General features: G+C 71.1%; 54 protein-coding genes (1 of these 54 cut by a window edge). 29 read left to right on the forward strand and 25 right to left on the reverse strand.

Features of this window, described 5'->3' with window-relative positions; all coding sequences use genetic code 11:
* Together ABD331_RS21920 and ABD331_RS21925 are read left to right on the forward strand one after the other, a co-directional pair.
* Positions 1–1,725, forward strand: the 3' portion of a protein-coding gene (locus tag ABD331_RS21920; protein ID WP_344477607.1) for a helix-turn-helix transcriptional regulator. It extends 1,029 nt beyond the left edge of the window; the window shows 1,725 of its 2,754 coding nt (coding positions 1,030–2,754); the start codon falls outside the window, past its left edge; its stop codon occupies positions 1,723–1,725.
* A 151-nt stretch (positions 1,726–1,876) separates the two neighbouring features.
* The gene (locus tag ABD331_RS21925) at positions 1,877–2,449 is read left to right on the forward strand and encodes a hypothetical protein (RefSeq protein WP_344477610.1); all 573 of its coding nucleotides are present in this window, start codon (positions 1,877–1,879) and stop codon (positions 2,447–2,449) included.
* Positions 2,450–2,552: 103 nt separating this feature from the next.
* On the opposite strand, the gene ABD331_RS21930 is transcribed toward ABD331_RS21925, so the two are convergent.
* The 3 genes from ABD331_RS21930 to ABD331_RS21940 form a co-directional block, all read right to left on the reverse strand.
* Complete coding sequence (locus tag ABD331_RS21930) at positions 2,553–5,420, reverse strand: DUF7507 domain-containing protein (protein ID WP_344477612.1); 2,868 nt, start codon at positions 5,418–5,420, stop codon at positions 2,553–2,555.
* A gap of 77 nt (positions 5,421–5,497) precedes the next feature.
* A complete protein-coding gene (locus tag ABD331_RS21935) occupies positions 5,498–7,039 on the reverse strand; it encodes an MFS transporter (protein WP_344477614.1) in 1,542 nt (513 codons plus the stop codon).
* 9 nt (positions 7,040–7,048) lie between these two features.
* Positions 7,049–7,870 carry an oxidoreductase gene (locus tag ABD331_RS21940; RefSeq protein ID WP_344477616.1) on the reverse strand — a complete coding sequence of 274 codons (822 nt, stop codon included), beginning with the start codon at positions 7,868–7,870 and terminating at the stop codon, positions 7,049–7,051.
* 384 nt (positions 7,871–8,254) lie between these two features.
* Here ABD331_RS21940 and ABD331_RS21945 point away from each other — a divergent pair, with 384 nt between their 5' ends.
* On the forward strand, positions 8,255–9,481 hold the full coding sequence (locus tag ABD331_RS21945; RefSeq protein WP_344477618.1) for an MATE family efflux transporter: 1,227 nt from the start codon (positions 8,255–8,257) through the stop codon (positions 9,479–9,481).
* Between the two features lie 146 nt (positions 9,482–9,627).
* Here ABD331_RS21945 and ABD331_RS21950 read toward each other — a convergent pair whose 3' ends face one another.
* Positions 9,628–10,911 carry a hypothetical protein gene (locus tag ABD331_RS21950; protein WP_344477620.1) on the reverse strand — a complete coding sequence of 428 codons (1,284 nt, stop codon included), beginning with the start codon at positions 10,909–10,911 and terminating at the stop codon, positions 9,628–9,630.
* A 123-nt stretch (positions 10,912–11,034) separates the two neighbouring features.
* On the reverse strand, positions 11,035–11,304 hold the full coding sequence (locus ABD331_RS21955; protein ID WP_344477622.1) for a GlsB/YeaQ/YmgE family stress response membrane protein: 270 nt from the start codon (positions 11,302–11,304) through the stop codon (positions 11,035–11,037).
* Between the two features lie 144 nt (positions 11,305–11,448).
* Between ABD331_RS21955 and ABD331_RS21960 the strand changes: the two genes are divergently transcribed.
* A complete protein-coding gene (locus ABD331_RS21960) occupies positions 11,449–12,045 on the forward strand; it encodes a DUF1707 SHOCT-like domain-containing protein (RefSeq protein WP_344477624.1) in 597 nt (198 codons plus the stop codon).
* Positions 12,046–12,095: 50 nt separating this feature from the next.
* Here the strand turns inward: ABD331_RS21960 and ABD331_RS21965 are convergent, their stop codons facing one another.
* On the reverse strand, positions 12,096–12,248 hold the full coding sequence (locus tag ABD331_RS21965) for a hypothetical protein (protein ID WP_344477626.1): 153 nt from the start codon (positions 12,246–12,248) through the stop codon (positions 12,096–12,098).
* Positions 12,249–12,419: 171 nt separating this feature from the next.
* Here ABD331_RS21965 and ABD331_RS21970 point away from each other — a divergent pair, with 171 nt between their 5' ends.
* Positions 12,420–12,848, forward strand: a complete 429-nt coding sequence (locus ABD331_RS21970; protein WP_344477628.1) for a MarR family winged helix-turn-helix transcriptional regulator — start codon at positions 12,420–12,422, stop codon at positions 12,846–12,848.
* Positions 12,849–12,858: 10 nt separating this feature from the next.
* Positions 12,859–13,353, forward strand: a complete 495-nt coding sequence (locus ABD331_RS21975; RefSeq protein WP_344477630.1) for a hypothetical protein — start codon at positions 12,859–12,861, stop codon at positions 13,351–13,353.
* 108 nt (positions 13,354–13,461) lie between these two features.
* Here the strand turns inward: ABD331_RS21975 and ABD331_RS21980 are convergent, their stop codons facing one another.
* The 4 genes from ABD331_RS21980 to ABD331_RS21995 all read right to left on the reverse strand — a co-directional run bounded on the left by ABD331_RS21980 (position 13,462) and on the right by ABD331_RS21995 (position 16,403).
* The gene (locus ABD331_RS21980; protein WP_344477632.1) at positions 13,462–14,136 is read right to left on the reverse strand and encodes a CBS domain-containing protein; all 675 of its coding nucleotides are present in this window, start codon (positions 14,134–14,136) and stop codon (positions 13,462–13,464) included.
* A gap of 187 nt (positions 14,137–14,323) precedes the next feature.
* Positions 14,324–14,731 carry a DUF5360 family protein gene (locus ABD331_RS21985; protein ID WP_344477634.1) on the reverse strand — a complete coding sequence of 136 codons (408 nt, stop codon included), beginning with the start codon at positions 14,729–14,731 and terminating at the stop codon, positions 14,324–14,326.
* Between the two features lie 67 nt (positions 14,732–14,798).
* The gene (locus ABD331_RS21990; protein ID WP_344477636.1) at positions 14,799–15,329 is read right to left on the reverse strand and encodes a TetR/AcrR family transcriptional regulator; all 531 of its coding nucleotides are present in this window, start codon (positions 15,327–15,329) and stop codon (positions 14,799–14,801) included.
* A gap of 120 nt (positions 15,330–15,449) precedes the next feature.
* Positions 15,450–16,403, reverse strand: a complete 954-nt coding sequence (locus ABD331_RS21995; RefSeq protein ID WP_344477638.1) for a hypothetical protein — start codon at positions 16,401–16,403, stop codon at positions 15,450–15,452.
* A 423-nt stretch (positions 16,404–16,826) separates the two neighbouring features.
* On the opposite strand from ABD331_RS21995, the gene ABD331_RS22000 reads away from it, so the two are divergent.
* The gene (locus tag ABD331_RS22000) at positions 16,827–19,790 is read left to right on the forward strand and encodes an RING finger family 4 domain-containing protein (RefSeq protein WP_344477640.1); all 2,964 of its coding nucleotides are present in this window, start codon (positions 16,827–16,829) and stop codon (positions 19,788–19,790) included.
* Between the two features lie 159 nt (positions 19,791–19,949).
* On the opposite strand, the gene ABD331_RS22005 is transcribed toward ABD331_RS22000, so the two are convergent.
* Entirely contained in the window at positions 19,950–21,185 is a 1,236-nt protein-coding gene (locus ABD331_RS22005) for a M20 metallopeptidase family protein (RefSeq protein WP_344477642.1), read from the reverse strand.
* Between the two features lie 279 nt (positions 21,186–21,464).
* Here ABD331_RS22005 and ABD331_RS22010 point away from each other — a divergent pair, with 279 nt between their 5' ends.
* The 4 genes from ABD331_RS22010 (at position 21,465) to ABD331_RS22025 (ending at position 24,528) form a co-directional block, all read left to right on the forward strand.
* A complete protein-coding gene (locus ABD331_RS22010) occupies positions 21,465–22,088 on the forward strand; it encodes a cytochrome P450 (protein WP_344477644.1) in 624 nt (207 codons plus the stop codon).
* Entirely contained in the window at positions 22,085–22,213 is a 129-nt protein-coding gene (locus ABD331_RS22015; RefSeq protein ID WP_344477646.1) for a hypothetical protein, read from the forward strand. Before ABD331_RS22010 ends, ABD331_RS22015 begins: the two co-directional genes overlap by 4 nt.
* Before the next feature lie 109 nt (positions 22,214–22,322).
* On the forward strand, positions 22,323–23,246 hold the full coding sequence (locus tag ABD331_RS22020) for a PaaX family transcriptional regulator (RefSeq protein ID WP_344477648.1): 924 nt from the start codon (positions 22,323–22,325) through the stop codon (positions 23,244–23,246).
* A gap of 364 nt (positions 23,247–23,610) precedes the next feature.
* A complete protein-coding gene (locus tag ABD331_RS22025) occupies positions 23,611–24,528 on the forward strand; it encodes a PaaX family transcriptional regulator (RefSeq protein WP_344477650.1) in 918 nt (305 codons plus the stop codon).
* A 113-nt stretch (positions 24,529–24,641) separates the two neighbouring features.
* On the opposite strand, the gene ABD331_RS22030 is transcribed toward ABD331_RS22025, so the two are convergent.
* From ABD331_RS22030 to ABD331_RS22045, 4 genes are all read right to left on the reverse strand, one after another.
* Positions 24,642–25,205, reverse strand: a complete 564-nt coding sequence (locus ABD331_RS22030) for a hypothetical protein (RefSeq protein WP_344477652.1) — start codon at positions 25,203–25,205, stop codon at positions 24,642–24,644.
* Positions 25,206–25,255: 50 nt separating this feature from the next.
* Entirely contained in the window at positions 25,256–26,731 is a 1,476-nt protein-coding gene (locus ABD331_RS22035) for a PrsW family intramembrane metalloprotease (protein WP_344477654.1), read from the reverse strand.
* A gap of 3 nt (positions 26,732–26,734) precedes the next feature.
* Positions 26,735–27,781, reverse strand: a complete 1,047-nt coding sequence (locus tag ABD331_RS22040; RefSeq protein ID WP_344477656.1) for a hypothetical protein — start codon at positions 27,779–27,781, stop codon at positions 26,735–26,737.
* Positions 27,782–27,990: 209 nt separating this feature from the next.
* Positions 27,991–28,707: a hypothetical protein gene (locus tag ABD331_RS22045; RefSeq protein WP_344477658.1), complete on the reverse strand. Its 717-nt coding sequence runs from the start codon at positions 28,705–28,707 to the stop codon at positions 27,991–27,993.
* Between the two features lie 369 nt (positions 28,708–29,076).
* On the opposite strand from ABD331_RS22045, the gene ABD331_RS22050 reads away from it, so the two are divergent.
* The 3 genes from ABD331_RS22050 to msrA all read left to right on the forward strand — a co-directional run bounded on the left by ABD331_RS22050 (position 29,077) and on the right by msrA (position 30,846).
* Entirely contained in the window at positions 29,077–29,556 is a 480-nt protein-coding gene (locus ABD331_RS22050) for a PPOX class F420-dependent oxidoreductase (protein WP_344477660.1), read from the forward strand.
* Between the two features lie 294 nt (positions 29,557–29,850).
* Entirely contained in the window at positions 29,851–30,330 is a 480-nt protein-coding gene (gene msrB / locus ABD331_RS22055) for a peptide-methionine (R)-S-oxide reductase MsrB (RefSeq protein WP_344477662.1), read from the forward strand.
* Positions 30,331–30,339: 9 nt separating this feature from the next.
* On the forward strand, positions 30,340–30,846 hold the full coding sequence (gene msrA, locus ABD331_RS22060; protein ID WP_344477664.1) for a peptide-methionine (S)-S-oxide reductase MsrA: 507 nt from the start codon (positions 30,340–30,342) through the stop codon (positions 30,844–30,846).
* A gap of 217 nt (positions 30,847–31,063) precedes the next feature.
* Here the strand turns inward: msrA and ABD331_RS60995 are convergent, their stop codons facing one another.
* Together ABD331_RS60995 and ABD331_RS22075 are read right to left on the reverse strand one after the other, a co-directional pair.
* Positions 31,064–31,552, reverse strand: coding sequence for a transposase family protein (locus ABD331_RS60995; protein ID WP_425566019.1), 489 nt, complete (start codon positions 31,550–31,552; stop codon positions 31,064–31,066).
* Positions 31,534–31,857: a helix-turn-helix domain-containing protein gene (locus tag ABD331_RS22075; RefSeq protein ID WP_344477666.1), complete on the reverse strand. Its 324-nt coding sequence runs from the start codon at positions 31,855–31,857 to the stop codon at positions 31,534–31,536. The genes ABD331_RS60995 and ABD331_RS22075 overlap by 19 nt, the downstream gene beginning before the upstream one ends.
* 24 nt (positions 31,858–31,881) lie before the next feature.
* Here ABD331_RS22075 and ABD331_RS22080 point away from each other — a divergent pair, with 24 nt between their 5' ends.
* The gene (locus ABD331_RS22080) at positions 31,882–32,091 is read left to right on the forward strand and encodes a hypothetical protein (protein WP_344477668.1); all 210 of its coding nucleotides are present in this window, start codon (positions 31,882–31,884) and stop codon (positions 32,089–32,091) included.
* Between the two features lie 588 nt (positions 32,092–32,679).
* Here ABD331_RS22080 and ABD331_RS22085 read toward each other — a convergent pair.
* Positions 32,680–33,006, reverse strand: a complete 327-nt coding sequence (locus ABD331_RS22085; protein ID WP_344477670.1) for a hypothetical protein — start codon at positions 33,004–33,006, stop codon at positions 32,680–32,682.
* A 79-nt stretch (positions 33,007–33,085) separates the two neighbouring features.
* Here ABD331_RS22085 and ABD331_RS22090 point away from each other — a divergent pair, with 79 nt between their 5' ends.
* From ABD331_RS22090 to ABD331_RS22100, 3 genes are read left to right on the forward strand one after another with little or no spacing between them, the layout of a single operon-like run.
* Positions 33,086–33,907, forward strand: coding sequence for a GMC family oxidoreductase (locus ABD331_RS22090; RefSeq protein WP_344477672.1), 822 nt, complete (start codon positions 33,086–33,088; stop codon positions 33,905–33,907).
* Positions 33,904–34,860 carry a myo-inosose-2 dehydratase gene (iolE, locus tag ABD331_RS22095; RefSeq protein ID WP_344477674.1) on the forward strand — a complete coding sequence of 319 codons (957 nt, stop codon included), beginning with the start codon at positions 33,904–33,906 and terminating at the stop codon, positions 34,858–34,860. Before ABD331_RS22090 ends, iolE begins: the two co-directional genes overlap by 4 nt.
* Positions 34,854–35,882, forward strand: coding sequence for a hypothetical protein (locus ABD331_RS22100; protein WP_344477676.1), 1,029 nt, complete (start codon positions 34,854–34,856; stop codon positions 35,880–35,882). Before iolE ends, ABD331_RS22100 begins: the two co-directional genes overlap by 7 nt.
* A 75-nt stretch (positions 35,883–35,957) precedes the next feature.
* Here the strand turns inward: ABD331_RS22100 and ABD331_RS22105 are convergent, their stop codons facing one another.
* Entirely contained in the window at positions 35,958–38,027 is a 2,070-nt protein-coding gene (locus tag ABD331_RS22105) for a WD40 repeat domain-containing serine/threonine protein kinase (protein WP_344477678.1), read from the reverse strand.
* 223 nt (positions 38,028–38,250) lie between these two features.
* Positions 38,251–39,066 carry an MBL fold metallo-hydrolase gene (locus ABD331_RS22110; protein ID WP_344477680.1) on the reverse strand — a complete coding sequence of 272 codons (816 nt, stop codon included), beginning with the start codon at positions 39,064–39,066 and terminating at the stop codon, positions 38,251–38,253.
* A gap of 141 nt (positions 39,067–39,207) precedes the next feature.
* Between ABD331_RS22110 and ABD331_RS22115 the strand changes: the two genes are divergently transcribed.
* A complete protein-coding gene (locus ABD331_RS22115) occupies positions 39,208–39,729 on the forward strand; it encodes an orotate phosphoribosyltransferase (protein ID WP_344477682.1) in 522 nt (173 codons plus the stop codon).
* Positions 39,730–39,809: 80 nt separating this feature from the next.
* Here ABD331_RS22115 and ABD331_RS22120 read toward each other — a convergent pair whose 3' ends face one another.
* From ABD331_RS22120 to speB, 3 genes are all read right to left on the reverse strand, one after another.
* Complete coding sequence (locus ABD331_RS22120) at positions 39,810–41,348, reverse strand: glycoside hydrolase family 43 protein (RefSeq protein WP_344477684.1); 1,539 nt, start codon at positions 41,346–41,348, stop codon at positions 39,810–39,812.
* Between the two features lie 164 nt (positions 41,349–41,512).
* A complete protein-coding gene (locus ABD331_RS22125; RefSeq protein WP_344477686.1) occupies positions 41,513–42,844 on the reverse strand; it encodes an NAD-dependent succinate-semialdehyde dehydrogenase in 1,332 nt (443 codons plus the stop codon).
* 1 nt (position 42,845) lies between these two features.
* On the reverse strand, positions 42,846–43,799 hold the full coding sequence (gene speB / locus ABD331_RS22130) for an agmatinase (RefSeq protein WP_344477688.1): 954 nt from the start codon (positions 43,797–43,799) through the stop codon (positions 42,846–42,848).
* Positions 43,800–43,953: 154 nt separating this feature from the next.
* On the opposite strand from speB, the gene ABD331_RS22135 reads away from it, so the two are divergent.
* The 5 genes from ABD331_RS22135 (at position 43,954) to ABD331_RS22155 (ending at position 51,505) form a co-directional block, all read left to right on the forward strand.
* Entirely contained in the window at positions 43,954–45,573 is a 1,620-nt protein-coding gene (locus ABD331_RS22135; RefSeq protein ID WP_344477690.1) for a N,N-dimethylformamidase beta subunit family domain-containing protein, read from the forward strand.
* Complete coding sequence (locus ABD331_RS22140) at positions 45,573–45,932, forward strand: cupin domain-containing protein (protein WP_344477692.1); 360 nt, start codon at positions 45,573–45,575, stop codon at positions 45,930–45,932. Before ABD331_RS22135 ends, ABD331_RS22140 begins: the two co-directional genes overlap by 1 nt.
* 46 nt (positions 45,933–45,978) lie before the next feature.
* Positions 45,979–47,433 carry a PucR family transcriptional regulator gene (locus tag ABD331_RS22145; RefSeq protein WP_344477693.1) on the forward strand — a complete coding sequence of 485 codons (1,455 nt, stop codon included), beginning with the start codon at positions 45,979–45,981 and terminating at the stop codon, positions 47,431–47,433.
* A 138-nt stretch (positions 47,434–47,571) separates the two neighbouring features.
* On the forward strand, positions 47,572–49,020 hold the full coding sequence (locus tag ABD331_RS22150; RefSeq protein WP_344477695.1) for an APC family permease: 1,449 nt from the start codon (positions 47,572–47,574) through the stop codon (positions 49,018–49,020).
* Positions 49,013–51,505 carry a CehA/McbA family metallohydrolase gene (locus ABD331_RS22155; protein ID WP_344477697.1) on the forward strand — a complete coding sequence of 831 codons (2,493 nt, stop codon included), beginning with the start codon at positions 49,013–49,015 and terminating at the stop codon, positions 51,503–51,505. The genes ABD331_RS22150 and ABD331_RS22155 overlap by 8 nt, the downstream gene beginning before the upstream one ends.
* Positions 51,506–51,528: 23 nt before the next feature.
* Here the strand turns inward: ABD331_RS22155 and ABD331_RS22160 are convergent, their stop codons facing one another.
* A complete protein-coding gene (locus ABD331_RS22160) occupies positions 51,529–51,870 on the reverse strand; it encodes a cupin domain-containing protein (RefSeq protein ID WP_344477699.1) in 342 nt (113 codons plus the stop codon).
* Between the two features lie 54 nt (positions 51,871–51,924).
* Between ABD331_RS22160 and ABD331_RS22165 the strand changes: the two genes are divergently transcribed.
* A complete protein-coding gene (locus tag ABD331_RS22165) occupies positions 51,925–52,539 on the forward strand; it encodes a TetR/AcrR family transcriptional regulator (RefSeq protein ID WP_344477701.1) in 615 nt (204 codons plus the stop codon).
* Positions 52,540–52,790: 251 nt separating this feature from the next.
* Here the strand turns inward: ABD331_RS22165 and ABD331_RS22170 are convergent, their stop codons facing one another.
* The gene (locus ABD331_RS22170; protein ID WP_344477703.1) at positions 52,791–53,705 is read right to left on the reverse strand and encodes a LysR family transcriptional regulator; all 915 of its coding nucleotides are present in this window, start codon (positions 53,703–53,705) and stop codon (positions 52,791–52,793) included.
* Between the two features lie 389 nt (positions 53,706–54,094).
* Between ABD331_RS22170 and ABD331_RS22175 the strand changes: the two genes are divergently transcribed.
* From ABD331_RS22175 to ABD331_RS22190, 4 genes are all read left to right on the forward strand, one after another.
* The gene (locus tag ABD331_RS22175; RefSeq protein ID WP_344477705.1) at positions 54,095–54,439 is read left to right on the forward strand and encodes a DoxX family protein; all 345 of its coding nucleotides are present in this window, start codon (positions 54,095–54,097) and stop codon (positions 54,437–54,439) included.
* A gap of 122 nt (positions 54,440–54,561) precedes the next feature.
* Positions 54,562–54,810: a hypothetical protein gene (locus ABD331_RS22180; RefSeq protein ID WP_344477708.1), complete on the forward strand. Its 249-nt coding sequence runs from the start codon at positions 54,562–54,564 to the stop codon at positions 54,808–54,810.
* Positions 54,803–55,156, forward strand: coding sequence for an antibiotic biosynthesis monooxygenase family protein (locus ABD331_RS22185; protein ID WP_344477710.1), 354 nt, complete (start codon positions 54,803–54,805; stop codon positions 55,154–55,156). Before ABD331_RS22180 ends, ABD331_RS22185 begins: the two co-directional genes overlap by 8 nt.
* A 359-nt stretch (positions 55,157–55,515) precedes the next feature.
* Positions 55,516–56,184, forward strand: a complete 669-nt coding sequence (locus tag ABD331_RS22190) for an alpha/beta hydrolase (protein WP_344477712.1) — start codon at positions 55,516–55,518, stop codon at positions 56,182–56,184.
* The last annotated feature ends 140 nt before the right edge of the window (positions 56,185–56,324 follow it).

A 56,324-nucleotide genomic window follows, 5' to 3' on the forward strand; every position in this document is an offset into this window, starting at 1 on the left:
CGCCGCGCCTGGCACCTCGCCGCCGCCACCACCCGTCCCGACTCGTCCGTGTCGGACGCCCTGCGGCAGACGGCCGACCGGGCGCGGCGCCGGGGCGGGTACGCCGCTGCCGCCGCCGCCCTGGAGCGTGCCGCTGAGCTGAGCCCGCGCCGTGCCGATCGGGCGCGGCTGCTGGCGGAGGCCGCCGGCCTGGCCGTCCTCACCGGTCAGCTCGGCTGGGTGGAACGGCTGGCCGCCGAGGTGCGCGAGCACAGCGACGACCCGGCCCTCATCAGCAGGGCCTCGCTGGCCGCGGGGCAGCTCATGGCCCTGCGCAGGAACCACGCGGCGGCCTTCGCCTCACTGACCCGCATCGCGAAGGAGGCGGCCACCCACTCGTCCCGTGTCATGGACGCGCTCGCCGCGGCGGCGGTGGTTCGCTACTACTCGGGCGAGGAGTCCCAGCGGCAGCAGCTAGAGACCCTGCTCCCCGCCCTGCCGGACCCCACCGTCAGGGACGCCCTGCGCGCCTGGGTGCAGGCCGTCTCCGACCCCCACGGCGCGGGCGCCCGCCTCACCCCGGAGCTGCCCGCACTCATCGCCGGAGCCAAGGGCGACGCCGCCCTGCTGACCGCGCTCGCCGTCGTGGCCTGGATCCTGGACCAGACCGCCCTGGCCGCCAAGACCTTCGACGAGGCGTACGACCGCTGGCAGGCGAGCGGCGCGCTGCCGGACGGCCTGGGCAGCGCCGTCGGCTGGACGTACCTGGAGCAGGGCAGGTGGGCGGAGGCCCGCGCGGTGGCCGCCGAGATCGCGGCGGTGGCCTCGGCGGCCGGGCTGGATCACGCCGAGGCGTGCGCGCAGGTGCTCGACGCGACGGTGCTCGCGCTGCTCGGCCGGGCGGCCGAGGCGCGACGCGGCGCCGAGCGGGCGCTGGCCCTTGTCGATCCGCTGGAGAGCCGCTCCATCGCGGCCTCCGCCCGCCGCGCCCTCGGCCTGGCGGCTGTGGCCGAGGGCGACTACGACACCGCCTACGCGCAGTTCCGCGCCGCCTTCACCGACGACGGCGAGCCGGTCCACTACCACGTCTCCTACACCGTCCTGGCCGAACTCGCCGCGGCGGCCGTCCGCAAGGGTCGGCAGGAGGACGCCGCCGCACTGCTGGAACGAGCGGCGCGCCGCCTCGGCACGGGCATGTCGGCGCGGATCGCCGCACTGCTCGACCGGGGCCGCGCCCTGCTCGCCGACCCCGGCCAGGCGGAACCGTACTTCCAGGCGGCGCTCGCGGACGACGCGGGGGAGCAGTGGCCGTTCGAACGGGCACAGACCCTGCTCGACCATGGCGAGTGGCTCAGGAGGCAGCGGCGCATCGCCGAGGCCCGCCCGCTGCTGACCACGGCACTCGAGACCTTCCAGCGGCTCGGCGCGCGGCCCTGGATCGAGCGGGCGCAATCAGAGCTGCGCGCCGCCGGCATCGAGGCCGCCGCCGGCGTGGTGCCCGGCGCCCTCACCGAACTCAGCCCGCAGCAACAGCAGATCGTCCGGCTCGCGGCGCGCGGCCTGACGAACCGGGAGATCGGGGACCGGCTCTACCTCTCACCGCGTACCGTCGGCTCCCACCTCTACCGGGTGTTCCCCAAGCTGGGGATCACGGCCCGGTCGCAGCTCCGCGACGTCATCGAAGGCGCCCTGCCCGGTGACCACGCGCCGGCCGAGGTGCGCGCGGTCCTTACGCCTCGTGCGTGAGCCGTGAACTTCACCTGGGGGAATCGCGACATCCGCCGGTGAGAAACCTGGCCTGCCCGTCCGGCGTTGATGTTGTTGTGGCGTACGTGGTCCAGCCCGGCACCCACGGGCCGCGTAAAAAAGACAACTTGCCTGACCACAGGAGAAACCGATGCCCTTCGTCGACCAGCTACCCGCTCTCCTAGGCGTCGTCGTCGGCGCGGTCGGCTCCTACGCCGCCTCCAGCCTCACCGAACGCGGCCGCTGGCGCCGCGCGAGAACCGAGCGATGGGACAACGAGCGCTTCCACAGCTACGCCCGCTACGCCCACCTCCTGAAGATCCAGATCCACCTCGCCCAGCGCATCGGAGCCGCCCGCGGCTTACCCCGCACCGGCAACCCGATGGACATCGAGGAGGGGCTGGCCCAGCTCGACGAGGCCGAGACCAACCGGGCCGCCGAGTGGGAGTCGGTGCTGCTGGTGGGCGACGCGGCAACGGTGGCCGCGGCCCGCACCTGGCACGAAGCGGTCTGGAACGTCGAGCTCTACGCCAAGGGCATGCGCAGTGACCCGGACGGCTGGGTGAGCGCCGTGAGCGCGGTGAGCCGCGCCCGCGACGCCTTCTACGCCAGCGCCCGCCGCGATCTCGGCATCGCCGGTCCGCCGCCGCCCTCCGGCCAGTGGCCCCGGCCGTGGGAGATCGACGAGCCCGCCGAGCTCATGGCGGAGCGGGAGAGCAGGTGAACGCGGTGGCGCTGCTCGGTCACGGTCGCCGCCTGTGCGGCGCCTGCACCCGCGACGACCCCGGCGAGCCGGCCCGGCGGCCTGGTTCCCCTTCACGCCGGCATCAGTAGCGCGGGCTGAGGTTGAGGTTGATCGAGGCCAGCAGCGTCTCGGCCGTGGCGTAGGCGGGCAGGTTGGCGGGCGTGCCCGGCAGGGCCAGCGTCGCCTGGCCGTGCCTGGCGGCCGCGGCGACCGTCGCCGTGCCCAGCTTGGCCGCGATCAGCGACTCGATGCGGGTGGCGGCGTTGACCCGCCGTTCCCCCAGGTTGAGGTAGACGGTCAGCAGCTCGGACCGCAGCGGCGCCACCGGGTTCAGCAGCACCCGGCGTACCTCTGCCGCCTTCAGCACCCCGTCGGGGGCCGAGCCGTCGGCGCCGTCGAAGCGGGCGTCGGTGGCCTGGACGCGGGCCAGCAGCTCGGCCGGCAGGCTGCCGGCGCGCAGCAGCCACAGCGCGGGGATCTGCGGGTCGCGGCCGGGCGGCTGCTCGGTGACGGTGCTGGTGGCGGTGGCGCTCGCGGCCGGGTAGGCGCAACCGCCCGCCCCGCCGTACGCGGCCGAGGCCGTCACGGCGACGGAGGTCCCGCCCGCGGTCAGCAGGCTCGTGCGGACGGAGAACCGCGCGGTGCCCGAGCCGCCGGCCGCCACCGTCCCCACCTCCTGGCGCAGCGTGCGCGGCGAGACGCCGTCGGGCGCGTCCAGCGTGAGGACCACGCCGGTCGCCGGGGCGGAGCCGGTGTTGCGGTAGGTGACGGTGTAGGTGAGCGTCTCGCCCGCGCCGGCGGACGGGGTGCCCTCCACGGCGAGCGCCACGCGGGGGGTGTGGGCGGTGGTGTCCGCGGTGGCGGTGTTGTCGGCCAGCATCCAGTCGGGCTCCGGCTGTCCAGCGGCGTCCTTTCCGGTGACCTTCACCCGGTTGGTCAGCACCTGGCCGTCGGTGACCGCGCACGGCACGGTGTAGGTCACCTGCTGCTCGGCGCGCCCGTCCGCGGGCAGGTCGGGCAGGGTACGGGTGACGTCCTGGCCGGTGGGCGGCGTGTCGGTGACGGAGACGGCGGTCGCGGTGGCGGGCCCGGCGTTGCCCGCGGTGATCGTGTAGGTGAGCTCGTCGCCGGGCAGGGCGTCGCGCTTGTCGACGGTCTTGGTCACGTTCAGGTCGGCCGTGGCGAGCCGCCGCAGGTCCACGGCGTCGATCTCCTCGGGGAACGTGCCGTGCACGCCGTCGGAGAACAGCGGGCTGCCGCTGAAGTCGTACACGAGACGGTCCCAGTCGGAGCGGCTGACCAGCTCCTGGTTCGGGGACGCCTCGTCGCACTCCTTGAACATGGTGAGGTGGTTGAGATCGACGGCGACCGACGGCTCCAGCTTGGGGCCGCCGCCGGGCAGAGAGTCGATCTTCCAGTTGAGCCGCTCGTTGGCCGGGCCGTGGAACCAGCGGCCCGCCCCGTTTCCGCCCCAGATGACGCGCCGCGAGCCCGCGCCCGCCACGCCCGGCTGGACCGTCTCGTCCAGCGCCGCCTCGTTCAGCGTCTGCACGTTGACGAGACGCTGGTAGTCCAGCGGCCGGTTCGGGTCGAGCTGCCGCTCCGCCGGCAGCGACGCCGCGGTGGCGAACTGCAGCGGATAGTTCATCACGCTCAGATAATTGGGCTTGCAGTTGACCCGGTCCACGCGGCCGTTGTCGGTACGGCCGCCGTGCCCCAGGCCGAAGGTGTGGCCGAGCTCGTGCAGCAGCGTCGCCTGCTCCACCGCGGCCCGGCCGCCGAAGTCGTTCAGATCGACGTTCCTGGCGAGCCTGCCGAGCGTGACCATGAAGTCGTTGCCGCCGCGGTCGTCCAGCTCGGCCCGGCCGGACGCGGTGTTGGGCAGCGTGGTGTTGTTCGGCCCCGGCACGGTCGGCGGGTACAGGCCGTCGGCGAAGATGCCGTAGCGGTAGTGCAGCCGCTTGTACAGCAGGATCTGCTCGCACACGGGGCTGGAACGGTCGGCGGGCGTGCCGAAGTGGCCGTCCTCGCCGCCGTGCGCGCAGGTCAGGTCGGCTCTGCCCGACTTCAGGTCGTCGAAGTCGGTCACGTTGGCGTCGCGGTCGTTCTCCAGGCGCAGCGTCTCGCTGTGGGGGACTTCCTCGTCGGCGATCAGGTGCAGCGCCAGTCCCTGTACGCGGGTGGCCTCGTTGGTGACGGGGGCGTCCGCGAAGACCCGCTCGACGGCGGCCAGCACCCCGCTCTGCGGCTGGAACCCGGTCATCCAGTCGATCTCCGCGAACAGGTCGCGCCGCTGCGGGTCGGCCCACTGCTCCAGGTGCAGGTCGATGGTGCCGTCGCCGTCGAAGTCGAGGCCCCGGTGCTCGGCGTAGTCGGTGAAGCCGTCGCCGTCGCCGTCCTCGAAGGTGTAGGGCCGGATGTCGTAGCAGACCTGGACGGGGTGGCCGTCGCCGCCGCCCCTGGTGCAGCCGGTCGGGTCGGTGAGGTCACCGGACAGCTTCCCGCTCACCAGGTTCAGCTTCACGCGGGCGGACGTGTCGCCGCTCCTGGCCGAGATGTCGGCCACGTCGTCGCCGTTGGGATCCAGGTCCGGGTCCTCGTCCTTGATCTGCACGACGAGCTCGACCTCCGGTAAGGAGGTCGGCACCTCGGCGGTCAGCGTCCAGCCCTGCGGGATGAACACCTGCGCCTTGTCGGGGACGACGGGCGTCGTCATCGACCGCGAGCCGATGGACAGGACCCCGTAGAAGTCCGGCGGGCCCATGCCCGACGACTCGATGCCGGTGCCGTCGCACGCCGACGCGCACTCGACCGACATGATGCGTATCGTCACGGGTTGCGTGGCCGGCGGCGCCGCCGCCGCTGCCTGCCCGGCCGGTAACGCCGTCAGACCCGCCACCACCAGCCACGCGGCGGCCAGCGCCTTGCCCCATCGCGCCCAGGTTCCCATCTTCCGCTCCCTGCGTCGGGTGCTGCCGATCTTCAGGCTGAGGGGGCGGGCGGGAGGGCGCATGAGTACACCCATGCTCAACCGCGTGGGGTCGATCCCGGTGATCTTCGCCGATCCGGGACGTGGCCCTGCCGCGCGTGCCGGGACGGGGCCGGCCGGGGGCGGTCCGGTGTGCCGGGCAGCCAGGCCAGGGCGACGAGGACGCCGAGGAGCCCGAGGCCGGCGCTGGTGACCAGGACGATGTCCAGGCCGTGGACGAAGGCGGAGCGGACCGTGCCCGCCAGGGCCGCGGAGCCCGTGGTGCGTGCGGCGGCCAGACCTGCGAAGACGCTCTCGCGCGCTTCCGGCGGTACGGCGGCGCGGTAGGCGGAGGTCAGGATCGAGCCGAGGACGGCCGCGCCGAAGCTGCCGCCGAGGGTGCGGATGGACTGGTTCACCGCCGCGCCGACGCCGGCGTTGGCGGGGGACAGGGTGCCCAGGGCGGCGTCCATGACGGTGGGCAGGACGCAGCCGAGGCCGAGCCCGTACAGGGCGGTCCACCCGGCGGCGAACGCGGTGCCGCTGCCCGTACTGGTGGCAGCGCCCCAGAACAGGCTCGCGGTGAGCAGGACGAACCCCAGGCAGGCCGCCCGTTTGGGGCCGATCGTCCTGCTCAGCCTGGCCGCCGCCGACATGCCGGCGAGCATTCCGGCGATGAGCGGCAACAGCCGCAGGCTGCTGCCCATCGCGTCCGTGCCGAGGTTCGCCTGGAAGTACTGCGGCAGCGCGAACAACACGCCGAACATGGTGAAGTTGACGAGCGTGGCCAGTGCGGTGCCGGCGGTGAAGCGCGCGTCGGCGAACAGCGACAGGTTCACCAGCGGCGCGCCGGCCCGCCGTTCCCAGAGCACGAACAGCACCAGCGCGGCCGTCCCGCCGATCAGGGGGCCGAGCACGGCGACGTCCGTCCAGCCCCGTTCGCCGATCTCGATGAGCCCGTACGTCAAGGACGTCAGCGCCGCGCTCGACAGCACCAAGCCGCCTGCGTCGATCCGCCTGCCGCGCTCGCGCGGCGACTCGGGCAGCCAGACGGCGACCGCGAGGAACGCCAGCACCACCACCGGGATGTTGATCAGGAAGACCGAGCCCCACCAGAAGTGGCTCAGCAGCCAGCCGCCCAGGAGCGGGCCGACGGGAAAGGCCAGCATCGAGGCGCTCGCCAGCGTCCCGATCGCCTTCGGCCGCTCCTGCGCGGTGAACATGGCCGGGATCAGGGCCAGCATCGTGGGCATGATGAGCGCCGCGCCCAGGCCCAGCGCGGCCCGCGCCGCGATGAAGACCCCCGTCGAGGGGGCGTAGGCGGCGGCCAGCGAGCTGACCCCGAAGATGACCAGCGCGGCCAGCAGCGTCCTCTTGCGGCCGAAACGGTCGCCCGCCATGCCCGCCGGGATCATGCCGGCGGCCAGGACCAGGGTGTAGACGGTGACGAACCACTGCAACTGCGCGTTGCCGGCGTGCAGGTCCTCGGCCATGCTCGGCAGCGCCAAATTGAGGATGGTCACGTCGAAGCCCACGGCCAGGGACGTGAGCACGAGCGCGATGAGCGCCCACCACCTGTGAGGGTGGGGTTGGGATGACATCGCGGCGCCTTACTTCGCGGCGCTGGTGAGAAGCTTGTCGAAGTCGCGGTCCGGCAACGTCCTGTTGAGCTCAAGGAGCTTGTCGGCCATGTAGCCCACCGCGTAGCGCGTCTCCGGTTTGCCCGCTTCGACGGCCTGGCGGATGGCGGCGGCGACCACACCCGGGTCGCTGGCCGGGGTGTTCTCGCCGAGTTGCGTCTCGGCGCGTTCGGCCATGGCCTCGGCCATCCGCGCGTACGCGGTCGCGCCGGAGATCTCGCGCAGGTCCTGCGCCGTGTGGTCCTCGAACCCGGTCTTGATGATGCCGGGCTGGATGATCACGACGTCGATGCCGAACGGCTCCACCTCCATCCGCAGGCTGTCGGAGTAGGCCTCCAGCGCGTGCTTGGTCGCGTAGTACCAGCAGCCGAGCGGCAGCGCGATCTCGCCGCCGATGGAGGAGACGTTGACGATCGTGCCGGACCCCCGCTCGCGCATGTGCGGCAGGACGAGCTGGGTCAGCCTGGCCGGGGCGAACACGTTCACCTCGAACTGGTCGCGCGCCAGGTCGAGGGGGATGTCCTCGGCCGCGCCGTGCAGGACGGTGCCCGCGTTGTTGATCAGGACGTCGATGCGGCCCTGCTCCGCGACGACGGTCTCGACGGCGCGTTCCAGGTCCGCCGGGCGGCGCGCGTCCAGGGGCAGGGCGTGTCCGCCGGCGTCGCGGATGTCGTCCATCCTGGGGACGCGTCGCGCGGCGCCGTAGACGACGTGGCCGGCGCGGAGGAGCTCGAGCGCGGTGGCCTTGCCGATGCCGGCTGAGGCGCCGGTGATGAGAACGACCTTCTTCATCGTGGAACCTTTCTCCTGGGTCTTCTTGGGAAACGCTAGGCTCCCTTCCAGGGACGCGACAACTCGCTGAAGCTGTTTCCGCAGGTCAACGGGGTTAGATTGGTGCAATGAGCTTGTAGCTGAGCGCAACACGGCCCATGCCCAGCACGCGACCGCCTGGCCGGGCCTGAATTGGCCGGACCTCTATGGACATTCATTGATGAATTTAGCTATCGTCCCACAGGTCAATTCGCGCCCGGTTCCCCGGAGGCCCGCATGTTTTTCTTGGCCGTACATAAAAGAAGCGGCGTGTGGCGAACCATCTCCGGCCTCGCTGTTCCGCTTTTTGTTGCCGGGTCCCTCAATTTCGCTGCCCAGCTCGGAATCGTCGCCATTCTCGGGCACATGGGCGGCGAGGCCATTTATGTGCGTTCCCTGTATCAGCCCGTCAGCCTTGTCGTCCTCGCCCTGAGTGTGAGTTTCGCGGTCTGCGGCCAGGTCGCCGCCGCGATCAGCAAGGGCGCCGGGCGCCCCCAGGACGTCATGGCGAACGTCGCCAGCCTCGCCAGGGTATGGCTCGGCCTCGGCACGGCCCTGTTCCTGGTCCTCGCGATCGCGGCTCCGTCCCTGGCCTGTCTCTGGCAGGTGGACGCCGCGCTGCGGGACACGTTCACCTCGTTCCTGCGCTGGGCCAGCGCCGCCGGCCTGCTGGCCGTCGGCGCGGAGTTGTGCGCGGCCGGCCTGCGCGGCTATGGGCATGTGCGGCAGGCCACCGTCCTGGTCATCTGGACGGCGGGCGTGCGGATCGGCCTCGTGGCCGGGCTCGGGCTCGGTACCGGCATCGGGATCGCGGCGGTGCCCGTCGCCGAGGCGGCGGCGGGGCTGACCGGCCTGGCCCTGGGCCTGGTGCTGCTGCGCCGCACCGAGCTGTGGCATCCGCCCGCCGTCCGGATCTGGCGGCGCGAGGTGTTCACCGACCTGCGCCGCATCGGCGTGCCCATCGCCATGTCCTTCTTCGTGCTCGCGGCGTACAACTTCGCGGTCATCGGCGTCCTCGGCGACTACGGGGAGAACGCCGTGGCCGGATTCACGGTCGCTTCCACGCTGCAGAACATCGTGCTGCTGCCGGGCATGGTCCTGGGCACGGCCACAGCGATCACCATCAACCAGCAGCGCGGCGCGGGCGAATGGCCGCGCATCCGTGAGTCGATGCGCGGTGGCATCGAGGTCACCGTCGTGACCTACGTGGCGATCGCGGCGCTGGTGTGGGCGCTGCACGACCCGCTGGCGCGGCTGATGGGCGGCGACGCCGGGGTGGTCGCGGCCACGGGCGCTTACCTGGGCGCCGTGGCGCTCACCTACGTCGTCCAGGGACCTGTGCTCGCCTCGCTGACCGTCATGGAGGAGACCGGCGGCGGCTTCCTGGCCATCGTGCTCAACGCCGTCTACTTCGGCCTGATCGTCGCGGTCGGCGCGGTGGTGGCATCCGCCGTCGGCAGTGCGGACGGCTTCTACGCCGCGGTGGCGTACTGCAACCTGATCGGCGTGACGGTGCCGCTCGTCGCGGTGCGGCACGTACGGAAACTGTCGGCCAGGGGCGGCGCCGCTCAGGAGGCTGTCGCGACCGGCTGAAACGCGACTTCGAGGCGCGCTCGTCCGGCGTGAGCGCATGCGGGCAGGCCCCGCCCGCATGCGCTGCGGAGAACGCTAGCGGATCCGTGCACACGGTCGATAATCGGGGCATATCGACTGGCATCTACGCTGTCTGGGGCCCCTTCTCAGCCGACCGCTGACAGCCGGTCCAGCGTGCGCTTCAGTGCCGTCTCGCCACGCGTGAACGCCTGCCGCGGATCCACCCCTCCCGGCCCCTGCCACCGCACATGCACGGCGATCACCCCCTTCCGCACGGCAACCGCCACATGGGCATAGGAGTCGCGATATCCGGACGCGGCGGTCGCCTCCGGATGGCGGGCGGCGAACCGCTCGATCTCGCCCGTCCACTCCCCGTGCCGGAAGCCCGTCACCGAAGGCGCGATGCCCTCGGCCTCGGTCTGCTCGGTGTGAACGAAGCCCGGGTCGGAGTATCGGCAAGGATCCGGCGGCTGGTCCTCCTCGTGCAGCCAGGCTCGCCGTACCTGCTCGGCCTGCCGCTCGTCACGGGCCACGGACACCATCTCGTGCACGGCGACCTCGCCGAGCAGCGAGCGCTCCACGGACGGCACGAACCCGGGAACGTTTTCCCGGGACGACGCGGCGCCGCAGGACAGGTCGTTGCTCATCGGGGGCCCGTCCCCCTGCTCCCGGTACTGGCGCGGCCTGCCGGGTTCCGGCCAGACCTTCAGCCGCTCGCCGTACACGCCGGGATCGGGCAGGGCGCGGACCGCCCGGGTCAGCAGGTCCTGAGGCCGCGGCGCGGTCACGGCGCCGTCGGCCACGGCCAGCACGGACTCCGAGACCTTCAGCCCCTTCTCGGCCCAGCCGGAGTCAGGGGACCCGAAGCTGCCGCTGAGGTTCCACCCCAGCTCGACGACCCACGCGCCCTGGTGCGCCACCAGTTGTCCAGTGGTGAACGGCTTGTAGAAGAACGGGTCGTCCGTGTCGCTCCCGGCCCGCCCGCTGGTGATGACCTGCGTGCCCGACCAGCCGCCACGCTCGAAGGCGGACACGGTGGTCTCCGCGTCCATCCCCTCGCCCAGGGTGCCGCTCGCCGTGCCCGCGCAGCCACGAGCGGTCCCCGCGGCCTGCGCCACCAGGCCGGCCGCTCGCGACGCGTCCGGCATCAGCATGAAGCGCGCGTGGACGGGCGGGTCGGTCTTCAGATGAGCGACCAGGACGGGGAACGCCTGCGGCTCGGCGGGCGCCTGGGTGTCGATCGTGCCCAGGCACAACTGGAAGACGTCACCCACCGCGGGATACGGGCTCTGCCCGCGCAGCTCGAACGCGCGCAGCCGGTGCGCTACCTCCTCGACCGAGCGGCCGGGCTCGGCGACACGCGGTAGCTCCACCGGGGCGCCGCACCCGGCCAGGACCAGCAGCACGACGACGAGCAGGATCCGGCTCATACGAGTCAGACGGAGCCCGCCGCCGGACGGTTCAGCTCCGCCGGCCGGCGATCAGCGGCGCGAGGCGGTCGTCCGCGGGGCGGAGGCACGGCCACGAGTCCCGTCCCCATGGCCGTGCTCGCGCTACTTGCGCTTCCTGCCGTACATGCCGACCGTCAGCGAGACGCCGAGGGCGGCCAGCGCGACCTGGATGCCCAGCTCGACCCAGTCGACGCCGGAGGTGTCGGCGACGCCGAGCGAGGCCGCGATCGCGGTGCCGATCAGAGCCGCCGCCACCCCGATGACGATCGTCAGCCACACCGGGATGCGCTGCCGTCCGGGCAGGACGAGCCGGCCCAGGGCGCCGATGACGACGCCGATGATGAGGCCGGAGAAGAGGCCGGTGATCTCCATCTTTGCAACCCCCGAATCGCAGTGGTGCGCCTGCCTGGGAAACGAACGCACTGCCCGGACGGTTCCGGGGACCGTCACGGGCATGCATCTCGACCTGAGCCTCTCTCCAAGCCGACGAACCCGATATCTCCGTATCATGGGGACATGTCTGCTGGGCCTTCGGAACCTGTCCGCCGTGACGAGTGGCGCGTCTCGCATGACGAGCGCGAAGCAGTGGTAGAACGGCTGAACACGGCTGCGGCCGAGGGCCGGATCGACCTCAATGAGCTGGACGTGCGGCTCGGGCTGGCGCTGAACGCCAAGACGTACGCCGATCTGGCTCCGCTCACCGCCGATCTGCCGCCGGACGTCCCGGTGAACCAGGAGCCCCTGGTCCTCAAGGGCGGCATGCACGGCGTGACCCGTTCCGGGCGCTGGGACGTGCCCGGACGCATCACCGTGTACGGCGGCATGGGCGCCGTCAAGCTCGACTTCACCGAGACCGACTGCCGGCTGCCCGAGATCCAGATCGAGGCGCAGGGGCAGATGGCCGGCATCACGATCATCATCCCGGACGGCTGGGCCGCGGAGACGTCCCGCATGGACGCGGGACTCGGTGGCTTCAAGGACAAGACCACGCCGCAGCGCCTGCCCAGGACACCGCTGGTCCGCCTCTCCGGCTCCGGCGGCGCGGGAGGCGTGGTCATCCGGCACCCCAACAGCTGGGAACGCCGGAAACAGCGGCGCCTTCAGGGGCGTTGAGGCACCTCAGGTCCGCTGCGCCGCGGCGGGATCGCGCCCGCCTGGCCGCCTCACGACCTGACGTGCGGCCGACGATCGGTCCTGAGGACGAAGGCGGGCAACTGCTGACGCTCACGGAAAGTCTCGCCGGGCATCGCCAGCGCCACCCGGACGTGCCCGTCGTCACCGACGTCGCGGTGCTGCGCGAGGCCGCGGCTGCTCATCGGCCCGCTCCGCGGCGCCGCCGTGGTCGCCTGGTCCTGAGCTGGTGGGTCGAGCGGTACATGTCTGGGCGATCAGTGCGGCGCCGTCCCCCACCCACGACACCGAGCGGCGATCTTTCCAGTCGGCCTATCTGGTTGTTCCATACAACTATGTGGTTGTATGGTCGAACCATGGCGGATGATCGCGAACTCCAGGAGGCCGTGGCCCGGTTCGTGCGGGCCTTCGGTCTCCACCAGCCGGACCAGACCCCGTGCGGACAGCCCATCCCGACCTCGGAGGCGCACGCCCTGGGAGAGCTGGCCAGGGACGGAGCGCTGCGCCAGAGCGAGCTTGCGCACCGGTTGCGGCTGGAGAAGAGCACCACCAGCCGGCTGGTCACGCAGCTGATCAACCGTGGCTGGGCCGAGCGCACCCCCGCGCCCGACGACGGGCGCGGCGTGCTGGTCCGGCTCACCCCGCACGGGGTGAAGGCCGCGGCCCGCCTGGCCGAGGCCAGAGCGGAGCGGTTCTCCGCCGTCCTGGAACGTGTCCCCGAGGGCGAGCGCGCCGACGTGCTGCGCGCCCTGACCATCCTCACGGAGGCCATCGATGAAACTTAGGAATCGACGCGTGCAGGCGCTCCTCGCCGCGCTCGCTCTCGTCGTCGTCGCCACGACGTCGTACGTGCTCATCAGCCGGAACGAGCAGCGGGCGCTGGCCGCCCGGCAGGCCGAGATCGCGGCCAGGAGCCGGACGGTGATGCCGTTCGACCTGGAGCGCACCACGCACCGCTTCGCCAAGGCGGCCACCGGCGGCGTGCAGACCGTCACCTCCGACGACCCGGCCGACGCCGGACAGGTCGCGCTGATCCGCGAGCACCTGACCGCCGAGGCGGCGGGTTTCCGCGAGGGCGACTACGGCGACCCCGCCTCCATCCACGGCGGCGAGATGCCCGGCCTGCGCGAGCTGGAGGCGGGCCATGACCGCATCGACATCCGTTATGCGGAGGCTCCCGCCGGGGCGCAGATCACCTACGCCACCTCCGACCCGGCCCTGCTCAAGGCGCTGCACGCCTGGTTCGACGCCCAGGTCACCGACCACGGCCGGCACGCCGAACACGGATGACTTCTCCCACCTCATGACCCCGGCACGCTGAACCTTCGCCCGATCCCAGATCCGTAGATCAGCCGGCTCTCATAGATACCTGACCCCGGTACAGTGTCATGCTCCGCCTCACGCGGGCACGTGGTCGTCCTGCCTCCAGTCGAGCTGGTCCACGACGTCCACCACGCCGTTGACGCGATGCGTCATGCGTACGGCGATGGCGGCCTCGGAGCGGCGCTCGATCCACCCGGACAGCGTCACGACGCCCTGCCGCACGTCCACCCGCACGCCGTCGGTGTTCACCCACAGGGTGCGGTCGAGGATGTCGTCGCGCACGTCGGCGGCGATCTCCTCGTCGGAGCGCAGGAACAGCTTGACCAGGTCGCGGCGGCTGACGACGCCCACCAGGCGGCCGTTGTAGTCGACGACCGCGAGCCGCTTGACGTCGTGGGCGTCCATGATGCGGGCGGCCTCGATCGCGGACGCCTTGGCGGAGATGCTGACGGCGGGGCGGGTCATCAGCTCGGCGGCGATGTCGCCGCCGGCCTTCCGCCGGCTGTCGGGGTGGCGCATGCGGGCGCGCAGCGGCGGCCGGTAGCCCTCGCGGTGGAACTGCTCGCGGAACTCCTCCTTGCGCAGCAGGTCGGCCTCCGACACCATGCCGAGCACGTGGTCGTCGTCGTCGGTGACCGGCACGGCGCTGATGCCGCTCGAGATGAGCGTTTCGGCGATGTCCTTGAACGGGGTGGCGGCGGTGATGGTGACGACCTTCTCCGTCATCACGTCCGCGACGGTCATGCGCATGTCAGCCTCCTCATCGGTTACCTCCATCAGACCCCCGTCCAGGAGGCGGCGCTCAGAGGCGAAGGTCCCGGACGGGACGGTCGTTGGTCGGCGGCCACCGGAGGCCCCAGGGTCTCCACCTGGACGTTCCCCGAGGCGTGCCCCTGCCTCCCGGGCAACAATCGGTGACGTCGATCAGCGCAGCGTCTCAAGGTCGGCCCGGTGCCGGCGCAGGGGTCGTACGCATCAAGACGACGAGCGCCGGCAGCGGGAACAGCAGCAGGAACAGGTTGGGCAGCCACCAGGCGAGGGTGAAGTCGCCGCGCAGCGCCCAGAAGGCGACTGCTTGCAGGCCGGCGGTGCTGGTCAGAGTGAGGGACACCGTCATGAGAGGACGCGCAGAGGACGTGGCGCACAGTGTCGCCAGCCCCGTCAGGCTCGCCGCCAGGTCGAGCAGGACGAACGAGGCGTTCCAGTCGGTCAGGATGGGGTTGGTGTAGTCCTGGTAGGCCAGTTCGGGCGGGATCAGCCCCGCGAACACCACCACCCAGTACAGCAACAGCGCGACGTCGGTGATCAGCATGGCGATCTTGGTCGCGCCCAGGATGCGGTTCACGAGCGGTCCGTCCCGTCGCCGGTGCTGTGCCGCGGATCGGCGACGGGGACCGGGGGAGCGGGCGGCATCAGGCGCCTTCCTCGATCATGGCGGCCAGCCGTGCGCGGACCTGGCGATGCAGGTCGTCGTGCGGCGGCGCGAGGTCCAGCAGCCGCGCCATCCACCATCCGTCCACGGCCAGCCGGACGAGGTAGGCCGTGCTCGGGTCGAGGCCGTCGTCGGCGATCCTGTCCTGCCAGGCCTCGTAGCGGCGCCGGAACCCGTCGAGCACCTCCGGGCCGCCGGACAGCGCGGCGAGCAGCGCTACCGCCACCCGGTCGGTGTGCGCCCGCGCCGGGACGTCGGCGTCGGGGATGGTGGCGTCCAGCCAGGCTCGGGTGAAGGCGCCGGGTGGCGATCCCGCCGGCGGCAGCTCGCTCTGGAACCGTTCCACCTGCCGGTCGAGCACCCCCTCCAGCAGTGCCTGCTTGGATCTGAAGTGATGGAGCAGGCCGCCCTTGCTGACTCCGGCCTGCGCGGCGACCGCGTCCAGCCGGACGGCGTCCGCCCCTCCGGAGATCAGTATGTGCTCCACAGTGTCCAGGATTCGATCTCGCATGGTTTCTCTCCGCCGCTAAGGTACCGACCGTCCAGACGGTCGGTACCTTAGCGCGATGGGCGCATCGCTGTGAACTTACTTTGTAAAGGCGCCCTGATCGCCTTACTGGTCGTGACGCGATCAGCCAGGGGGCAGGGCGGGGTGCAGAAGCTCCCTGCGCCTGATCAGCAGTCGCGAGTGCTCGGCCTGCAACTGGCCGTGGCGCGCCTTCAGGTACGCCTGGGTCTCACGCACCCACCGCGCCAGGTCCTTCACCTCGGCCCTGGTCTTCTCGATGCGCTGATGCTTGAGCACATCACTGATGATGTTGTCGAAGAACGCGTCCACGAACCACCGCGTGTCCACCTTCGGCATCACCGGCCGGGCCGCGATGCCGGTGTCGGCCAGCTCGCGGGCGAAGACGTCCAGAGCCCGCTGGGCCTGCCAGGCGGCCTTGTCGGCGCTGGTCAGCCTGTCGTGCTCGAAGGCGTCGGCGAGCAGGCCGCCGCCGAGCACGTCGAAGGTGGAGGCGTCCCTGGCGGAGCTGAGGAAGCGCAGCACGACGCCGAGCGCCTCGTGCGCGCCCTGCCCCGCCTGGCGGGCCTCCGCGCACTCGCGCAGGTCCGCGCTCAACCGGTCGAGTGCGGCGCCGAGGTCGGCCAGCTCGGGCGCGCCCGGCCCGCCGCCCCGGATGAGCTGTTGCTCCTTCTCGGCCAGCAGCCGGGCGTACTCCCGGGACGCGGGGTCGAGCACGGCCAGCTCGGCGGCGGCTGCCGCCGCGTCGGCTTCGAGCTGAGCCAGGCGGGCGCGGTGACCGTGCACGCGTTCCCTGGCCACCGCCGCCTCGGCGCGCTCGCGCTCCATCCGCTCCTCGCGGTTGCCCAGCATGCGGGCCAGGACGGCGGACAGCCCGCCCTCCAGCCGGGCGACGTCACGCTCCTCCGCGGCCAGCTCGGCCTCCAGCTCCTCCAGGGTGCTGCGGACGTCCTCGATCTGGCGCGCGGTGGTCTCACGCAGGCGCCGGACGTGTTCGGCGCGGTGCATTCTGGCGGCGGCCTCGCGCAGCTGCTCGTCAAGCCCGGAGAAGAGGGTCACGCAATGACGACGAACGGGCCGGACCGGACGTTCCGGGGCCGCGGACCTCCTTCGGCCCTCGGCGCGGTGGGTGGCTGTGGCCGCGTGTTGAGTGGCTTCGAAGGCATGGTCCGTCGCGGGCGCGTCCGCCGGCTGGACACGCGGCCCTGCACGAGGCGGCCCTGCACGAGGCGGCCCTGCATGAGGCGGGCTCGCACGAGGCGGGCTCGCACGGGCGGCGAGGCGGTCGCGCAGAGGTCGCGGGAGGGTGCAAGGTGGTAAATGTGCGGCATTTCGTGAGCCGAGCCAGTAAGGTGCTGATCAGACGGCTCCTGGGTGTGCTTCCTTCTCTTTCCTTTCCAGAATGAACAGCGTGCCCGCTCTCCGTCACGAGCAGGCCGCGCGGGTCCCCTCGCGCGGCCTTCGACGATTTCCGGGGGTGCGGTGAACGGTTCCGGAGAGGTCCTGCTGCGCCGCCGCAGGCTGGTCGCGCCCCGGTTGCTGGCCGCCGACCGCCGCCTGCCGCCGCCGGTCGGCAAGCTGCCCAGAAGGCTCGGCATGGTGCCGGCCGACGTGGCGTCGGGGGTCGCGGCGCTGGAGTTCGAGCTGCTGCAGCTCGGGTTCGTGGTGTCCGGGGAGCTGTACGGGGAGCTGCGCGGGCTGAGCGTGACGGACCTGACGATCGTGGGACGGCGGCTGCTGCACGGCCTGCGCGAGGAGCTGGGAGCGAACGACTCGCACGTCCCGCTGTTCCGGAAATTTCCGGAAAGCGTGCCTGCCGACACGACGAACTTCTACGTACGCCGCATCTTCGCCCTGCTCCTCCAGAACCCTCAGCGGCCCTGCGTGCTGTGCGGCGAGTCCGGCACCGTCCACCCGGTCTCGCCGTGCGCGCACCTCGTCTGCCGCACCTGCTGGGACGGCTCCGACTTCAGCGCCTGCCCGATCTGCCACCGCCGCATCGACCCCGGCGACCCTTTCCTCGTCCCGTCGGAGCGCGAGATCACACCGACCAGGGACGCGGTGACCACGACCGTGCTGCTGCGGCTGTGCGCCGACCCGTCCGGCACGTGCCGCGAGCTGGCCGCGGAGCTGCTGGCGCGGCGCACGCCGATGCCGCCGCACGAGCGCGCCGACCTGGAGCGGCTGCTGGAGGACCAGTGGCCGCGGTCGCTCGCGTGGCTGGCCGAGCCGATCCCCGTCAAGGAGACGCTCGCCGCCGTGGTGGCGTGGGCGCTGCGCAAGGGCGCCGGCCACGAACTGCTCGACCGGCACGCCGGCACCGCGACCGACGTGCTGCGCGTGCTGTACGCGCTGATGGACGCCGATCCCGGGCTGCGGGTCGCGCCGCAGCGCCGCCGGTCGCTGCCCAGGGCGGTGCGGCGGGCGGTGCTGGCGCGCCTGGACGCGATGCCGTACCTGCTCGAAGATCTGCTGCGGTACCGCGAGCAGTGGAAGCACCTGGCCGAGGTGCTGCACCCGCACGAGCACCATGCGCGTTTCCCCGAGGCGGCGCTGGCGTTCGCCGCGCTGCGCGGCACCCGGCTCGACCCCGCCACACCCTTCGGCCGCGCTCTGCTCGCCCGCGCTGACGGGCATCGTGACGTGGAGGTGCGGGACGGGCGGGTGCGGGTACGGACGTTCGCCAGCCGGGTGGAGCAGGCGCTCGCCGAGGGACGTCACGCCGAGGCCACCGCCCTGCTGAGCCGCCGGCCCGGGGAGTTGTTGCGCCGGCTGTCCCATCTGCTGCGCCTGACGTACGCGCCCGCCCCGTCAGGGCCGCCGCCGGTGCGGGTGATGGCGGGGACGGGGGAGAGGGTGAAGAGCGACACCGCCCCGATGACGCCCGCCGTCGCGCCCGGGAAGGTCACACCGCTGGCAGCGCCCGGCGAGACCACGCCGCACGGCGAGTTCGGGTCGTCGGGGGCGCACAGCGAGCCCGGGTCGCGGGGGACGCGTGGCGAGGCTGGGCCGCACGGCGGGCCCGGATCGTTGGGAGCGCCCGGCGAGCCCGGGTCGTGGGAGGCGCGTGGCGAGGCTGGGCCGCACGGCGGGCCTGGGTCTCCGGCGGTGCGTGGCGAGGCCGGGCCTCACGGCGAGCCCCGGTCGCTGGCGGTGCGCGGCGACGGTAGGGCGCGGGGAGCGCCTGGCGAGGCCGGGTCACAGGGGGCGCGTGGCGAGGCCGGGTCGGTGGCGGCGGGCGGTGTGGATCCGCTAGGGGTGCTGGAGAAGGCCGTGCGCGGTGTCGCGCCCGGGGTGCTGCTGGCCGTGCTAGGGCAGGTCAGGACGCCGCCCGGCGGGGCGCGGCTGTTCCTGCCCAGGGGCGGCGCCGCCCGCATGTGGACGGTCCCCGACGACCGGCCCGCGCTGCCCGACGAGGTGGTGCTGACCGCCGAACGCGTCCTGACCGCCGAGCTGCTGCGCCGGGCCGGCGAGCTGCCGCCGCTGCGCCGGGCGCTGCTGGACGAGGGGCTCGCCGACCTGGTCGCGCCCACGTCCGAACGGGCGGCGAGCGCGGCCCTGGTCCGGCTCGTCAGGGGCAGCGTCCAGCCCATTCCACAGGCCGACCAGCTCCGCTTCTTCCTTCACTGGGCCGAGCCGCCGGGCACCCGGGTGGACCTGGACCTCTCGGTGGCCGTCTACGACGACGGCTGGAGGTTCGCGGGCCTGTGCGACTACACCCGGCTGCGGCTGGGCAACAGCCTCACCCACTCCGGCGACCTGACGTCGGCCCCCGTGCCGCTCGGCGCGTCCGAGTTCATCGACGTGAACGTGCGCAACCTGCGGGCCCGCTACCTGGTGCCGGTCGTGTTCAGCTACAACGACGTGCCGTTCGACGAGCTCGTACGCGGCTTCGCCGGCTTCATGGAGCGCCCGCGGGGCCTGTTCGACCCGGTGGCGGTGCGCCAGCGGTTCGACCTGTCGGGCACGGCGAAGATCCTCGTGCCGCTGGTGGCCGATCTCTGGACGCGGACGATGCGCTGGGCCGACCTCAACCTGTCGGCCGCCGGCTACGGCCACAACGTGGCTGGCAGCGCCGACGAGCTGGCCGCGGTGGGCGGGGCGCTGGAGAGCGCGTTCGAGCACCGGGTGACGATGTGGGAGGTCGGGTGCTGGCACGCCGCCGCCCGCGCCGCCGACGTCGTGGTGCGCCGCCGCGACGGCTCCCTGGTTCGGTACGAGCGCCGTCCGGACGAGGATGTGCCGGACTTCGCGGCCCGGCTCGCCGCCCGCGCCGACGCCCCCGCGTTCGACGGCTCGCTGGACGGGGTGGAGCTGGCCGCGCTGGTGTCGGGGGACGTCGAGCTGCCGGGGGCGCAGGCGTACGCGCTGTATCCGCACGCCCTGGGCGAGGCCCGCCTGCTGGACGCGGCCGACCTGCTGTCCGGCCTGACCCCGGGCCTCTGAGCCAGGCGGATCGTCAGCGCGCCCGGGGCCACCACCTCAGGCAGGCCCGCACCCATCCCCGCACCCAAGTCCCGCAGCCATTTCCGCGCCCATGTCCCGCAGCCATCTCCGCGTACCCAGTGCCGCGGTCGCGCCGTACGTTCGTGCGAGCCGGCCGCGCTACCGGCGATCGGTGCGGCCGGCCAGCCAGCGCGCCATCGCGCGGACGCCGTGGCCGATCGCCCGCTCATCCGGGTTGAAGGCGCCGAAGTGCGGAAAGCTCGTCTCGACGGGGGATCCGGGTGCGCGGACGCCGAGGAAGGTGTACGTGCCGGGGAGCAGATCCAGGAACAGCCCGAAATCCTCCCCGCTGAACGGGACCGCGGCATGCAGCGTACGCACCCGGTCGCGCCCAACGTCCTGCCGGAGGAATCGCTCGATCTGCCGGCCTTCCCGTTCGGGGCAGACCATGGCGGGATACGGGTCGTCCGGGAAGGTCGCGGTCGCGCCGTGCGCTTGCGCGAGCCGGCCGACGTCCGCACGAACCCGCACGTACCGGTCTTCCGGCCAGCAGCGGTAGGACACCCGGACCTCGGCCTGACCTCCGGCTTCCGCCGCCTGGGCCAGCATGAAGACGAACGTGCTCAGCGGCCCGTCCGGGGTCTGCACGTCGGCCAGGAGCCGGTCGAACTGCTCGGGAGTGGCCGGCGGCGACACCGTGCCGAGCGCGCCGAGATCGGTGGCGAGCCGCCGCGCCCGCTCCATTGCGTCGGAGCCGGTGAGCGTGATGACGCCGTGGTCCTGGCCGGGATACCCGTACCCGGGTGTGACGGCGAACTCGCCGACCGGGTAGGGGCCGCAGTGCAGGGCATGGATCTCCACCGGCAGGGCGCGGGCGAACACGCCGTCGCCGAGCATCGCCGCGGCGCCGGACAGCGCCTCCTCGGCGGGCTGGAAGACGAACACCACGGCGCCGGCGAGCCGGTCGCGCAGGCGTGCCAGCACCTCCGCGACCCCCACGCCCACAGTCGTGTGCACGTCGTGCCCGCACAGGTGGGCGACTTGCGCGCCTCCGCCCAGCTGGTCGTCCGGCGGCACCGCGTCCATGTCCGCGCGATAGGCCACCGTACGGCCGCGACGAGCGCCTTCGAGCACCCCGACCACCCCGTGCCCGCCGACGCCCGTGGTGACGTCGAGCCCGGCCGCGCGCAACCGCCGCGCGACCATCGCGGCGGTCCGCCGCTCCTGCCCCGGAAGTTCGGGGTTGCGGTGCAGGTCGCGGCGTAACGCGATCAGGTCCCGGTCGAGCCGGGACGCCACGGCGTCCACTGGATCCCCTCTCCCCGGCACGTCCTGGGCGTGCGCCGCCCAGGCCGGCCCCGGCTCGCCTCCCACCACGCCGGCCAAGCCGGCCATGGCGCCACCCAGTACGGCGCGTCGGCTGACGGCGCGGTTCGCTGAACTCGGCAAGGCTCCTCCAGCCACCCGAGGAAGTCTGTCGACATCGACCTTGCCGCACCCGCCGGCGGGGGCGCATTGAAGCCCACCCGCTTGTCGGTGGTGGGGTGTTCCCCACCCGAGACCCTCTCCGAAGCCGTCACTCGCTGGGCGGACTGCGCCGCGAATAATCTCCGATATGTGCATTGACGTACGTAACAGCAAGTGTCTAATGTGCGAGAAGTCTCTGTTGACCCCGTGAGTCTCACCCACGACTTCGACCCCCGCGCCCCCGAGACCTTCACCAGCGCGCTCATGGCGGCCGAGTACGAAGGCGAGCCGCTGCCGCCCGACCTGGTGCTGGGCTGCGTCCGGCAGTTGCCGGTGACCGGGATGGTGGCGCCCAGCGTGTTCATCGGCGACATGTTCGTGCATCTGGGCGGCGATCCGGCCCTCGCCGATCTGCTGCGCGCCGACCCGTCCCGCATCCCCGCGGCGGTGGAGGAGTTCCTGCGACTGTACGGCCCTTACCGGGGCATGGCCAGGACGGCGCGGCGGGATGTGGTGTTCGGCGGCCGGCTGATCAGGGCGGGCGAGCCCATCGCGCTGGTGTACACCTCCGCCGACCGCGACGAGCGGATCTTCCCCGACGGGGAGACGTTCCGGTTCGACCGGCCGAACCTGGGCAAGCACCTGGCCTTCGGCGATGGCGTGCACACCTGTCCCGGTGCTCCGCTGGCCCGCATGATGCTGGTCACGACGCTGGAGGAGGCGCTGGCGCGGACGTCGGCGTTCGAGGTGAGCGGCGAGATCAGGATGGCGAGCTGGGCCGAGTGGGGCACCAACTCGGCGCCGATGCGCTTCACGGCGGCGGCCCGATGATGGAGCTTCCCGGCACTGACCATGATCCCGGCGACGACTTCGATCCCGACGAGGCCGGCTCGGCGGAGGAGAGCCTGGAGGCGTACGCACGGCTGCGGAACTGCGGTCCGGTCAAGAGCGCGTGAATGCCCGAGATCGGCGCGCTCTCGGTTCCGGTACGGCTCCGGCCCGCCCGAGAACGCACGACGAATCGATCGCATCGGTATGCGGAAGGGTAATGCTTATACTTCTACGGTGACTGACGGCGCGTGGGCCGACGCGGGTGACGTCGATCTTCCTCGCTTCCAGGCGGGCGCGCCCCCGCAACACCTGATCACGACGCTGCTGGGCGACTACTGGATCAGCCGGTCCGAGCAGTTGCCGTCGGCGGCGCTGGTGCGGCTGGCCGGGGAGTTCGGCGTGTCGGCGGTGGCCGCCAGGGCCGCGCTGTCTCGCCTGGCCCGCAGGGAGCTGCTGGAGTCGTCCAAGGCGGGGCGGCGCACCTACTACCGGCTGACCGACCGGGCCGCCGACGTGCTGGAGGACGGCCGCAAGCGGATCATGTCCTTCGGCCTGGACCAGGGCGCCTGGGACGGCACCTGGGTGGTGGCCGCGTTCTCCGTCTCCGAGGAGCAGCGCGACCTGCGCCACGCGCTGCGCTCCCGGCTGCGCTGGCTCGGCTTCGCCCCGCTCTACGACGGGTTGTGGGTCTCGCCCACCGCCGAGGCCGATGCCGCGGCGGCGGTGCTCACGGAGCTGGGGGTGCCCATCGCCACCGTGTTCCGCGCCCGCGCGCTGGACCTGCCCGGCTTGCGGGCGCCGCAGGAGGCGTGGGACTTCGACCAGCTCCGCCGCACCTACGAGGACTTCGCGGCACAGTACGCGCCGCTGCTGACCCGCGTGCGCAACGGCACCGTGGGCGCGTCGGAGGCCCTGGTGGCCCGTACGGGGATCATGGACACCTGGCGCACGTTCCCCAACCACGATCCCGACCTGCCCGCCGAGCTGCTGCCCCACGGCTGGCCCAGGAGTGCGGCCAGGGACGTGTTCGTCGAGATCTACGACACCCTCGGCCCGCTCGCCGAGTTCCGCGTCAAGCAGATCGTCGGCGAGTTCGAGCCGGCCCTGGCCGAGCTGGTGGCGCACCACCGCACCGGCCTGCCGCTCGCCCCTCGCTGATCTTCCCGGTCAACGACCCCTCCCTCCTTGCGCACCGCGACCCCTTGACACGAGTGCAGTCGTGAATGTGACATTTAAACCGTCGATCGCAACCGAACCTGCATCGTGAGTGGGTCGCGGAGGGACCATCATGAGATTGTCAAGGATCACCACTGCGGCCTCCTGACTTGACGACAGCGATTGTTCCCAGTTGAAGGGTGGGTGTGCTGTCTGCCTTCCGCGCGCCGCCCTCGCTTCCTGCGCCCGCGCAACGCCACCGATATGGTTTTGATCAGCAGTGGCGGCAACGCCCGTCCCGTCAAGCGTCGAGCCTCCATCGACGGGTTGCGTTCCGGGGGCGGCAGGAAACCATATACTTCCGTCGGTGAACGCGAGGCTCGAGACAGTGCTCATGCCGCGCCTCCAAGCGGGTGCGCACCCCCAGCATCTGCTGGCCACGCTGCTCGGCGACTACGATTTCGCCGAGCGGAGCCCCATCCCGTCCGCGGCCATCGTGCACCTGCTCGCCGAGTTCGGCATCACGGCCGCCAGCGCGCGCAGCACACTGAGCAGGCTCGCCAAACGCGGCCTGATCGAGCCGGTACGCGAAGGCCGCCGGACCTCCTACCGCCTGACCGACAAGGCCGGCCAGGTGCACGACCGGCGGATCCGCCACTTCCTGGCTTTCGGCGCCGCTCCCGTGCCGGACACCGGGAAGTGGACCGTCGTGGCGTTCTCCGTGCCCGAGTCGCAGCGCGACCAGCGACGCGTCCTGCGCGTGCGGCTGCAGGAGATCGGCATGGCGACCCTGTTCGACGGCGTGCTCATCGCGCCGGGCGACCGCCGCGACGTGGCCGCGCGGGTGCTGGCTGAGCTGTCCGTCGGTACGGCGGCGGCGCTGATGCTCGTCACCTTCGACTCCGCCCTGTTCGGCGGCCGTGATCCGCTCGCCGCCTACGACCTGGACGGCCTGCGCGCCCGCTACGACGACTTCATCACCAGTTACACGCCCTTGCTGGAGCGGGTCCGCGCGGGAGCCGTGGGGATCTCCGAGGCGCTGGTCGCGCGGACGAAGGTGATGGACGCGTGGCGGATCTTTCCCGACACCGACCCGGCGCTGCCCACCGTTCTGCTCCCGCCCGACTGGCCGCTGCCCGCGGCCCGCAGCCTCTTCCTGGCCATCCACGACAACCTCGGGTCGCTCGCCGAGATCCGCGTGCGCAACCTGCTCGAGAAGTACATCGGTGCCCGGGCGGCGGAGATTCGTGCGTACAGGTCGGATCAGTACCTGACGGACGACTGAGCTCGCGCCGCTTCACCCCCGCGTATCCTTCACCGTTGCAACCGCTCGGCCAGCCGGGCGAAGCACGCCACTCGGCGCGTGATCAAATAAGCCGCCAAGCGAGCTTCGAACTGTCAGTCGAGTGGCCACAGCTGACGACCTTTGGCGATGACACGTCCGAGGATTGATCCAGCCTGGACCACCTTGCCGTTGATGTTCCCGATCGCCTTGTTGCGCTGGCCGATCTGGACCAGGTTCTTGGCGTCTCCGACGAAGGTCGCGCCTTCCACCATCACTGCTGTGCCGGACACCCGACCCACAAGAGTCCCGCCCCGGATGACGACATCACCGTCCACGTCGCCGAGCCTGACCTCGCCGGGACCGATGACCTGCACTTCGGCCTGCCCCGCGGGTGCGACCCCGCCGGCGCCGTCCTTGTGCAGGTGCCGGATGTAGAGGCCGGTCGCGGCCACGCCCAAGGCGCAGGCCAGACCGGCGGCGACCGCGGGGGCGGTCTGGTCGCAGTCCTGGATGATCCAGGTGTTCGCGGGCTTGGGCGGGTCGGGCTGCTGACGCTGCTCGTAGGTGACGCCGCCGCAGCCGGCCGCCGCAGGGGACGCGCTGAGCAGCAGGAACCACATCGCTCCCACCACGGTGAGCAGGCCTTGCGCCAGCAGTCGCTGCGTACGATGGTTCATCGACGATCCTTTGCGGCTTGTGGCGGAGGTGGACGAGACGCGCCCGCGCATCACGGGCCGTTCCCGGCGAGAACGGCCTTGAGCGCCTGGACGCGCGCCCGCGACGACGCCTCGTCCCGCGCGGACGGGTCGGCCTCGCCACGCAGGCGGTGCCAGTGTTCCGTCGCGAGTTCGAGTTGGGCCGCATGCAGGCGCGCCAGGCGCAGGTAGGCGGCGATGCCGTGGCGCAGGCTCGCCGCGGCGCGCAGAGCGTCAGCCTTGAGCCGGAAGCGCCGGGCAGGTGAAAGCAGCACTGCCGCTTCCGCTTCGGTGATCGCGTCGCGGGCGGCGTCCGGCAGGTTGGTCAGCGATACTCGCAGGCCTGCCGCCTCACTGCGCAGTCCACGGCGCAGCAGGAGCACGTACAGGACGATCAGCGGGCCCTGGAACAGCAGCAACTGGGCGGGCGTCAGCAGCAGGACGTTGACCGTGTCACCGGCGGTGAACCACTTGTGGGACTCCTTGGCGACGTAGTCGAGCATGGCGTTGTTGCAGAAGTGCGCGCCGGCCGCAGTGCAGAAGCCCAGGGCGATCGTGGTGATCTGCTGCGGACGGCTGTGCAGTTGCCGGGCGATGCCGAAGGCCGCGCCCGTGATGGCGGTGAACGCCGTGTGCGCGGCCATGAGCCCGGCGACCTGCCGGGCCCAGAAGTGAAAGCCGGCGCTCGACCCGTCGAAGGCGGCCATGTACGTGACGCTCTCGACGAAGTTGAAGCCGAGCCCGGTCGCGGCGCCGATGACGATGCCGGAGACGACGGAGTGGAAATGCCGCCGATAGAGCAGGAAGAGGATCGCCACGCCTGCCCCCTTACCGAGTTCCTCGAAGAATCCAGAGATCATGGGCAGGCCGATGTCCTTCAGCCGCGTCGCGTCCAAAATGTTGTCCGGGAGCGGGAAATGCAGGGTCGAGAAGGATTTCCACCACTCGTTCATCGTCAAGCCGAAGCCGGCGGCGACGACCGCTCCCCACCCCAGGGCCGTCAACAGCAACGGCACGGGCACCCGCCGGAAGCGCTGCATGCAGTGCACCAGCCACAAGGCGTACACGGTCGTCGGCAGGCACACGAGAAAGGCCAGCGTGTGCGCGCCCGGCCAGACGACCAGGTCGAGAACGGACTGGACCTTCAAAGCCGGGAGCGACAGCAGCACGACCACGAGCGCCCTGCGGTATCGCCGCGCCACCCGCTCACGACGGTCCGGCGATACGCCCCGGGAGTGCGCGTACCGCAGATGTCCCCAGGCGACGACCGACAGCCCCGCCAGCAGTGCCCAGCCCGGCAGGTATTGCCAGTAGACGAGCGAGGCGAAGAATTCCGAGACCTTCGTCAGCTCCGGAATGCCTGCTTCCGCCACGTCGATCTGCGGCGGACGGACCTGGCTGAGCACCATGGTCAGCGCGACCATCGCATGCAGCGACAGCAGGACGAGCAGCGCCAGGCGCTGCCGCCGGCAGGCCGGCAGAAGGTTTGTGTGCGGTTGCCTGGTCATGGGTCACCTGTCGCGCGGCGCGGGAGGACTGGGAGGGGCAGGCGGCGGCGGAGCGGGCCAGGCCGTGGAGTACGGCGACTTCTTGAAGGGGGAGGCCGTGGAGTACGGCGGCTCCCCGAAGGGGGAGGCCGTCGGCGTGGCGCCACCCGGCGCGGGCAACGACGGCCCGCCCGGGAAGGGAGGCAGATCCTCCAGAGTGGTGCTCCGGTCGACCACGCAGCTCACGACGAGCCCGAGCGTGAGCAGGCTGCCCCCGGCGATCGACGTGAAGGTACGGAAGAGGCGCAGGTGCGGCCGGGACTCGAAACCGGCGGGCTCCGGCAGCCTGCGTGGGGCGCGGGCGTGCTCGGGTCGAGGATCGCAGGGGGCGGCCGTGCGCGGCTTTCGAGCGCGCCTGAATCTCTGCGGCCTGTTCGCGTAGAGGAAGAGCCCGCTCGCCACGACGACAAGCGCCATCATGATCCGGCCTATTGCCGCCACCAAGGATGACAACGCCGGGTCTTCGCCGCCGTCTGTGGCGGGCGGTTGCACGAAGAACTCGCCGAGCGGCCCGAGGTCGGTCACATGGCAAGTTCCCGCGCCAGGAATGCTGAGTGCGAGGTTTTTCGCATGTAGCCGGTATGTGCCAGGGGCGGCTTTCCAGCTGCCGTCGTCCAGGTGGCCGGAACCGTTCAAGAAAGCACGATCGCCCGCCGCCATTCCCTGAAGGGGAACCACCAATGCGGCTGTTGCGGCCGCCGCGCGATTGTCGTAATCCTCGAATCGCTCGCCGGGCTGCAAGGAGAACGTGACGCTGCCGGATATTTGAGCGGGAATGCCCTGAACGCCGGCCGGTCGCGCACTCACTTCAAGTCGTACCTGAAACGGCGCGGTACCGGGTGCGTCGGCTAGGACCACCGAGGGCGATTGAACGGTCAGTTGTCCTGTTCCGCCCAATTCGCAGGTGACCGCAGCCGGGCCGGAGTGTGCGTGACCCATGGCGATGACGCCCGGCGCCGGGAAGGCGGCGACGAGCCCGAGAGCGCCGATCCCGAAGAGGGCGTTTCGCATGCATTCACTTTCGATGGTCGTCAGCGCTATTTGCATGCGAGGATATCCCGGCTGCATGAGGAATTCACCGGGAAGTTCGGTGGGTACGACCTGTTCGAGAATGTATGCCCGTTAATTAACATAAATCCCGGGGTGGCTTGGCCAGGCCAAGCTGGGCGTCACCTCCCGCGCCGAGCTGATCCGGCTGCCGGAGCCGGCCTGAGGACGCCTCACACCCGGCGGTAGATGATCGGCTGCGCGGCGATGCCGTTGGCCTTGAAGTTGGCCAGCACGAAACTGCGGAACGTCGGCCGGAAGATCAGGCCGGGAAGGAAGGCCCGCAGGTTCGGCCAGCTCGCGTGATTGATGATCCCGTAGTCGCCGGGCTCACCCTCCAGCGGACGCATCAGCGCGGAGTCGGGCAGGGCGGTCTTGGCCTGGAACCACCCGGCGGTGTACTCCCACACCTGGAGCAGCCGCTCGCGGTCGTCGGCGTAGAAGTAGTTGAACAAGAAGGCGTGGTCCCGGCTGTGGTCCACGTCGCCGATCCGGGCGGCGTTGTCGGCGACGATCTCATGGGTGCGGCGGGCCGCCGTGCGCAGCGTCTCGGAGAGCGCCTTGCACGCCGGGCTTTCGCGCAGCTCCAGAGCGGCCGCCACGCTCGCGGTCCGGATCAGCACCACGACGTCGTAGCGCGCCGGCTGAAGCCCCCGGGCGGCCAGCAGCTCATCGCCTTCGCCGGGCGGGCGCAGGATCGCGCGGAACACGTTCGCCTCGCAGGCCCCGATCCCCGAAGCCAGCGCTTTCAGCCGGGCGGCCAACTGGGTGGGAGCGGTCGCGAAGGGGCCGCGCCAGCCGCCGGCCTCGCCGGCCAGCATGAGGAAACCGTCGTCGGATGGAGGCGCCAGGCGTGCCTTGACCGCCAGGTGGTCATTGATCAGCTTCATGGGGGCGACGTTAGTCACGGACCGGTGGGGTTCGCCTCCGTCACATGACTGGCATGCGTGACCGAGCTGTTCGGCTCGCCGCGCCCGCAAGCCCAGGTCGTCGTGCACGACGGCGTCTGGTGCTTCGAGGAGTTCCCCACCGGCCAGGCGTCGCGGTGCCAGCACTGCGGGCCTGGCTCTCAGGAGTGGCCGATGACGCGCTTGCGCTTGCGGCTGGCCGGCGGTCACTGTGCCCAGCGTGGTCGCCTCGACAGACCATAACTAGATTTTTAGTGGATCGTCTGCAACGGATCTATCTGCTACGGTTTCTCCTGTTGGTGCATCTCGCACTGACCGTCCACACCCCCACGACGACAGGGATTGATCCACATGGCCGACAACGAGACGGGCGCCGGTCCCGCGCCCCGGATCCTCACCGACGACGAACTCACCCGCCTGCTCGGCGACCAGCAGTTCGGCGCGCTGGCCACCGTCAAACGCAGCGGCCACCCGCACATGTCCACCGTCTTGTACCACTGGGACCCCCGCGCGCGGATCGTCCGGATCTCCACCACCAGCGACCGGCTCAAGGCGCGTCACGTACGCGCCAACCCCCGTGTCGCCCTGCACGTGAACGGGCCGGACGTCTGGTCCTTCGCTGTCGCCGAGGGCGATGCGGAAATCTCCGAGGAAACCACCGAGCCCGGGGACGCGATCGGCAGGGAACTGCTGGCGCTCACCCCAGGCTTCCAGGACCCGGCGGAGGAGGCCGCTTTTCTCCGGCAATTGGTGGACGAACGCCGCGTCGTGATCAGGCTGCACGTCTCGCGCCTGTACGGGACCGCTCTGGACATCTCGGCCCAGGAGTAAGACCGAGACCGGATGCTGACCGATCGCCGGCGACGTGCACGCCCAGCAGCTCGCTCGCCCTGGCCCGCTGCTCCAGCGGGGAGCATCACTCGTGGCCGGGTGGCTCGTCCCTCCAGCAACTCATGGCTCAGATCCCGCATGCATCCGCACCTCCGAGGCAGGCCATGAAGACCGTGACCTTCAGCGCGACGCCGGCAGGAATAGACGCGGCCCATGGAGTGTCTCTATCTCCGCGTCCAGGAGCGTTTCACCTGGTTTTCCAGCTCCGCGCCGAAAGGCCGGGAAGGGAAAGTTGTGCCACGGCAGACCCAGTACCACAAGAACCCGGAAGCCGTTTCGCGGCTCGATCCGGAGCAGTACCGCGTGACCCAGCAGGACGGCACCGAGCGCCCGTTCGCCAACGCCTACTGGGACAACCACGAGCCCGGCATCTACGTCGACGTCGTGTCCGGCGAGCCGCTGTTCGCGTCGGTCGACAAGTACGACAGCCACTCCGGCTGGCCGAGCTTCACCCAGCCGATCACCCAGCCGCTCGCCAAGTCGAACGTCGTCGAACGCGAGGACTTCAGTCACGGAATGATCCGGGTGGAGGTCCGCTCGCTGCACGGGGACACCCACCTCGGTCACGTCTTCGACGACGGTCCTCCTGACAGGGGTGGACTGCGCTACTGCGTCAACTCCGCGTCGTTGCGCTTCATTCACCGCGACGACCTGGGGCAGGAAGGGTATGGGGACTACCGCACCCTGTTCACAAGTGACATCAACGACAAGTAGGGAGACGACGTGACCACCGAAAAGGCGATCCTCGCCGGCGGCTGCTTCTGGGGCATGGAGGAGCTGTTCCGCCACCAGCCCGGAGTCGTGTCCACGCGCGTCGGCTACAGCGGCGGCGACGTCCCGAACGCCACCTACCGCAACCACGGCACCCACGCGGAGGCCATCGAGGTCGTCTACGACCCCGACAAGACCGACTTCCGCGCGCTGCTCGAGTTCTTCTTCCAGGTGCACGACCCCTCGACGAAGAACCGCCAGGGCAACGACATCGGCACCAGCTACCGTTCGGCGATCTTCTACACCAGCGATGAGCAGAAGCGGGTCGCCGAGGACACGATCGCCGACGTCGACGCCTCGGGCCTGTGGCCCGGCAAGGTCGTCACCGAGGTCACCCCGGCGGGCGACTTCTGGGAGGCCGAGCCCGAGCATCAGGACTACCTGCAGAAGTACCCGAACGGCTACACCTGCCACTTCCCTCGTCCCGGGTGGAAGCTCCCGAAGCGGGAAAAGGCCTGACGTCTCCGGCGCGTGGACTCCGAGTCCGCGCGCCGGCGCGTATCCGGGAGAACGCGGGCGGGCGGAGCGCCGTGCGCGACCATCCGCCTCCGTAAGAAACAGCCCCTGGCCGAAGGCGGTCGGCGCTTCGTGAGGCTGAGGAGGCGAAAAACCTCGAACGAGCTCACGGGTTTCAAAGATTATTCCGGCGGCTCATGGTGCTGGACGGGCCGTTGATTCAGTGAACGCTTTTCATCCTCACGCGGCCTGCGCGACCCGGTGGTTTTGAAGGACGGCGATGGCCTTGCACAGGTGGCCGGCCTTGGACGGGCTGCAGCGTAGCTTTCGGAGGATCTTCCAGCTCTTCAGCTGGGCGTTCGCGCGCTCGCCGGGCCCGCGGAGCCTGGCGTGAGCACGGTTGGCCTGCTTCTGGGACTCGGGCTTGTTCCTTCCCTTGTACGGGGGTGCGGACCGGGCCTTCGGCGCCCTGATACGCCTTGTCGGCGAGGGTGATGATGCCTGCCCGTTCGAGTGCGCGCAGGATGCCCCAGATGCGGGCGGCGCTCAGGTCGTGAGTCTTGCCCGGTAGCGCGCCCGAGGTCCACAGGATCGTCCCATCTGGTGCCGCGATGACCTGCACGTTCATCCCGTGCACCCGATGCTTGCCGGAGAAGTAGGGCCGGTCGGCGGCGATCCGATCGATGGGGATCAGCGTGCCGTCCAGCACCAGGTAGTGCAGCCCGTCCGCTTGGCCTTGCGCAGCGCCTGGTCGAGCTTGGGCGAGCGCGCCGACAGCAGCAGCACTGTCTCCTCCATATACCGCCACGCCGTTGACGTCGAGATCCCGAACCCGGCTCCGAGCTCAGGGAACGTCTCACCCTTGCGCAGGTAGACCAGCACGAGCAGGGCCTGCTGTCCCGGATTGAGCAGCCGCCACGTCGACCCGATGGCCTTGCGATGCCGGCGGATCAGCCCGGCGACGTAGTTCAGCGTTCGGCGCGACAAATCGACGGCAGCACGATAGAACAGCATCCGAGGCCCCTGGTGGTGGCGGACGTGATTGTGGTGATCAACCCGTCTACCAGGGGTTTCGCCATGTCAGCAGGCGAACGCGAACCTTGCGATCATGCTGTGATCAGCAGCCTGCCACTCAGGGATGAAAACGGCTCAGTTATTACCGATGAGGGCTTGTTCGCTGTCTGCCGGGAAAGAAAGGTCATGGCAATGGGCCATGACCTTGTCTCTTTACTGAGTGTAATTATTTGAACGCGCATAGTGTTCAATTGAGGTGAAGCGTTACCGCGCTTATCGCCCGCCCGCAACCCGCACATGTTGCGCCCGCGGCGACCTCATCAGTGCGCGCCGTCGACGACGGCGGCGTGCACATCCCCCGTAGGAGGAACCGGCATGCCGTTCGACCCCTACAACCCCGACGTCCTGATCGTCGGTGCTGGACCGGTAGGAGCAACCTACGCGCGGACGATTCTGACCCTCAACCCCAACCTCACCGTCACCATCGTCGACGCAGGCTCCCAGCTGTCCGAGAAACAGGGCATGCACCTCCGCAACCAACGGGTGTACCAGGACAACTGGAACACTTTCGCTGACGTCGTCAGCGGAAACCTGCAGAAGTTCTCGCGCGTCCTGCCCGGCCACGGCTATCAGGAGACGCTCGATCGCGTGGCCTTCACCCACGACCCGAACACGTCCTTCAACTTCTACAACGTCGAGCAGAAGGCCGAGAAGAACCTGTCGGCGGCGGCCGGCGCCTACGCGGTGGGCGGCATGTCCACCCTGTGGACGTGTGCGGTGCCCCGCCCGCATCCCACGATGGAACGTTCCGACGTGATCTCGTCAGACGAATGGGACAAGCTCTTCAAGGTGGGCGAGAAATACCTCCGCATGAGCACCGGGGAATTCAATTTCGCGCGGAACAAGGTCGTCAAGGAGGCGTTGCAGAACTTCTTCGGCACGCTCGGCAACGACTACAAGTACGCGGTGCCGCAGGAATATCCGGTGCAGAACCTCCCGATGGCCGCCCGCCGCCAGGGCGTCGGCGAGATCGGCGTCGACGACGGTTTCGTGAAATGGACCGGGGTCGACGACATCCTGGATCCGGTCTGGCGTTCCGCCGACATGAAGGAACGCCTGCAAATTCTGCTCCGACCATCTGGTACGCAAGCTGGGCAGCGACGACAGGAACGCGCAGACGAAGCGGATCGATTACGCCGACGTGGAGAACTTCCGGTCACGGAAGAAGGTGAGGATCAAGGCCCGCCACTTCGTCGTCGCCACCGGTCCGATCTTCAGCCCGCAACTGCTGTGGAACTCCGAGATCCGGCACCCGGCACTCGGCCGCTACCTCAACGACCAGACCGTCGCCTCCTGCATGGTCGTGCTCAGCAAGGAACTCGTCGCCAAGATGGAGGACGACGAAGGCCACAAGGGCATCGCGGCGCTGCCGCCCAACGCGGCCGAGCCGCAGGTGTGGATCCCGGTCTCGGAGAAGCGCCCGTGGCACGTACAGATCCACCAGGACCCGATCAACTTCAGCACGACCGGGCCCGAACTGGTGGACCAGCGGCTGCTGGTGTTCCTGCAAGGGTTCGGGATGACCGAGCCGCAGTGGGACAACCGCGTCACCTTTTCCGCGACGCACACCGACATCATGGGCATGCCCCAGCCGATCTTCGAGTACACGCTGCCCCCCAAGGCGGTGAAGGAGGCGCACGAGATGATCGGCGAGCTGGCCGAGGCGTCGCTGGCGCTCGGCGCCTGGCTGCCCGGGCACCTTCCGGAGTTCGAGCCGCCGGGCGCCTCGCTGCACCTGCAGTCCACGACCAGGATGGGCAAGAAGCCCGAGGACTCGGTGGTCAACGAGAACTCCATCCACTGGGGTTACGAGAACCTGCGCGTGGGCGGCATCAACGTCATCCCGACGGCTACCGCCTGCAACCCCACGCCGACCGCCGTGGCGATCGCGGTGAAGTCCGCCGCGCACCTGGCCCTCGACGGCAAGGTGGTCCCCGCCAGCTACGACAAGCTGCTCGAAGACCAGCAGTCCGGAACGGTCGCGTCATGACCGAGACGCCGGACAGGCGCGTCAAGGTCGCCGCGTCCCTCATCAACTGGCGCAATGACGACTTCCCCATCCTCGGCGCGGACACCGCCGTCGACACCATCCTGCGCGACATGCAACGTGCCGGCTTCGACGGCACGGAACTGGGGTCGGTGTTCCCTGCCGATCCCCAGCAGCTCAAAGCCGTGCTGGAGCGGCACAGTCTCGCACTGGCCGCCGGATGGTTCAGCGCGTTCCTGCTGGAACGCGAACCACGTCAGGAGTACGAGCGCTTCGACCGCCACTGCGCCTTCCTCGCCGCGGCGGGCGCCAAGCACGCGACCACGGCCGAATGCTGGAAATGCCCGTTCAAGCAGCCGCAGGACGACCCGTACACGCAACACTGGGCCGCCGTCGACCAGCCGCTCTTCCCGCGCGCCATCCCGGAGCTTTCCGACCAGGAATGGGACAGGCTCGCCGACGGCATGACCGAGTTCATCGCGATCGCCGAACGGCACGGGCTGACCCTCGGCTACCACCCGCACATCCAGACCGTCGTGGAGAACACCGCGGACCTGGACAAGCTGGCCGAACGCGTGTCGTCGCGCTCCGACGGCAAGCGGCGCCTGCCGATCACCTTCGACAGCGGTCACCTGGCCTTGGCCGGCGACAACGTGCTCGAGACGCTCAAGAAGTACATCAAGCAGGTCACGCACCTGCATGTGAAGAACATCCGCCCCGCGGTGGTGGAGCGGGTCCGCAAGGACGGCACCGGCTTCGAGTTCGCGGTCGTCGAAGGGATCTTCACGGTTCCCGGCAACGGCGGGCTCGACTTCAGAGCCATCTTCCAGCTCCTGCGTGAACACGACTACAAGGGCTGGGTCGTCGTCGAGGCCGAACAGAACCCGGAGACCGCCAACCCCTTCCTGTACGCCAAACTGGCCCGGGAGTACATCCGAGAGGTGGCGGGATGGTGACCGCCCAGCAATGGGACCTGCGTCCCTTCACCACGTGGATCGCCGAGGAGTTCCTGCCCAGCGCCAAGGCAGGCCCGGGCGTCGCCGACTACGGTCAGTCGCCCGGCGCCACCCGCCCGGCCCTGTACGGCACCGCCGACGCGGCCTGCATCCTCTACACGCTCGACCGCTTCGACGGCATCGGCCCCGCCGGCGTCTGGCTGCAGGCCCTCGCCCGCTACCAGGACCGCCGCTCCGGATACTTCGTCGACGACACCCCCATCCTGCCCACCGCGCACAACACCGGCTTCGCGATCGGCGCGATGCAACTGTTCGAGCCCCACCTGCACAACGGAGCGGCGCCGCTCGGCACGCTGTCGTTCGCGGAACCGATGCGCGACACCTCCTGGACCGAACGTTTCTTCAACACCCTCGACTGGCGCTCGCGCTGCTACGAGGCCGGCGAGATCGTCACCGGCCTGGCCTCGACCTTCTACAACGTCACCGGCGTCGTTGAGCGCCGCTGGTTCGACTGGCTGGTCAGCTACATCGAGTCGGCCAAACTGGACGCCACCACCGGCCTGGCGGGCCTCGGCAAACCCGAGCAAGGCGACCTCGACCAGATCGGCGGCACCTTCCACTTCGACTTCGTGTGGGCCGCGCTGCACCGTACCCTTCCGCATGCGCAGGCCCGGGCCAAGACGTTGCTCGGGCTGCAGAAGACCGGAGGGTTGTGGGACGAGCACAACCCGTGGTGGCTGACGTTCGACTCGATCTACATGCTCGGCCGCACCCTCCCGCACGTGCCCGGCGACCTGGCCGATCGGGTACGCGAGGCGATCGCCAAGGCCGTCACCGCGCTGGCGGCCCGGGCACTCGACAGCGGAACCCGTACCAAGGACTTCGTCGACCACTGGCAGGGCGTGCACATGCTCACCGGCGCCCTGTCGGCGTTCGCGTACGCCCAGCAGGTGTTCGGCACCGAGACCCTGCGCACCGACCGGCCGCTCCGGCTGGTCCTGGACCGCCGCCCCTACATCTGAGGCCAGGGGGACCTCCGCGCGCATCCCTGCCCGGCCGGTCCGTGGCGGGGATGGGCGCGGCGGCGCGTGTACCTCTCAGGCGGGGCCGAGATCCCACAGCCGGGTTGCCCCGTTCTCTCCGCGCTCGGAGTCTGCGGTGACGACGACGATGGTCCGGCCGTCGAGACGGCCGATCGCCGCCTGCTGGAAGACGGTGAGGCGGTCGCGCAGGGTCTTGCCGTGTTGCTCGCCGGAGCGCAGGTTCCATAGCCGCATGACGTTGCCGGCGTTGATGACGACCGCGATGGGCTGGCCGTCGAGCTGCCCGGTGCCGATCCACTCGACGACCCCCAGACGGCTCATCAGGTTTCCCCGCAGTTTGCCGGTTTCCAGGTCCCAGACGCGCACTGTTTCGTCGAGACCGCCGGAGAGGGCGACGGCCGTACCGTCGATCTGCCCGAACGCGATGGCGCTGAGCTGCTCGGTGTGGCCCTTCAACAGATCGCCGCGTGGTTGACCGGATTCCAGATCCCACATCAGCAGGCCCCCCTCGTCGTCGCCGCCGGCGATGACGACGCGGCCGTCGAGTTGCCCGACCTCCATCACCGCCACCTGGCCGGGCAGGCCGGTGAGAGGTGCTCCGTGTCGCTTGCGAGTGCCCAGATCCCAGACGTCGATCGAGGGGCCGCTGCTGTGGGACAAGGCGATCGTCCGGCCGCTGACCTGCGCGACCTTCACCCGGAATCGGTAGCTGCCCTGCGGCTTGAGTCGGATGGTCGCGCCGGACCGCCGGTAGGTTCGCGGATCCCACACCACGAGGTCGTCGAGGCCGGATGAGCCGCAGATGATGGGTTCGCCGTCCAGTTGCCCCATCGCCACCGACTGGACGAACTCGCCGGTCGAGCCAGGCGACTGACGGGTTCCCTGCATGGTTTCGCCGTGCTGCTGGTGTGTTCTCAGATTCCACAGGCGGACGGTGTTGTCGTCGCCGCCTGTCACGGCGATGGTCAGGTCGCCGAGTCGCCCGAGCGTCAGCGAGCGGACAGGGAAGTCGGTGATGAAGGTCGTCGCCCGGGGAGAGCTCACGGGCGACGGGCGGGCCGCAGTCGTGGCGGGGGCGGTCGTGGCGGGTGCGGTGGTGGCGGGTGCGGTGGTGGCGGGGGCGGTCGTGATCTGGGTGGAGGGGCCGGTGGTGGACGGTCGCGATGCGAGCCAGGGCGGAATGAGCAGGCTCGCGGCGCCGGCCGCGCCCGTGGCGGCTGCCGCGGCCAGGAGAGCCCTGCGGTTGACAGGACGCCGCTGCGGCGAGGCCGTCTCGGACGTCTCCGGCACGGGCGGAGGGACGACCGCCGGGGGAGCCGGCCGGACCCGGCTGGTGAGGTGGTCGAGCAGGGCCTCGGTGGTGGGCCGGTCCTGCGGCTTCTTGGCGAAGCAGGCCTTCAGGAGCGGAGCCAGCCGTGGGGGCACCCCGGTCAGGTCGGGTTCGCTGGTGAGGAGGGCGAACAGCACGGCTGCCTGCGTCTCGCCGGGGAAGGCCCGGTGCCCGGTCGCCGCGAACACCATGGTCGCCGCCCAGGCGAACACGTCGGCGGCGGGGCCCGCGCGCTGGCCGTCGAGCAGTTCGGGGGCCAGGTAGGCCGGCGTTCCCACGAGTCCGGAGCGGGTGGTGCTCCGGTCGGTCAGGCGGGCGATGCCGAAGTCGATGACGGTCGGCCCGACCGGTCCCATGATCACGTTGCTCGGCTTGAAGTCGCGGTGCACGATGCCCGCCCGGTGTACCGCGCTCAGCGCGGTGAGAGTGGCCACCGCGAGCTGGTCCAGGCCGGTGCGCAGCGGGCCGGACTCGCCGACCAGCTCGTCCAGGGTGGGGCCGGGCACGTACTCGCTAATTAGGTACGGGCGCCCGTCGAGCTCGCCCGTTTCCAGCACGGCCGCGGTGCAGAAGGGGGCCAGCCTGGCGATGATGGCGCTCTCGCGGGTGAAGCGGCGGCTCTCGGCCGGGTCGGTGGCTCGACGGGCGTGCAGCACCTTGACCGCCACCGGCCGGCCGTCCGGGGACCGGCCCAGGTAGACGATGCCCTGCCCGCCCTCGCCCAGGATGTGGGTCAGCTGATGGCCGCCGACGCGTGCCAGGTCTTGCGGTCCCAGCGGGCGACGTCCGGCCATCACACCTCACTTGCCTTCGCAGCCCGGGAGTGGGTACAAGATCAGCACAAGAATATTAATGTCAGATTTTTCGGCAAATCTACGGAATTCTGGGATTTGTAGACCGCGTAGCGCCCGGTAACAACCGGAAACACGCCACACGTCCAAAAATGATCATTCAGGTGCTGGGCGCGATCCGGTTCGACGAAGGATCCGGGTCATCGCCGAGTAGCTCGGCCGCGAATCAGGCCGAGATGAACGGCTCTGTCAGGTGCGGGGTGGCCAGGTGCAGCGTGGTGCCGCTCTCGTGGCCGAGCATGCGCTTCCTCGACTGCCTGGCCGCCTCAACGTCGATCTCGTGTGAATAGGCGAGCTCGGGGTGCAGCAGTTGCAGCGCGTGCACCAGGAGGTCGCCGGTGACGAGCACCCGCTCGCGCCCGTCGGCGACCAGCACGCTCTGGTGCCCGGGCGTGTGACCGGGCGTGGCGACCGCGCGCCCGGCGCGCAGCGGCGTGTCCCCGTCGAGGAGCCGGAGCCGGCCGGCCGCCGCGAGCGGATCGACGAGGCTCTCGCGAAGTTGCGGGTTGAGCGTGTCGAGGGCGTCGAACTCGGCCCGCTGGAGCAGGTATGCGGCGTTCGGGAAGTAGGGGCGGCGGTCGCCGGCCGGTGAGGACACGACCGCCCATCCGACGTGGTCGGTGTGCAGGTGCGTGAGCACGACGGTGTCGACCTCGGCCGGGTCGACGCCTGCGGCGGCGAGCGACTCGGGCAGCACACCGGGGACGGGCGCCCACGCGACGGCCGGGCCGTCTGCCGGGCCGATCCCGGCGTCCACGAGGGTGAGGCCCCTGTCGCTGCGGATGGCGTACGCGCGGAACTGCAGCCGCCAGCGGCCCTCGGCGTCGACCGCGCCCGGGTCGTAGCGGTCGGCCTCGGCCCACTGCTCGACGGTGGCGCCGGGGAAGGCCTCGGTGCGCGGGGAGAAGAACGGGCCCTCGCCATCGGCGAGGGCGATGATCTCGGTCGAGCCGATTCGGAGGCGGGGAATGCTCAGGGACATGGCCGCGATCTTGCCACGCCTGGCACGCCGGTGCTGACCGGCCCCATCACCGGCTCCTGAACGTCCTCGTGCCGCCGTGCTCCGAAGCACGCGACTGCCGCGCTGGTGGGGCCGGTTGAGGCGGTCTGCCATGCTCGTGTGGTGACTGATGTGGATCTCGCCCGCCGGGTTCGTGATCGTTGCCGGTTGAGTGGCCGGTTCGTGTTGCGTTCGGGACGGGTGGCCGAGGAGTACTTCGACAAGTACCAGTTCGAGGCCGATCCGGTTCTTCTGGATGAGGTGGCGGCGGGGATGGTGCCATTGGTTCCCGAGGGGACCGAGGTGCTGGCCGGTCTGGAGATGGGCGGCATCGCGGTGGTCACGGCGCTGGGGCGGCGTACCGGGTTGCCCTGCGCGTTCGTGCGCAAGGCGGCGAAGGCTTATGGCACGGCCCGGCTGGCCGAGGGGGCCGACGTCAAGGGACGGCGCGTCCTGGTCGTTGAGGACGTGGTGACCTCGGGTGGGCAGATCGCGATCTCCACGGGTCAGTTGCGTAATCTGGGGGCTCGGATCGACCACGCGTTGTGCGTCATCGATCGGCAGGAGGGCGGTGCCGAGGTCTTGGCCGCAGCGGGGATTCGGCTCCTTGCGCTGCTCAGGCGTGAGGATCTCGAGCGGGACTAGAGGGCCATCAAGGTGAACGGTCGAGTTCGTCGGAGAGCAGGTGCCCGGCGGCGGCGGAGCATCCGGTCTCCCCGCTCACCTCATGCGGCGTCCCGGTCGTCGCCGGTCGTGTAGTCGAACCAGTCGAAGTGCGCGGTGCCCTCGGTGACGTACATGCCGGCGACCCGCCCGGTGTAGCCCGTGGCCACCTCCGTGGACACGTAACGGCCGTCCAGTTCGGCCAGCGGCACAGGCGGGGCGTCTCCCGCCTGGACGAGGAAGGCGACGGTGTCCGGTCCCGCGGCGGGCACGCCGAGCGGCTCGCCGGTGAGCTGGTCCGCGCCGGTCAGCAGCGGAGGCAGCTCGCATCCGGTCCGTACGTCGATCGTCAGCGTGAGCGGCCCGGCCGGCACCGGGTGAGCCGCCACCCGCTGGCGCAGCGGCCCGATCCTGGCGATGACGCTCACCTGCCCATCGGCCACCTCCAGGTCGTAGTGGTGCGCCTCGTCGATGCGGAGGGAGAGGCCGGCACGGGCGGCGCCGGGGTCGAGCCGGGCGCTGAAGCGGGCGGACAGGTGCTGCTGCCGGCGGCCGACGAAGGTGGCGCCGGGCCGGTCCAAGGTGGCGCCCGTGGCGTGCAGCGTCAACGAGCCGGGCCGCTCGGTCAGCGACCAGGACGCGGCGGGACGGCTTCGCACGGAGATCCAGCAGGGCCGCAGCGAAGGGCCGTCGAAGTCGTCGCGGGCCGGTGGGGCGGGCAGCGGATGCCAGGCCGCGGGCGCGCGATGGCGTGCCTCGACGGGGCCGGCGACGGGCCAGCCGTCCACCCACTCCACCGGGACGAGGAAGGTCTCGCGGCCGAGCACGTGGAAGCCGGGGGTGGCGCCGCGCGGGCGGGTGCCGAGCAGCACCATCCACCAGGAACCGTCGGCCGCCTGGACGAGGTCGGCGTGGCCGGTGCTCTGGATGGGCCGGTCCGTGCTGCGATGGGTGAGGATCGGGTTGGCGGGCGCGGCCTCGTACGGGCCGCGCGGCGAGCGGGCACGGGCCACGGTGACGCAGTGGCCGCGCGCCGTTCCGCCCTCCGCCAGCAGCAGGTACCACCACTCGCCGATCCGGTACAGGTGCGGCGCCTCCGGGGCGTGCAGGCCGGTGCCCGGCCAGGCGGGCAGGGGGCCTTCGAGCACCTTGCCGGTGGCCACGTCGATGCGCGCCACGTGGGCGCCGGCGAAGGTGCACCAGCAGGTGCCGTCCTCGTCCCAGGCCAGGTCGGGGTCGACCCCGGGCAGGTCGATCCACACCGGGTCGGACCAGGGGCCCTCGGGCCGTTCGCTCGACACGACGAAGTGGCCGCCGCCGTCCGACAGCGTGGTGATCATGTAGAAGCGGCCGTCGTGATGGCGGAGGGTGGGCGCCCAGATGCCGTGCGAGGCGCGGATCTCCGGCGGCATGCGCAGCTGTTCCGGCCGGTCGAGCACGTTGCCGATCTGCTGCCAGTGGACGAGGTCCCGGCTGTGGAAGATCGGCACTCCGGGGAAGTACTCGAAGCTGGAGCACACCAGGTAGTAGTCCTCGCCGACCCGGCAGACGCTGGGGTCGGGGAAGAAACCGCCGATCACGGGGTTGGCGTACGTGCGCATGTGGCTCCGGTCCGGTCGTCAGGTCGTCGACGGTACGGATGCTAGGGGAGCGTTCGACAAATGATCAATATCTGCACCTGGAATGGTTCGACGATCGCGGTGCCTTCGAGCTGCGCGTTCCTGTGAAGTCAAGGAGGAGATCGGCTCAAGCGTCTGCCGTGCGTTCAGCGCGTCACGGTGCGGATCAGCTTCTTGTTGACGAACTCCTCGATCCCAGGACGGCCGAGCTCACGGCCGAACCCCGAGCGCTTGACCCCGCCGAACGGCAGCTCCGCCCCCTCGGCCAGGACACCGTTGACGAAGACCATGCCGGCCTCGATGCGGTCGGCGACCCGCTCGGCTTGGCGTGGGTCCGTGGTGAAGACGTAGGAGCCGAGGCCGTAGGGGGTGTCGTTGGCGAGCTGGACGGCGTGGTCCTCGTCGGTCGCCGGGAACACCATGGCGACCGGGCCGAAGAGCTCCTGGCGGGCGACGTCGTGCTCACCGGTGACGCCGGTCAGGACGCCGGCCGGGAAGTACGCGCCGTGCCGCCGTCCCGCGCTGGTGAGGGTGGCGCCCTGGGCGACCGCGGCGTCGACCTGGCGGGCGAGGTGGTCGGCGGCGGCCTGCGAGGCGAGGGGAGCGGCGGGGGAGCGGGCGAGCAGCCGCTCGGTGAACCTGGCGACGAAGTCCGCGTAGAGCGGTTCGGCGACGATGAACCGCTTGGCGGCGTTGCACGCCTGGCCGGTGTTGTCCAGCCGCGCGGCGACGGCCTGGTCGACGGTGGCGTCGAGGTCGTCGGTGGACAGGACGATGAACGGGTCGGAGCCGCCGAGCTCGAGAACGACCTTCTTCAGGTGACGCCCGGCGAGCTCGGCGACGGCGGCGCCGGCCCGCTCGGAGCCGGTGAGGGAGACGCCCCGCACCCGCGGGTCCGCGATCAGGCGGGCGATCTGCTCATGGGTGGCGTACACGTTGACGTAGGCGCCCTCGGGGAAGCCCGCGTCGAGGAAGAGCTGCTCCAGCGCCGCGGCGGAGGCGGGGCACTGGGGCGCGTGCTTGAGCACCAGGGTGTTGCCCGCCGCGAGGTTGGGGGCGGCGAAGCGGGCCACCTGGTAGGCGGGGAAGTTCCACGGCATGATCCCCAGCAGCACGCCGACCGGGCCGCGGCGCAGGATCGCGGTGCCGCGTCCGGCGCCGAGCTCGATCGGCTCGTCGGCCAGGAACGTGGCGGCGCGGTCGGCGTAGTAGGTGTAGATGTCGATACAGAAGTCGATCTCTGCTTCGGCTTCTTCGAGGGGTTTGCCCATCTCCCGCACGATGGTCGCGGCGAGGTCGGCGCGGCGCTCGCGGTGCAGGTCCGCGACCTTGCGCAGCAGGCTCGTGCGGTCGGCGACGGTGCCGGTGCGAGCGGCCGCCCCGTGGGCGGCGGCGAGCGCGGTCTCGATGCCGTCGTCGGTGGCGGTCGGGTAGGAGGCGACGACCTGGCCGGTGGCGGGGTCGGTGACGGCGTACATGTCAGGCCTCCCGGCCGGGACGGGCCGCCATGAGGGTGACCAGGTCGTAGGCGACGTGGGAGGCGGCGACGGCGGTGATCTCGGCGTGGTCGTAGGCCGGCGCCACCTCGACGACGTCCGCGCCGATCAGGTCGGCCCCGGCCAGGCCGCGCAGGATCTCCAGCAGCTCGCGGCTGGTCAGGCCACCCGCCTCGGGGGTGCCGGTGCCGGGCGCGTGCGCCGGGTCGAGCACGTCGATGTCGATGGAGACGTACAGCGGGCGGTCGCCGATGCGCTGCCGCAACGCGTCCACCACCTCGTCCACGCCCCTGCGCATGACGTCCGCGCTGGTGACGATGCCGAAGCCGAGGCGCTTGTCCTCGTCCAGGTCCTGCTTGCCGTACAGCGGGCCGCGCGTGCCGACGTGGCTGACCGCCTCGGTGTCGAGGAGGCCCTCCTCGACGGCGCGCCGGAACGGGGTGCCGTGCGTGTACTCGGCGCCGAAGTAGGTGTCCCACGTGTCGAGGTGGGCGTCGAAGTGCAGCAGCGCGACCGGCCCGTGCCTGCGGGCGGCGGCGCGCAGCAGCGGCAGCGCGATCGTGTGGTCGCCGCCGATGGTGACCAGCCGGGTGCCGTTCGCGGTCAGGCCGGAGGCGGCCGCCTCGATGGTCTCGACGGCCTCGCCGATGGCGAACGGATTGCACGCCACGTCACCGCCGTCGGCGACCTGCTGGGCGGCGAACGGCGAGATGTCCAGCCCCGGATGGTACGGCCGGAGCAGGCGGCTGGCCTCACGCACGGCCGAGGGGCCGAAGCGCGCTCCGGGCCGGTAGGAGACGCCGCTGTCGAACGGCACGCCCACCACCGCCACGTCGGCGTGCCCGACCTCGTCCAGGCGCGGCAGCCGGGCGAAGGTCGCCGGTCCGGCGAAGCGCGGGACGCGGGAGGAGTCGACGGGCCCCCGAGGCTCGGTCATCTTCAGTCAGTCCTTCCGATAGGCACGCCGAAGACTACGGGCGGCGGCCCCGGCCTTGGCTGGCCGAAGCGTCCACCGGGGTTGTGCGAGTCGTCCATACCGCCGGAAACCGCAGTTCATAAGCTCGAAGACCACACACGAGTGAAGGAGGGTCGTGAGCGACACGATCGAGCAGGCCGGGCTCCCCGCCGCTTTCGCCTGGTCCCCGAAGGGGTGGCCGTCCGAACGCGCGTTCGCGGTGCCGGACGCCGCCGAGGTCTGGTGCTACACCGACAAGTTCTCCTACCTCCCAGGAGAGACCGTACGGTTCCACCTCAGCGCCGGCGTCCCGTCCTTCGAGCTTGAGGTGCTGCGCGACGGGCTGGAGCCCGAGGTCGTGTGGTCACGCGCCGGGCTGTCCGCCGGACGTTTCGAGCCGCCGCACGACGCGCATGCCGTCGGCTGCGGCTGGCCCGCCGGGCTGGAGCTGGAGATCCCGGCCGACTGGCGTAGCGGCTTCTACATCGTCACCGTGCGCGCCACGACTCCCTCCGGCGAGTTGTGGGAGCGCGAGCACTTCTTCGTCGTCAAGGCGCCCGCCGAGCGCCGGGCCCGCGCCGCGCTGGTGCTGACCACCAGCACGATGCTGGCCTACAACGACTGGGGCGGCGCCAACCACTACCGGGGGCTCGGCGACGACCCCCGCGCCGACGCCGGGTCACCACTGGCCTCGACGCAGCGTCCGATCGCCCGTGGCATGATCCGCAAGCCGGCCGGGGCGCCCAGGGAGGCCAACCCGGGCACGCTGCCGATGTACGGCGCCCCGCGCTATCCCTCCTACGAGTGGGCGCGGCTGTTCGGTTACAGCCGCCACCACGCCGACGCGTTCTGGGCGACCTACGAGCGGCACTTCGCGGTGTGGGCCGAGCGCCACGGCTACGAGCTGGACTTCCTGACCCAGCACGACCTGCACTTCGACCCCCACGCGCTGGACGGGTACGCCTGCGCGATCGTGGTCGGCCACGACGAGTACTGGTCGTGGCGGATGCGCGACACCGTGGACGCGTTCGTGGACGGCGGCGGCAGGCTGGCCAGGTTCGGCGGCAACTACCAGTGGCAGGTCCGGCTCAGCGACGACGGCACCACCCAGTACTGCTACCGGCTGCCCTCCGCCGACCCCGGCGCCACGGACGCGCCCCACCTGGCCACGACCGTGTGGGAGGCCAAGTCCGTCGGCCGGCCCGGCGCGACCACCATGGGGCTCAACGGCCTGGGCGGGATCTACAACCGCTACGGCGTGGCCGCGCCCCGCTCGTCGGGCGGGTTCACCGTCTACCGGCCGCACCACTGGGCCATGGAGGGCACCGACCTCTACTACGGCGACCTGCTCGGCGGCCCGCCGTACTTCCTGGCCGCCTTCGAGCTCGACTCGGTGGAGTACACCTTCCGGCGCGGGCTGCCGTACCCGACGTTCGAGGACGGCGCTCCCGAGACCCTGGAGATCCTCGCGCTCGCGCCGGCGGTGCGCGGCGAGGAGGACCGGTTCGGCGGGCGCGTGCCGATCGGCGGGCCCGAGGAGGAGGTCTACGCCTACAACGCCGACCTCGGCGACGACCTGCCCGCGTACGTGCACGAAGGCGAGATGCGCGGCGCCGGCATGATCGCCGCCTTCACCCGCGGCGAGGGAGAGGTGTTCAACGGCGGCAGCACGGAGTGGGCGCACGTGCTCAGCCTGGGCGACCCGTTCGTGGAACGCATCACCCACAACGTGCTGCGCCGCTTCGGGGCCGCGTGATGAGCATCGACCAGGTACGTGAGATCCACGCCGGAGCGGGGGAGCGGTTCGTGCCCCCGCTCAGCGACTACCACCTGCTGTCGGTCGCGTGGGCCGAGCAGGAGTTCCGGGTCTTCGGCGGGCAGGCGACCTCCTTCACCGGCGGCTACTGGACGGGCGAGCCGGGCGCCGTGCGCTTCGACTCCTGGCCCTACGACGAGATCTGCGTGATCCTCAAGGGCCGCGTCGCGGTGCGGGACCCGGCGGGGCGCAGCAAGGAGTTCGGCGCGGGCGAGGCGTTCTACATCCCGCAGGGTTTCCAGGGCGACTGGATCACCGTGGAGCCGAGCGAGAAGGTCTTCCTTGCCGTCAGCCGGTGAATCGCCCCTGGTCAGAGCAGCTCACCCGGGCGGCTAGCGTGGCGACATGGTGCCGCTGAACCTGTTCGTCGCCCGGCTGGGGCTGCGGGTGCTCGCGGGCGCGGACCGCCTCGACGCCCCCATCCGCTGGGTGCACGTCAGCGAACTGCCCGACCCCTCCCGCTTCCTCCAGGGAGGCGAACTGCTGCTGCTGGCGGGCACCAGCCTGCGGCCGGAGTACTGCGCGGACTACGTGGCCAGGGTCAGGGCGGCCGGCGTCGCGGCCCTGGGCTTCGGCGTGACCCCGGTCTTCGACCGGGTGCCGCCCGAACTCGTGGCGGCGTGCGAGGCGAGCGACCTCCCCCTGCTGGAGGTTCCGCCCGCGGTGACGTTCGAGTCCTGCGCCGAGGTGCTCTACGGCGAGCTGCTCTCCTCCGAGCTGTCGGAGATCAGGCGGCTCACCGAGGCGCAGCGCGCCCTGATCAGGACCGCCGCGGGCCCGTCACCGCTCACCAGGACGCTGGAGCTGCTGGCCGCGCACGTCGGAGGATGGGCGCTGCTGGCCGACCAGGTCAGGCGGCGGGAATGGACCGGTGGCCGGCCGCGGCTCGACGACGACGTGCGGGCGGCCATGAGCCGCGTCTGCGCCAGTACGAGCCCCGCGAGCGCCACGATGAGCTCGGCGGACCAGCGCGTCATGATCCAGTCCGTGGCCGGGCCGCTGCCGTCCGGCTACGCGCTGGCGGTCGGCGCTCCCGTCATGGCCGGGGTCACCGACCACGCGGTCATCACCACGGCGGCCTCCCTGCTCGGCCTGCTCCTGCCCGGCCCAGAGGACCACTGGCCCGCCCACCAGGTCGGCCGTGCGGCGCTGGCCCTGGCGCTGCGCTCCGCCCGCTGGGACCGGCACGCCGCCGACGTGTTCGGGGTCGAAGGCGCACGCTGGCGGATCGTCTGCGCCCGCGCCACCGGCGGCCGGCCCCGGCTCGGCGACCTGGCGTCGCTGCTGGGCTCCCCGTTCGTGGACCGCGACGGTGAGGTGTGCGTCGCCCTGCTGCCCGAGTCCGCGCCGCTGACCAGGATCACCGACGATCTCTCGCGGGCCGGCTGGCTGGCCGGGGTCAGCTCGCCGCATCCGGCCGAGCGGCTGGGCGAGGCCCGCGACGAGGCCGCGCGGTCCCTGCGCACGGCCCTGTTCCAGGGCGCGTCCGTGGTGAGCGGCGCCGAGGTCGACGGGCTCGCCGCCGCGCTGGACATGAGCCGCCTGCGCGACTACGCCGACCGCCGCTTCCGCCCCCTGCGCGAACGCCGCCAGCGGGACGCCGGCGACCTGCTCACGACCTTGCGGATCTGGCTGCGGCACAACGGCCACTGGGACCGGGCCGCCGAGGAACTCGGCGTGCACCGCAACACCGTGCGCCACCGCATCGGCCAGATCGAGACCGAGCTCGACTGCCGACTGGCCGACGCGGACACCCGGATGGAGCTGTTCCTGGCGCTGCGGGCGATCGAGGAGCTCTGATCGGCCCGACTGTACAGAACGCACAGCCGCCTCCCGCCGGCCTGGACGGATCGTCCCTCGTACAGCCGCCGGACCCGCCATAGGCTCCCGCCTTATCGGCCGGCCCCCTGCGCCGCCCCGAACTAAGGAGCGACCATCATGCCAGCTCAGGCCACCGGTCAACGCACCGACGCCCTCGCGGGCAACGCCATGGGGACCAAGGACCTCGTGTTCACCGTCCTGGCGGCTCTCGCGCCGTTGACGCTGATCGTCGCCGTGGCACCGCTGCACTTCCTCAAGGGCGGCGCGGCCGTGCCCGGCGGCTACCTGGTCGCCGGGCTGGTCATGGCCTTGTTCGCCGTCGGTTTCATGACCATGAGCCGATATATCCGTAACGCCGGGGCGTTCTACGCGACCATCTCGCGCGGGCTCGGCAAGCCGGTGGGCTCGGGGGCGGCGATGCTGGCGGTGGCCGCGTACAACGCGCTGCAGATCAGCACGTACGGCGCGCTGGGCGTCTACGCCAACACCACCTTCTCCCAATATTTCGGCCTTGACGTGCCCTGGTATGTCTTCGCCCTGGTGGGCCTGGTCTTCGTCGCCTGGCTCGGCTACCGCGGCATCCACACCAGCGCCCGCATCCTCGGCGTCCTGCTCGTGCTGGAGACGGCCGTGCTGGTCGTGCTGGCGGTGTACGTCCTGGCCAAGGGCGGCAGCGGCGACTGGGCCGCCATCTCCTTCTCACCGGCGACCGTGCTCGCCCCCGACAACGCCGCCATGTTCGCCCTCGTCGCCGGCGCGTTCATGGGCTTCGAAGCCACCGCGATCTTCAGCGAGGAGGCGCGGGGCGGCATCAGGACGGTCCGGCGGGCGACCTACATCGCCGTCGGCTTCATCGCCGTCTTCTACGCCTTCATCACCTGGATCGTCGTCATCGCCTACGGCTCCGACAAGATCGCCGCCGCGGCCGAGGCCGACCCGGTCAACCTCGTGGTCACCGTCTTCACCAACTACGTCCCCGCGCCGATCGTCGAGGTGATGAACGTACTGCTGCTGACCAGCGCGTTCGCCGCCCTGCTCGCGCTGCACAACGCGGCCAACCGCTACTTCTTCGCCCTCGGCCGCGAAGGGCTGCTGCCCCGCGCGCTCGGACGCACGCACCCGCGCACCAAGGCGCCCTGGACGGCCGGGCTGCTGCAGACCGCCATCGCGGCCGTCGCCGTCGTGGCGTTCGCCGTCACCGGCTCCGACCCGTACCTGGGCCTGCTGCTGTGGGGCAGCGCGCTCGGATTCCTCGGCATCATCGCCCTGTGGGCGCTGTGCAGCCTGGCCGTCATCCGGTTCCTGCGCGCTCACGCGGCCGAGGCGGGGATCTTCCGCACCACGATCGCCCCCGGGCTCAGCTTCGCGGCCCTCGCCGTGGTGCTCGTCCTCGTCCTGGCCAACCTGCCGCTGCTGACCGGCGCGGGCACCGGCATCAACGTCGCGATCATCGCGGTCGCCGTGGTGGCCGTCGCCGCAGGGGTGGCCCGCGCGCTGTACCTGCGCTCACGGTCGCCGCACCAGTACGCCGAGCTGGCCCAGACCTCGGTGAGCGACCATGCGTGACGAGCGCGGCTACCGGCCGGTGGACCTGTCCGGGGTGTTCAACGCGCCCAGGTCCGTGCTCGACGACGGCGCGTCCTACCCGCTCGGGCCCCGCACCCTGTACGGCATCCCGTTCGCGTTCGGCGACGAGCGAGGCGACCGGGCGCTGCTGCGCGTGGAGTCCGCCGCCGTCACCATCCCCGTGGGCCGCCCCTTCGAGTGGATGGTGATCGCCCACGCCCTGGAGTCCGCGGACCTGTTCGACGGCCAGAGCGTGGGCGACGTCCGCGCCTGCTACACGCTGATCTACGAGGACGGGCACACCGAGCGGCTGCCGATCCGCCAGCGGTTCGAGATCGGTCCCACCCCCCGGCTGTGGAGCGACCGGGCGATCCCGCTCGACTGGGGACAGACCCCCTTCCTGGCCGTCCCCGACGCCCAGCACCGGCTCATGCCGCGCACCCACGGCCGCTACGACGCCGCCGGAGCGCGGTTCGTGGACATCGACGACCCGCAGGCCCGGTCGCCGTACGTGCTGCCCTACCGGTTCTACCTGTGGCCGTGCCGCAACCCGCGCCCCGGCGTGCCCGTGCGCGCCCTGGAGATCCGCTCGCTCGGGCCCGCCGTCCTCATCGGCGCCATGACCACCAGCTCGCTGGAGGAGGACCCGTTCGGGCGCACCGTGTGGCGCGACGTGCTCATCGACCTCGCCCCGTCGGCGGGCCCGGTCACCGAGGAGCTGGCGGTGAGCGTCGATCGCGGCTCGGCCACCTACCCCTACCGCCGGGTGGGCGAGGCCGGCGACGGCTGGGGAGCGCCGCCGCAGGAGGACGGGCGCGCCTACGTACGCGTCGCCGCGACCCCCTCGGCCCGCCTCACCCTGCGGCGCGGCACGGACGAACTCGGTTCCTGCGACTGGGGCGCCCTGCTCGCCGCCGGCCGTCACGAGGACGGCCCCGTCACCTGGCGGGTGCCCGACGCGGGACGCGCCTGGGTGCGTACGACGGTCCGCGACGCCGCCACCGGCGAGCCGGTCCCGTGCCGCGTGCACTTCAGGTCGGCGGACGGGGTGCCGTACCCGCCGCACGGCCACCACGGCCACATCAACTCCGACGGCAACACCTGGAACCTCGACATCGGCGGCGACGTCCGGCTCGGCGCCACCACCTACTCCTACATCGACGGCGCCTGCGAAGGCTGGCTGCCGCTCGGCGAGGTCACCGTGGAGGCCGCGCGCGGCTTCGAGTACGAGCCGCTGCGCACCACCGTCACCGTCCGGCCCGGCCAGGCCGACCTGGAGCTGACGCTCACCAGGATGACCGACCTGGCCGCCGCCGGCTGGTACAGCGGCGACACCCACGTACACTTCGTCTCCACCCTCGGCGCCGAGCTGGAGGCGCGCGGCGAGGACGTCCGCGTCACCAACCTGCTGCTCAGCCAGTGGGGACACCTGTTCACCGGCACCGAGGAGTTCACCGGCCACCCGCACACCTCCGCCGACGGCCACACCCACGTCTTCGCCGGCCAGGAGAACCGCAGCGGCATGCTCGGCCACATCAACCTGCTCGGCCTGCGCCGCCCCGTCATGCCGTGGTGCACCGGCGGCGCGGAGGAGTCGGAGCTCGGCGGCGGCCTGGAGACCACCCTGTCCCACTGGGCCGACGAATGCCACGCCCAGGGCGGCACGGTCGTCCTGGCCCACTTCCCGGTGCCGAACGGCGAGGCCGCCGCGCTGCTCGCCACCGGGCGGCTGGACGCCGTCGAGATGATCGCCTACGACCCGTACAACATCCAGGAGTACTACCGCTACCTCAACGCCGGCTACCGGGTGACGCTCGTCGGCGGCACGGACAAGATGAGCAGCGAGGTACCGATCGGCCTCATCCGCACCTACGCCCACGTGCCGCCGGACGAAGAGCTGGACTACTGGACGTGGTGCCGGGCCGTGCGGGAGGGCGCCACGTTCGTGACCAGCGGGCCGCTGCTGCACCTCGACGTCGCCGGTCACCGGCCGGGCCAGGAGCTCCACCTGCCGGCCGGCGAGCGGGCCGCGATCACCGTACGCGCCGAGTCGATCTTCCCCGTCGATCGCGTCGAGATCGTCGTCAACGGCCAGGTCGTCGCCGAGCACCGCGCGCCGCGACCGGAGCGCGTCCTCGAACTGGCCGCCGGCGTGCCGGTCGGCGAGGACTCCTGGATCGCCGCCCGCTGCTACGGGCCCGGCGCCGACGTCGCCAGGCACCATGACGTCTGGGCGCGGCCGATCATGGCGCACACCTCGCCCGTCTACGTCCGCACCGGTGCGACGTACGGACGCTCCGACGCACGCACGGTCGAGCACATGCTGAGCCTCGTCGAAGGGTCGCTCGCCTACATCGACGAGCGGAGCAGGGTTGCGTGGCCGGGGCCGGTCTGCCATCGGCACGGGCAGGAAGACCATCTGGCCTTCCTGCGCGCGCCCTTCCTGGAGGCCCGGGAACTCCTGGAGCGCCGCCGGGCCGGCTGATCAGCGTTCTCCCTCGCCCCACCTCACAGCTCAGGGCCGAGCGCAGCCGCGTCCGGGACGCCGCTCGCCCCGTCCTTGAGCTCCACGAAGATCGCGTGAGTCTCGGTGCCGCCGATGTTGCGCCCGGCGTGCTCCTGGGCGCCGAGCCACCGTACCTGCCCCGCCTCCAGGCTCAGCTCCACCTGCTGCTCACCCGAGGTGAGGCGGCGAGTGAAGGACGACAAGGTGACCATCACGCTGTCGGGATGGCCGTGCGGGCTGGTCGCGTCTCCCGGCCGGTCCCGGTAGCGCAGCACCCGGACCCGCTCGTTCTCGAAGACCACCGTGTACAGCTCCGCATTCGTGACCGCGGGATCGGCGCTCATGGGCCACCTCACAGGGGCGAGTCAGCTAGATGGGACTACGGTACCATGATGGGCATGTCGGTACCATATGAGCAGAGCGGCCGTCACCAGCAGAAGGCCCGCACCCGCCGCGCCCTGGTCGAGGCGGCCCGCGAACTGCTGGCCGACGGCGCCGACCCCACCGTCGAGGACGCCGCCGCCGCGGCCGGCATCTCCCGTACCACCGCCTACCGCTACTTCCCCAACCAGTACGCCCTGCTGACCGCAGCCCACCCCCAGATCGAACAGACCTCCCTGCTCCCCGCGGACCCGCCCGCCGACCCCGCGGCCAGGCTCGACCTGGTGATGGCCGCCTTCATCCAGCTCACCCTCGACTGGGAGCCACAACTCCGCACCTCGCTTCGCCTGTCCCTGCAACCCGGCGCCACCCAGCCGGCCCTGCGCGGCGGCCGAGCCATCGGATGGATCGAGGACGCCCTGACCCCGCTCCGCGACACCCACCCCGGCCTGGACGTCCACCAGCTGGCCGTGGCGATCCGGTCAGCCACCGGGGTCGAGTCGCTGATCTGGCTCACCGACATCGCCGGCCTCACCCACCGGCAAGCCGCCGACACCATGCGTGGGACAGCCCGAGCTCTCCTCGCCGCGGCCCTGCAGCAGCATGATCACCTCCCTGAAGATCAGGCTTGACGACGTCCGTGCCCCGGCCTGGAAGAAGCGCCAGACGGCCCGCTTCCTTCGGGAAGGCGGGCCCGCAGCGAGTGGCCGGCGCAGACCGTCCTGTCCGCCCGCCGGCATGCCGCGCAGGTCCAGATCGACGAGCTCAGCGTGCAAGCGCACCGCGTCCGACTCGACCCGTCTGAAGCGACACCCCGGAGCCGCGACATCAGATCAGGTGCGATGAGGGCGGTTCGAGCATCCAGCGGATGTTCGGAGATCGTTCAGGGGTGGATGGCGCGGTCCTCGAGTTCGGGGGACGTGATCGGGCCGAGGCGGGTGGCGGTGTCGGCGAGGTCCCGGACGAGGTCGGGCTGGGCGGAGGTGCGCCAGATCAGCGCCCACTGTGCGGGCGGTGCGTCGTGGATGGGCACGTAGGCGATGTCGGGACGGGGAAAGTAGCGGGCGGCGTGGGCGTGCGCGGGCGACACGGCCTCTCCGTTGGAGAGCAGCGGAAGCATCTCCGCCGAGTTGTTGACGACGGGACCGATCGGGATCAGCCGTCCGCTCGGGGTGCGCCGGGGGACGAGCGCCTCGCGCCAGTAAGCCGGCCGCGCCCCGCCCATGACGACCTCGTCTGCCAGGTCCTCGTAGGAGACCGAGGTCCTGGCCGCCAGCCGGTGGCCGGCACCGACTGCCAGGACCACCGGTTCGATGTACACGACCGGGCCCGCGGTGAGATCGGCCTCCCGGACGGGCAGCCAGGCGACCTGTACGTCGACGGCCCCCGTTCGCAGCGGGCCGAAGGGGTCGTTGAAGCCGACGTGGCGGATGTTCACGTCGCAGGCAGAATGGCGGGCCTCGAAGGCGTCCAGCAGCGGGCGTAGGTCCTGGTGGTTGGCGTTGGTCATGCCGATGCGCAGGACCTGGGTCTTTCCCCGGGCGGCGCGGGCGGCGCGGTCGAGGCCCTCGCGCATGCCGAGGTACATCGGCTGGAGGTCCTCGAAGAGGCGGCGGCCGATCAGGGTCAGCTCCACGTGCCGGCTGGTGCGATCGAACAGCGCGGCACCGACCCGGCGCTCCTGCTTCCTGATCGCTTGGCTCACCCGTGACGGTGTCACGTGCAGGCGTTCAGCGGTACGGCCGAAGTGCAGCTCCTCCGCCAGCGTCAGAAAGATCTCGATGTCCCGCAGCTCCATCCTGCCTCCCGATCGTGAATCTATCGCTAAACGATCCGTGGCAGGAATCGTCGTTGTTCACCGCGCGGGCAGGCCCGAACCTGGTAGCACACCCCGTTGCCGAGGAGCCGTCGTGAACGTCCTGATCGCGGGACGAATCTCGTCGTCCCCACCCCCGCGCCCCGACCACTGGGGCGGCCCTGCCGCCACTCGCCTCGCCTGCGCTCGAGGCCACGGCACTGCGGCTGAGCGACGTCGGGCGCGATCCACGCCGGCGGATGACCTCGGGCAGCGCATCGCCGGTACGGGTGCGGACGTCGAGCGAGCCTGACAGGCCTCATGCCGCTGAAGCGTCACCGCGGGTCCGTGATCCGCATCAGTGATCGTGATTCAACTCTCAAGGAGATTCGATGTCCACCACTCTCATGGTCGTCACCGTGCTGACCGCCGCCTGGGTCGGCTTCTCGGCCTTCTCGCTGCTGCGTCGAGCAGACTTCGTCGCCGAGCCGCTGGTCGCGTATGGGGTGCCCGAGTCCTGGTGGCCGTGGCTGGGGGCGGCCAAGGCCGCAGGCGCGGTGGGCCTGCTCGTGGGGCTGGCGGTGCCCGCGATCGGCATCGCGGCCGGGATCGGCCTGGTGCTGTACTTCCTGGGCGCCGTCGTCACGGCGCTGAGGGCCCGTTCGTACAAGACGGTCGTCTTCCCCATCATGTACCTCGCTCCTGTCGCGGCCACCCTGTTTCTGAGCCTGAGCTGACCCTGCACCGCGGGCTCACCTCGTACGGAACCCCGCAGTCGCGACGCTGTCCCCTGAGCCTTGATCGGCGGCAAGGCGACCGCGCTCAGCCGCGCCTCTCCTCCTGGGGCCCCCAACCGGCGGTGGCGCGCCGGCCCTCGGCGCTGGAACGCCTGGCCCGCGTCGTGTGGGAGGTGCGCGAGTTCGACACGTTCCCCGACCTGTTCGAACGCCTGTGGCAGGGAGTCGTGGCCGGCGTGTACCGGCAGGGGGCCGCCTGGATCGCCGCGCGCGAGGCGTCGGGCGAGGCCGGGCCGCCGATCCTGAGGACGCGCAGCGGCGGCCGGCGACAGACGATGGAGGGATGCCCTCTACAGTGGTGCGATGAGTGATCATTTGGGAGCGCCTGTCACGCCCGTCGAGGCATATGAACCCCCTTACTACGTGGCTGTCTTCACTACGGTGCGTACTCAGGAGCAGAGCGGCTACAGCGAGACCAACGCACGCATGGAAGACCTGGTGAAGGACATCCCCGGGTACCTGGGGATGGACCACGCGCAGACTCCTGGCGGGCTGGGCATCACCGTCGGGTACTTCCGCGACGCGGACGCCCTCACGCGATGGCGGAACAACGCCGAGCACCGCGCGGCGCAGAAGCGCGGGCAAGCCGAGTGGTACCAGAGCTACACGCTGCATGTGGCGAAGGTGGAGCGGAGCCACGGGTTCAGGCGAGCGTAGGCGCTTCCCGTCCGTGAACGGCGGGCGCCGATGGCCGATGACGACGTGCACGCCGTCGGCGACGAGCAGTGTGGCGGTTTCCAGGCCGATGCCGGTGGCGCCGCGATGCTCAACGAGATGCCCGTCGCCGAGGTCAGCCTCGCAGGCGAGAGTAAGCACTGTTCAGCAGACCTCCACCCCGTGGACGATCACGCAACTACCGCGGACCCTGAGGCATTCCGGGCCCGAACACCCCCTCCTACCGTTGTGGTCATGACACGCAGGGGCATCCCCTCCCATGCCGAGACCACCGCGGTGCCCCCGGGCACTGCGCGCTCACAGCGTCCGATCTGTCGCGCGAGAAGCTTGGAGCACCTTTCATGACCACGGTGATGCTTGTGCACGGCGCCTGGCACCAGCCGAGCTGCTGGGCCCGGCTTGAGGCCGAGCTGCACGCTCTCGGCCATGGCACGAGCACGCCGGCGCTTCCGAGCGCCGGAGAACATCCCACCGCAGGCATGCATGACGACGCCGCCGTACTGGCTGCGGAACTGGCGTCGATCCCGGGACCGGTCGTGCTGCTCGGGCACTCCTACGGGGGCATCCCGATCACCGAGGCCGCCGCCGGAGCGAGCAATGTCGATCGGTTGATCTACCTGGCCGCTCACATGCCGGACAAGGGACAGTCGATGTACACCATCCACGGCCTCCCCGACCCGGAAGACACCAGCGGCCTGTTCCCGCGCAGCGACGAGCCGCGGGTCTCGCTCTACGGCGATCTGCCCGACGCGGAGGCCGAGGAGGCGGTGAGCAGGCTGGTCAACCAGACCGCGCGATCGTTCGCGGAAAAGGTCGACGTGGCCGCCTGGCGGAGCATCCCGTCCACTTACATCATCACGGAGCAGGACCAGGCCATCCCTCCCGCACTGCAGGAGCAGATGGCGGCCCAGGCGGCCGGGACCCGCCGGCTTCCTGGCGGTCATTCGCCGTTCCTGTCCCGGCCACGCCGGCTGGCCGCCCTCATCGACGAGATCGTACGGTCGGCCTGAACCCTCGCGACGATCCGCCAAGCCTGAAACGGGCGCGCCTGCGCCCGGCTCCGCGACAGGGGGTTGACCGCTGCCGCTCGCCGCGAGCACGCCGGCACCCCGCACCAGTGAGAAAATCGCCGAGGCCTTCGCGCGGGCCT

Origin of the sequence: Nonomuraea monospora (assembly GCF_039531895.1) — a bacterium.
Classification (GTDB): domain Bacteria; phylum Actinomycetota; class Actinomycetes; order Streptosporangiales; family Streptosporangiaceae; genus Nonomuraea; species Nonomuraea monospora.

Coding starts and splice junctions, on each gene's coding strand:
- ABD331_RS22190 (WP_344477712.1), top strand. CDS start 55,516: ATGACCACGGTGATGCTTGTGCACGGCGCCTGGCACCAGCCGAGCTGC.
- ABD331_RS22005 (WP_344477642.1), bottom strand. CDS start 21,185: ATGGCCGGCTTGGCCGGCGTGGTGGGAGGCGAGCCGGGGCCGGCCTGG.
- ABD331_RS22015 (WP_344477646.1), top strand. CDS start 22,085: ATGATGGAGCTTCCCGGCACTGACCATGATCCCGGCGACGACTTCGAT.
- speB (WP_344477688.1), bottom strand. CDS start 43,799: ATGACCGAGCCTCGGGGGCCCGTCGACTCCTCCCGCGTCCCGCGCTTC.
- ABD331_RS22175 (WP_344477705.1), top strand. CDS start 54,095: ATGTCCACCACTCTCATGGTCGTCACCGTGCTGACCGCCGCCTGGGTC.
- ABD331_RS22140 (WP_344477692.1), top strand. CDS start 45,573: ATGAGCATCGACCAGGTACGTGAGATCCACGCCGGAGCGGGGGAGCGG.
- ABD331_RS21930 (WP_344477612.1), bottom strand. CDS start 5,420: ATGGGAACCTGGGCGCGATGGGGCAAGGCGCTGGCCGCCGCGTGGCTG.
- ABD331_RS21980 (WP_344477632.1), bottom strand. CDS start 14,136: ATGCGCATGACCGTCGCGGACGTGATGACGGAGAAGGTCGTCACCATC.
- iolE (WP_344477674.1), top strand. CDS start 33,904: ATGACCGAGACGCCGGACAGGCGCGTCAAGGTCGCCGCGTCCCTCATC.
- ABD331_RS22150 (WP_344477695.1), top strand. CDS start 47,572: ATGCCAGCTCAGGCCACCGGTCAACGCACCGACGCCCTCGCGGGCAAC.
- ABD331_RS22045 (WP_344477658.1), bottom strand. CDS start 28,707: ATGAAGCTGATCAATGACCACCTGGCGGTCAAGGCACGCCTGGCGCCT.
- ABD331_RS21990 (WP_344477636.1), bottom strand. CDS start 15,329: ATGCGAGATCGAATCCTGGACACTGTGGAGCACATACTGATCTCCGGA.
- ABD331_RS22030 (WP_344477652.1), bottom strand. CDS start 25,205: ATGAACCATCGTACGCAGCGACTGCTGGCGCAAGGCCTGCTCACCGTG.
- ABD331_RS22185 (WP_344477710.1), top strand. CDS start 54,803: ATGAGTGATCATTTGGGAGCGCCTGTCACGCCCGTCGAGGCATATGAA.
- ABD331_RS22165 (WP_344477701.1), top strand. CDS start 51,925: ATGTCGGTACCATATGAGCAGAGCGGCCGTCACCAGCAGAAGGCCCGC.
- ABD331_RS22160 (WP_344477699.1), bottom strand. CDS start 51,870: ATGAGCGCCGATCCCGCGGTCACGAATGCGGAGCTGTACACGGTGGTC.
- ABD331_RS22105 (WP_344477678.1), bottom strand. CDS start 38,027: ATGGCCGGACGTCGCCCGCTGGGACCGCAAGACCTGGCACGCGTCGGC.
- ABD331_RS22050 (WP_344477660.1), top strand. CDS start 29,077: ATGGCCGACAACGAGACGGGCGCCGGTCCCGCGCCCCGGATCCTCACC.
- ABD331_RS21945 (WP_344477618.1), top strand. CDS start 8,255: ATGGGCGGCGAGGCCATTTATGTGCGTTCCCTGTATCAGCCCGTCAGC.
- ABD331_RS22110 (WP_344477680.1), bottom strand. CDS start 39,066: ATGTCCCTGAGCATTCCCCGCCTCCGAATCGGCTCGACCGAGATCATC.
- ABD331_RS21935 (WP_344477614.1), bottom strand. CDS start 7,039: ATGTCATCCCAACCCCACCCTCACAGGTGGTGGGCGCTCATCGCGCTC.
- ABD331_RS21970 (WP_344477628.1), top strand. CDS start 12,420: ATGGCGGATGATCGCGAACTCCAGGAGGCCGTGGCCCGGTTCGTGCGG.
- ABD331_RS21925 (WP_344477610.1), top strand. CDS start 1,877: ATGCCCTTCGTCGACCAGCTACCCGCTCTCCTAGGCGTCGTCGTCGGC.
- ABD331_RS22155 (WP_344477697.1), top strand. CDS start 49,013: ATGCGTGACGAGCGCGGCTACCGGCCGGTGGACCTGTCCGGGGTGTTC.
- ABD331_RS22170 (WP_344477703.1), bottom strand. CDS start 53,705: ATGGAGCTGCGGGACATCGAGATCTTTCTGACGCTGGCGGAGGAGCTG.
- ABD331_RS21950 (WP_344477620.1), bottom strand. CDS start 10,911: ATGAGCCGGATCCTGCTCGTCGTCGTGCTGCTGGTCCTGGCCGGGTGC.
- ABD331_RS22100 (WP_344477676.1), top strand. CDS start 34,854: ATGGTGACCGCCCAGCAATGGGACCTGCGTCCCTTCACCACGTGGATC.
- ABD331_RS21955 (WP_344477622.1), bottom strand. CDS start 11,304: ATGGAGATCACCGGCCTCTTCTCCGGCCTCATCATCGGCGTCGTCATC.
- ABD331_RS22040 (WP_344477656.1), bottom strand. CDS start 27,781: ATGCGAAACGCCCTCTTCGGGATCGGCGCTCTCGGGCTCGTCGCCGCC.
- ABD331_RS22145 (WP_344477693.1), top strand. CDS start 45,979: ATGGTGCCGCTGAACCTGTTCGTCGCCCGGCTGGGGCTGCGGGTGCTC.
- ABD331_RS21940 (WP_344477616.1), bottom strand. CDS start 7,870: ATGAAGAAGGTCGTTCTCATCACCGGCGCCTCAGCCGGCATCGGCAAG.
- ABD331_RS22125 (WP_344477686.1), bottom strand. CDS start 42,844: ATGTACGCCGTCACCGACCCCGCCACCGGCCAGGTCGTCGCCTCCTAC.
- ABD331_RS22035 (WP_344477654.1), bottom strand. CDS start 26,731: ATGACCAGGCAACCGCACACAAACCTTCTGCCGGCCTGCCGGCGGCAG.
- ABD331_RS22075 (WP_344477666.1), bottom strand. CDS start 31,857: ATGCTGTTCTATCGTGCTGCCGTCGATTTGTCGCGCCGAACGCTGAAC.
- ABD331_RS22120 (WP_344477684.1), bottom strand. CDS start 41,348: ATGCGCACGTACGCCAACCCCGTGATCGGCGGTTTCTTCCCCGACCCC.
- ABD331_RS21965 (WP_344477626.1), bottom strand. CDS start 12,248: ATGAGCAGCCGCGGCCTCGCGCAGCACCGCGACGTCGGTGACGACGGG.
- ABD331_RS21960 (WP_344477624.1), top strand. CDS start 11,449: ATGTCTGCTGGGCCTTCGGAACCTGTCCGCCGTGACGAGTGGCGCGTC.